Source organism: Verrucomicrobium sp. BvORR034, assembly GCF_000739635.1.
In the GTDB taxonomy this organism is placed as follows: Bacteria; Verrucomicrobiota; Verrucomicrobiia; order Verrucomicrobiales; family Verrucomicrobiaceae; genus Verrucomicrobium.
Genome location: NZ_BATQ01000041.1, coordinates 114,154 through 171,824 on the forward strand (window position 1 = coordinate 114,154; position 57,671 = coordinate 171,824).

43 protein-coding genes (2 of these 43 only partly in view) are annotated in these 57,671 nt (G+C 57.3%); 26 read left to right on the plus strand and 17 right to left on the minus strand.

Features of this window, described 5'->3' with window-relative positions; genetic code table 11:
- Both BV034_RS06745 and BV034_RS34160 read right to left on the minus strand, forming a co-directional pair.
- A protein-coding gene (locus BV034_RS06745; protein WP_265592715.1) for a S8 family peptidase crosses the window boundary here: on the minus strand, positions 1 to 1,209 show its 5' portion. 1,020 nt of this gene lie to the left of the window's left edge; 1,209 of the gene's 2,229 nt are visible here — the first part of the coding sequence; the start codon lies at positions 1,207 to 1,209; its stop codon lies off the left edge, out of view.
- A gap of 151 nt (positions 1,210 to 1,360) precedes the next feature.
- On the minus strand, positions 1,361 to 2,428 hold the full coding sequence (locus BV034_RS34160) for an ATP-binding protein (protein ID WP_063768697.1): 1,068 nt from the start codon (positions 2,426 to 2,428) through the stop codon (positions 1,361 to 1,363).
- 752 nt (positions 2,429 to 3,180) lie between these two features.
- On the opposite strand from BV034_RS34160, the gene BV034_RS06760 reads away from it, so the two are divergent.
- Positions 3,181 to 4,029 carry a hypothetical protein gene (locus BV034_RS06760; protein WP_050025403.1) on the plus strand — a complete coding sequence of 283 codons (849 nt, stop codon included), beginning with the start codon at positions 3,181 to 3,183 and terminating at the stop codon, positions 4,027 to 4,029.
- Between the two features lie 326 nt (positions 4,030 to 4,355).
- Here BV034_RS06760 and BV034_RS06765 read toward each other — a convergent pair whose 3' ends face one another.
- Positions 4,356 to 4,778 carry an EamA family transporter gene (locus BV034_RS06765; protein ID WP_050025549.1) on the minus strand — a complete coding sequence of 141 codons (423 nt, stop codon included), beginning with the start codon at positions 4,776 to 4,778 and terminating at the stop codon, positions 4,356 to 4,358.
- 339 nt (positions 4,779 to 5,117) lie between these two features.
- Between BV034_RS06765 and BV034_RS06770 the strand changes: the two genes are divergently transcribed.
- Both BV034_RS06770 and BV034_RS06775 read left to right on the plus strand, forming a co-directional pair.
- Positions 5,118 to 5,798 (plus strand): response regulator transcription factor, encoded by a 681-nt coding sequence (locus BV034_RS06770; protein ID WP_050025406.1) that lies wholly within the window; start codon positions 5,118 to 5,120, stop codon positions 5,796 to 5,798.
- Positions 5,795 to 7,156 (plus strand): HAMP domain-containing sensor histidine kinase, encoded by a 1,362-nt coding sequence (locus BV034_RS06775; RefSeq protein WP_050025407.1) that lies wholly within the window; start codon positions 5,795 to 5,797, stop codon positions 7,154 to 7,156. Before BV034_RS06770 ends, BV034_RS06775 begins: the two co-directional genes overlap by 4 nt.
- On the opposite strand, the gene BV034_RS06780 is transcribed toward BV034_RS06775, so the two are convergent.
- From BV034_RS06780 to BV034_RS06790, 3 genes are all read right to left on the minus strand, one after another.
- Positions 7,157 to 7,438: a PepSY-associated TM helix domain-containing protein gene (locus BV034_RS06780; RefSeq protein WP_050025409.1), complete on the minus strand. Its 282-nt coding sequence runs from the start codon at positions 7,436 to 7,438 to the stop codon at positions 7,157 to 7,159. It abuts the gene before it with no gap.
- A gap of 69 nt (positions 7,439 to 7,507) precedes the next feature.
- A complete protein-coding gene (locus BV034_RS06785; protein WP_050025412.1) occupies positions 7,508 to 8,227 on the minus strand; it encodes a PepSY domain-containing protein in 720 nt (239 codons plus the stop codon).
- Between the two features lie 17 nt (positions 8,228 to 8,244).
- Positions 8,245 to 10,701 (minus strand): TonB-dependent siderophore receptor, encoded by a 2,457-nt coding sequence (locus BV034_RS06790; RefSeq protein WP_050025414.1) that lies wholly within the window; start codon positions 10,699 to 10,701, stop codon positions 8,245 to 8,247.
- Positions 10,702 to 10,920: 219 nt separating this feature from the next.
- On the opposite strand from BV034_RS06790, the gene BV034_RS06795 reads away from it, so the two are divergent.
- The 3 genes from BV034_RS06795 (at position 10,921) to BV034_RS06805 (ending at position 12,873) form a co-directional block, all read left to right on the plus strand.
- Positions 10,921 to 11,439 carry an RNA polymerase sigma factor gene (locus BV034_RS06795; protein ID WP_050025416.1) on the plus strand — a complete coding sequence of 173 codons (519 nt, stop codon included), beginning with the start codon at positions 10,921 to 10,923 and terminating at the stop codon, positions 11,437 to 11,439.
- Between the two features lie 28 nt (positions 11,440 to 11,467).
- Positions 11,468 to 12,520, plus strand: a complete 1,053-nt coding sequence (locus BV034_RS06800) for a FecR domain-containing protein (protein ID WP_081887619.1) — start codon at positions 11,468 to 11,470, stop codon at positions 12,518 to 12,520.
- Between the two features lie 89 nt (positions 12,521 to 12,609).
- Complete coding sequence (locus BV034_RS06805) at positions 12,610 to 12,873, plus strand: DUF4880 domain-containing protein (protein ID WP_050025420.1); 264 nt, start codon at positions 12,610 to 12,612, stop codon at positions 12,871 to 12,873.
- A 27-nt stretch (positions 12,874 to 12,900) separates the two neighbouring features.
- Here BV034_RS06805 and BV034_RS06810 read toward each other — a convergent pair whose 3' ends face one another.
- The 3 genes from BV034_RS06810 to BV034_RS06820 form a co-directional block, all read right to left on the minus strand.
- Positions 12,901 to 14,346, minus strand: coding sequence for a glycosyltransferase family 39 protein (locus tag BV034_RS06810; RefSeq protein ID WP_050025422.1), 1,446 nt, complete (start codon positions 14,344 to 14,346; stop codon positions 12,901 to 12,903).
- The gene (locus tag BV034_RS06815) at positions 14,343 to 15,041 is read right to left on the minus strand and encodes a glycosyltransferase family 2 protein (protein ID WP_265592716.1); all 699 of its coding nucleotides are present in this window, start codon (positions 15,039 to 15,041) and stop codon (positions 14,343 to 14,345) included. Before BV034_RS06815 ends, BV034_RS06810 begins: the two co-directional genes overlap by 4 nt.
- 100 nt (positions 15,042 to 15,141) lie before the next feature.
- Positions 15,142 to 17,910 (minus strand): tetratricopeptide repeat protein, encoded by a 2,769-nt coding sequence (locus BV034_RS06820; protein ID WP_050025428.1) that lies wholly within the window; start codon positions 17,908 to 17,910, stop codon positions 15,142 to 15,144.
- Between the two features lie 268 nt (positions 17,911 to 18,178).
- Here BV034_RS06820 and BV034_RS06825 point away from each other — a divergent pair, with 268 nt between their 5' ends.
- Complete coding sequence (locus tag BV034_RS06825) at positions 18,179 to 20,299, plus strand: TonB-dependent siderophore receptor (protein WP_265592717.1); 2,121 nt, start codon at positions 18,179 to 18,181, stop codon at positions 20,297 to 20,299.
- A gap of 399 nt (positions 20,300 to 20,698) precedes the next feature.
- Here BV034_RS06825 and BV034_RS06830 read toward each other — a convergent pair whose 3' ends face one another.
- The 5 genes from BV034_RS06830 to BV034_RS06850 form a co-directional block, all read right to left on the minus strand.
- Entirely contained in the window at positions 20,699 to 23,764 is a 3,066-nt protein-coding gene (locus BV034_RS06830) for an efflux RND transporter permease subunit (RefSeq protein ID WP_050025431.1), read from the minus strand.
- A gap of 18 nt (positions 23,765 to 23,782) precedes the next feature.
- Positions 23,783 to 24,769, minus strand: coding sequence for an efflux RND transporter periplasmic adaptor subunit (locus BV034_RS06835; protein WP_050025434.1), 987 nt, complete (start codon positions 24,767 to 24,769; stop codon positions 23,783 to 23,785).
- A 33-nt stretch (positions 24,770 to 24,802) separates the two neighbouring features.
- Positions 24,803 to 26,065: a TolC family protein gene (locus BV034_RS06840; RefSeq protein WP_265592718.1), complete on the minus strand. Its 1,263-nt coding sequence runs from the start codon at positions 26,063 to 26,065 to the stop codon at positions 24,803 to 24,805.
- 112 nt (positions 26,066 to 26,177) lie between these two features.
- Positions 26,178 to 27,620: a heavy metal sensor histidine kinase gene (locus BV034_RS06845; RefSeq protein WP_050025437.1), complete on the minus strand. Its 1,443-nt coding sequence runs from the start codon at positions 27,618 to 27,620 to the stop codon at positions 26,178 to 26,180.
- A complete protein-coding gene (locus BV034_RS06850) occupies positions 27,617 to 28,291 on the minus strand; it encodes a heavy metal response regulator transcription factor (protein WP_050025439.1) in 675 nt (224 codons plus the stop codon). Before BV034_RS06850 ends, BV034_RS06845 begins: the two co-directional genes overlap by 4 nt.
- A gap of 282 nt (positions 28,292 to 28,573) precedes the next feature.
- Here BV034_RS06850 and BV034_RS06855 point away from each other — a divergent pair, with 282 nt between their 5' ends.
- The 8 genes from BV034_RS06855 (at position 28,574) to BV034_RS06895 (ending at position 39,979) form a co-directional block, all read left to right on the plus strand.
- Complete coding sequence (locus BV034_RS06855; RefSeq protein WP_265592719.1) at positions 28,574 to 28,870, plus strand: hypothetical protein; 297 nt, start codon at positions 28,574 to 28,576, stop codon at positions 28,868 to 28,870.
- A gap of 126 nt (positions 28,871 to 28,996) precedes the next feature.
- Positions 28,997 to 29,593 (plus strand): DUF5131 family protein, encoded by a 597-nt coding sequence (locus BV034_RS06860; RefSeq protein ID WP_050025442.1) that lies wholly within the window; start codon positions 28,997 to 28,999, stop codon positions 29,591 to 29,593.
- Entirely contained in the window at positions 29,559 to 30,191 is a 633-nt protein-coding gene (locus BV034_RS35810) for a hypothetical protein (protein ID WP_265592720.1), read from the plus strand. Before BV034_RS06860 ends, BV034_RS35810 begins: the two co-directional genes overlap by 35 nt.
- A 143-nt stretch (positions 30,192 to 30,334) precedes the next feature.
- Complete coding sequence (locus tag BV034_RS06870; protein WP_050025446.1) at positions 30,335 to 31,924, plus strand: TIGR02677 family protein; 1,590 nt, start codon at positions 30,335 to 30,337, stop codon at positions 31,922 to 31,924.
- Between the two features lie 112 nt (positions 31,925 to 32,036).
- Positions 32,037 to 33,143, plus strand: coding sequence for a TIGR02678 family protein (locus BV034_RS34550; RefSeq protein ID WP_265592735.1), 1,107 nt, complete (start codon positions 32,037 to 32,039; stop codon positions 33,141 to 33,143).
- Entirely contained in the window at positions 33,109 to 37,266 is a 4,158-nt protein-coding gene (locus tag BV034_RS06885; protein ID WP_081887622.1) for a TIGR02680 family protein, read from the plus strand. The genes BV034_RS34550 and BV034_RS06885 overlap by 35 nt, the downstream gene beginning before the upstream one ends.
- Positions 37,263 to 38,552 carry a TIGR02679 family protein gene (locus BV034_RS34555; protein WP_081887623.1) on the plus strand — a complete coding sequence of 430 codons (1,290 nt, stop codon included), beginning with the start codon at positions 37,263 to 37,265 and terminating at the stop codon, positions 38,550 to 38,552. Before BV034_RS06885 ends, BV034_RS34555 begins: the two co-directional genes overlap by 4 nt.
- A gap of 245 nt (positions 38,553 to 38,797) precedes the next feature.
- Entirely contained in the window at positions 38,798 to 39,979 is a 1,182-nt protein-coding gene (locus BV034_RS06895; protein WP_265592721.1) for a DUF2971 domain-containing protein, read from the plus strand.
- Between the two features lie 88 nt (positions 39,980 to 40,067).
- Here BV034_RS06895 and BV034_RS35815 read toward each other — a convergent pair whose 3' ends face one another.
- On the minus strand, positions 40,068 to 40,625 hold the full coding sequence (locus BV034_RS35815) for a hypothetical protein (RefSeq protein ID WP_265592722.1): 558 nt from the start codon (positions 40,623 to 40,625) through the stop codon (positions 40,068 to 40,070).
- A 517-nt stretch (positions 40,626 to 41,142) separates the two neighbouring features.
- On the opposite strand from BV034_RS35815, the gene BV034_RS06900 reads away from it, so the two are divergent.
- Both BV034_RS06900 and BV034_RS06905 read left to right on the plus strand, forming a co-directional pair.
- Positions 41,143 to 41,346: a hypothetical protein gene (locus tag BV034_RS06900; RefSeq protein WP_050025458.1), complete on the plus strand. Its 204-nt coding sequence runs from the start codon at positions 41,143 to 41,145 to the stop codon at positions 41,344 to 41,346.
- Positions 41,347 to 41,406: 60 nt separating this feature from the next.
- Positions 41,407 to 42,342 (plus strand): hypothetical protein, encoded by a 936-nt coding sequence (locus BV034_RS06905; protein ID WP_050025461.1) that lies wholly within the window; start codon positions 41,407 to 41,409, stop codon positions 42,340 to 42,342.
- On the opposite strand, the gene BV034_RS06910 is transcribed toward BV034_RS06905, so the two are convergent.
- Positions 42,294 to 43,427, minus strand: a complete 1,134-nt coding sequence (locus tag BV034_RS06910; protein WP_050025463.1) for a DUF4339 domain-containing protein — start codon at positions 43,425 to 43,427, stop codon at positions 42,294 to 42,296. The two genes, BV034_RS06905 and BV034_RS06910, sit on opposite strands and share 49 nt — an antisense overlap.
- Before the next feature lie 58 nt (positions 43,428 to 43,485).
- Between BV034_RS06910 and BV034_RS06915 the strand changes: the two genes are divergently transcribed.
- The 6 genes from BV034_RS06915 (at position 43,486) to BV034_RS35825 (ending at position 54,434) form a co-directional block, all read left to right on the plus strand.
- Positions 43,486 to 43,770: a helix-turn-helix transcriptional regulator gene (locus BV034_RS06915; protein WP_063768702.1), complete on the plus strand. Its 285-nt coding sequence runs from the start codon at positions 43,486 to 43,488 to the stop codon at positions 43,768 to 43,770.
- Positions 43,771 to 43,938: 168 nt separating this feature from the next.
- Complete coding sequence (locus tag BV034_RS06920; protein WP_265592723.1) at positions 43,939 to 46,254, plus strand: hypothetical protein; 2,316 nt, start codon at positions 43,939 to 43,941, stop codon at positions 46,252 to 46,254.
- Positions 46,255 to 46,300: 46 nt separating this feature from the next.
- Positions 46,301 to 53,083, plus strand: a complete 6,783-nt coding sequence (locus BV034_RS06925; protein WP_050025468.1) for an RHS repeat-associated core domain-containing protein — start codon at positions 46,301 to 46,303, stop codon at positions 53,081 to 53,083.
- 610 nt (positions 53,084 to 53,693) lie between these two features.
- Positions 53,694 to 53,966: a hypothetical protein gene (locus BV034_RS06935; protein WP_050025472.1), complete on the plus strand. Its 273-nt coding sequence runs from the start codon at positions 53,694 to 53,696 to the stop codon at positions 53,964 to 53,966.
- A gap of 190 nt (positions 53,967 to 54,156) precedes the next feature.
- Positions 54,157 to 54,291 (plus strand): hypothetical protein, encoded by a 135-nt coding sequence (locus tag BV034_RS35820; RefSeq protein ID WP_265592724.1) that lies wholly within the window; start codon positions 54,157 to 54,159, stop codon positions 54,289 to 54,291.
- Positions 54,279 to 54,434: a hypothetical protein gene (locus tag BV034_RS35825; protein WP_265592725.1), complete on the plus strand. Its 156-nt coding sequence runs from the start codon at positions 54,279 to 54,281 to the stop codon at positions 54,432 to 54,434. Before BV034_RS35820 ends, BV034_RS35825 begins: the two co-directional genes overlap by 13 nt.
- 121 nt (positions 54,435 to 54,555) lie before the next feature.
- Here BV034_RS35825 and BV034_RS06940 read toward each other — a convergent pair whose 3' ends face one another.
- On the minus strand, positions 54,556 to 55,281 hold the full coding sequence (locus BV034_RS06940) for a transposase (RefSeq protein ID WP_081887625.1): 726 nt from the start codon (positions 55,279 to 55,281) through the stop codon (positions 54,556 to 54,558).
- 556 nt (positions 55,282 to 55,837) lie between these two features.
- Between BV034_RS06940 and BV034_RS06945 the strand changes: the two genes are divergently transcribed.
- From BV034_RS06945 to BV034_RS06950, 3 genes are all read left to right on the plus strand, one after another.
- A complete protein-coding gene (locus tag BV034_RS06945; protein ID WP_050025475.1) occupies positions 55,838 to 56,113 on the plus strand; it encodes a GIY-YIG nuclease family protein in 276 nt (91 codons plus the stop codon).
- A gap of 103 nt (positions 56,114 to 56,216) precedes the next feature.
- Entirely contained in the window at positions 56,217 to 56,381 is a 165-nt protein-coding gene (locus BV034_RS34560; RefSeq protein ID WP_265592726.1) for a GIY-YIG nuclease family protein, read from the plus strand.
- Positions 56,382 to 56,690: 309 nt separating this feature from the next.
- Positions 56,691 to 57,671: the 5' portion of an LLM class flavin-dependent oxidoreductase gene (locus BV034_RS06950; RefSeq protein WP_050025477.1), read on the plus strand. Its footprint extends 249 nt past the window's final position; the window shows 981 of its 1,230 coding nt (coding positions 1-981); its start codon is at positions 56,691 to 56,693; its stop codon lies beyond the right edge, outside the window.

The following is a 57,671-nucleotide window of genomic DNA, read 5'->3' on the forward strand; positions in this document are numbered from 1 at the left end:
AGGCCCAGGGTCAAGCAACTTTGCAAAAGGAGTTAATAGGTAATGTGGATATGGTGCTTGGGTTTCTTCTTCAAGCTCTTCTGCTTCTAGCGGCGCAACATTGCCAGTGATGCCCACAAACACTATGTCGTGCTCGCGACTAAGCTGATCGAGCGTTCTGGCAATCCACGCATTTCGTGCAACTTGGCGTCGAGTCGCGTGACTCCAGATGTGCCCCTGCATTTCAAATGCCAGGACAAATATTCTCACACCCTGTGGAACAAAATGCTCAACTATCTCGCGGAGGATTCGGGAAAGCAGCCAGGCCTGCTGTGCCCTGTCCTCAACCGCATCTTCTTGTCGAGGAGAATCCAATTCTCCCGCGTCAGTCATGATGCGGGCGCTCGCAATCCAGGCCGTGGCCTGATTCTGATCACCATCAGCAAAGCCGATCGAATGAAACGCCGCCAGCGAACCTACACCAGAACCATGTCCATGGGCATCTTCGGTTGGGGATGCACCATACACCCAAGAACGACTGTCAGCGGGTTTTGTGACGGGTCCCAAGAAAGGGTTGCCTGTCGCAATGCCGCTGTCAATTACACAGATCGTCTCAGCATCGGGAGGCGGCGGGGCAATCGTGATGTTATCTACATTGAAAGCGTTGAATACTTCGCTCATCGTTTGAAACCTTGGGCGCAGTTCGAAACGTGAGATCTTTCGCCACCACTTTGGATTTTCAACCCACTCCGCGAGCTTGCTCCCCTTTGTTCCAACCATTAGGATAGCACCTTCGCCTTGGAAATCCGTGTCATAAACGTGACCATGGATACCTCGACCGAGAGAAGCTCGAATCTCGGCCACAATATTTTCAACTTCCCGTCTCTTGGTGGAATCTCGACTTGCTTGAGTCGCGCTTACCTCAATTTCGTATACGACATGGTCTTCAGAAGTCAAAGTTTCGTAGACCTCGTGAAACTCATCTGACAGGCGCTCTTTTGGATCGGCGATGTCTAGAGCTGTCAGCTTCGTTATGAGTCCGGGTTGTCGTATCAGACCCGGCCTGCTCCCCGCTTCAAACTCTAGCGCCCGGTTTGCAAGCTTGTCGAGATTAACCTCTTTAGAGTAGACCAAACTTTCATCATCCCCTGGCTCGCCGAGGAAATGCAAGCTTGTTCCACTCAGATCCTTCAAACCAAGTGGTCGATCATGCTTGAGTTTAAGAATCACCGCCCGTCTTTGTTCCGGAGTCAAGGAGGAAAACGCCCGCTCGACTTTGATTTTCTCAGCGATGACACGAGACGCCACATCTCGCCGCTGCTGCGGCGTGAAAGGAACTATGGTAGGTACAGGGTGACGCTGCCTTCTTCTTATGCGGACGTCAGGTGCCGCAAACGGCAACGGTGGCATTTCGGTGTTCATTGGGAAGCGGTTTTCTTCTGCGCGTAGTCGCCGAGGAAATCTTCTTCTTGAACTGCTGCGCCGCTTTGAGAATGTCAGAGTTCCTCGCGGAAGCACGGTTCTCAATAACGGTCTCTTTTGCCACCTCAAAAACGGCCCTTTCCACTTCGGCAAACGAGCAACCCGCCATGCCTTTTGCTACGGGACTCAGGCTCCCCGCAATCTTAATTCCGCTAGTGAGATGTTTCAAAAGTGCCAACCGGTCCGCTTCGGAAGGAAGTGGAAACTCCACAACATCGTCAAAACGACGCCAAAGAGCACTGTCGAACAAATGAGTGTGATTCGACGCGAGGATCACGATGCTTTGGGACGACGTGAATGAATCCAGACCTTGCAGCAGAGCATTTACCACCCGCCTAAGCTCCCCTACATCATTATTATCATCGCGCGACTTTGCAATTGCATCTGCCTCATCAATGAGAAGCACCATGGGGGTCTGATTGGCAATCTGAAGTACCTTTTGAATATTTGCGCCAGTTTCGCCAACGTAACTGGTAATCAAGGCAGCCAAACGAACGACTCCAAATGTCAATCCCAACTTTTGAGCTAGCCATTGTGCCGTAGCGGTTTTGCCACACCCCGGTGGCCCCCAAAAGAGCAGCTTGCGACGAGGCATCAAGCCAGCTTCCGCAAGTTTGGTTGCAGACCGATGTTCTCTCAAAACAATGTCAATGGAATTGAGAGTTTCCTTGGGAAGAACCAAATGGCGGGAATCTGAACTTTGACTGAATGAGATCAATCCTGGCATCTGTCGCGTAAGAACCGAGATTGAAAGATTTGCGGCCGAAGGAGGGGCAACAGATGACGTTCCATTTTTCAATTCTTTGGGGCGAAGAGCCTCTCGAAGTGCCCGAGCTTCGCTGGGTCGATTCTGGACCGTGAACGCTCGTATAATCGCCTCAGTACCACGTCGAAAGGCATCCTCGTCGTGTTCACGATGGGACACGATCATCGTTCGGAGGCTTTCGACCAAATCTTGGAATGCCATGACTGATTATCAGTAACACCTTCTCCCCCAAGGCGCAAGAAGCGAAGCGCGTCTCATTGAGTGTTGGTTTTCTCGAAGTATAGTGTCTACAATACAAGTTCCAGGGCTAGGTCTGTCCTGCAAAGCATTGTGATCAGAGCATCATGAATTGCTCCGCGTTTCCACCTCAGAGATGAGATCGGAGAGAGGAACGCCAAGGCCGTCAGCCAGAAGTTTGCAAATTAAGATCGAGGGGACACGTGTTCCAGCTTCCAGCATGATGATTCCGGTCCTGCCCACCTTCGAGACCTCGGCCAGTTTCTTCTGAGAAAGCCCAGCGTTCTGGCGGGCCTCGCGAAACACTGCTGCCAGGGTTTGGGTGAACTCTGCTGTGGGATCTTGCGACAATCCTACAGGTTAGAACTTGCAATCGCTATCGGGTATGTCCTAATTAGGACATGTCTACCCTGAGTATCGCCCTCGAATCAACCCCCCCCGAATTCTCTTCTGCTATGAAACCCCTCCACATCCTCCTACTCCTTTCGTCCCTTGGTACTTGCTCCGGACTACTGATCGCGCGGGTGCCTGCCGAGCCGCCAGTGACCGCTCAGAACCCGGTCCCAGCTTGGGAATGCCGATTTTGCGGCTACTCCACCACGGCCTACTTCCAGCCGAAGTGCTCAAAGTGCGGCATCGGCATGTCCCGAAAGTTCTGATCAGTCCCTTCCCGTCTCCGCCCTTTCGCCCCCAGTTCCCTAACCGCCCTCACTTCGATGAAATCTCTTCTGATCGCCCTCTGCGTCGCGGTTTCCCTTCTCGGAGCTGCTCCTGTCGCTGTTGCCGACGAAACCCTCCTGTTCTCCGGGACTTGCCGGAACGTCACCCACGGCATTGATGGACTGCTGAAGCTCTTCGTCCTAGAGAAGGCCGACGGCACCTTGCAGGGGTACATGTCCATCAGCGGATGGCTGGTCGGAAGCGGGCCCGTGGCTGGCAAGAAAGTGGGAAACCGGTACCAGTTCAGTACCCGGGATCCCCACTGGGGTCTGTCCATCGACTGGGACGGAACCCAGCGAAGTGGGAAGCTCTCCGGCGAATACATCACCTCACCGAATGCCAAGCTTGGCACCGGCAAGCAGGTAGGCGAATGGGCTGTCACTATCCAGGACTCGACCGACGAGGCGGCAACTCTCACTGAACAGGCATTCAAGAATCGGTTCCTGCTTATGGTGGAAACCGATCTCAACGCGGATGTTCAGCTCGCAGACGGTTCCACCCAAACGGGCGCACAAGCCCTCTTCTCCTCCGTTCACCCGATTGGGACAGGAGTGAGCGTTTCGGTAAATGATGTTGCCATCGAGTGGAAAGACGGGGCGTCAAAGACCTCTGCGGCGGACATTCACCGCTACACCGTGGACTACACGCTTTACTGGCACGGGATCATCCAGGCCAACGGTCATACCAAACTCCGGTTGACCTACAACAACGCTTTGCAGACCGTGACGGCCCATGAGGTGATCGAAACGACCGGCACCACAAAGTCGGAGGTAGGGGAGATTGCCTTCGGCATCGGCGTCCTGCTGGGGAAGGCTGCCGTCGAGTCGATGTTGAACTCGAAGTGAGCCGACCTTACTGCCAACTCCTATTTCTGAATCATGTCGGGCAATACCTCCAACTCAAACGGCCAAGCTAGTCTAGGATGCCTCGCAACCGGGCTCGCTTTCGTGATGGTCTGGATTCCTGGGGCAATCCTGTTCTACGCCACCGTGAACTCCGAAACGGTCATGTGGTGGTTCATCGGCCGATTCCAACGGGTAGTTGCCCTCGCTGTGGGAGTGGCAGGGGTGCTTGTCTATTTCTGGGGACTCGTGGGGCTGTACAAGATGGTCAGAGTTGGATTGCGGGTGATTCAACCAGCAAGCAAAATTGACTGGCCATTTCCAACAGATTACCGTTTCACCATCACGAGCAGGCCGGCCACGATCAGGGCGCTGCCGGTCAAGGTCTTGCCGGTGGGTTTTTCATGGAGGATGAGGACGGCGAGTAGGACGGCGATGACGACGCTGCCTTTGTCGATCAAGGCCACGACGGAGACGTCGCCGTCTTTGATGGCCTTGTAGTAGAAGATCCAGGAGACGGTGGTGGTGGCGGCGGAGATGCCGAGCCAGAGATAGTTGCTGCCGGTCAGGCTCTGGAGCTGCGCCGGGGGCACGGCCCAGGCGGAGAATGCCATCACGAAGGCGAACACGAAGCAGGTCCGTACCGCGATGCCCAGCTCGGCGGAGACGCCGGTCAGGCCAATCTTTGCCACCACGGAGGTCAGGCCTGCGAAGACCATGGAGATGAGTGCATAGACGAGCCAGCTTTTCATGCCCCAGTTCGCCCACAACCGGGCGGTCCTGTCAAGAAAGGGGTGCGGCATGGGGCGGCGGTGAAGGGGCCGGATGCCGTGATGACAGGCCGCCCGATCGATCATTACAGTTCTGTTAGAATCTGGGGGTTGTGTGAAATAACCATAAGGCCCCTGTGGTGGCCTGCGCTGTTCCTGGCGGTCTGCCGGGCGGGTGTCTGGGGGATGACGGGGCCCTGATGCGGGGCTTCCTGTTTGCAAAGTCTGCCAGTCGTAGTTTGATGTTGCGGCGGTGCCTGGTGCGGGCTTTGCAGGCTTGGTCCGGGCGCAGGCTTTACGGACCCTTGTTGTTACCCCCCCATGCGCATCTTGCTAGTCGAAGACGAGAAGAAGGTTGCCAGCTTCATCAGCAAGGCGCTGGCAGAGGCGGGCTATGTCGTGGAAGAGGTGCACAACGGAAACGACGCACTCAGGCTGGCTCTGGCCAATGCCTATGACACGATCATCCTGGACATCATGATGCCGGGGCGCGACGGGCTGAGCGTGCTGAAGCTTCTGCGGGAGCGTCACGTGGCGACGCCGGTGCTTGTCCTCACGGCACGTGGTGAAGTGTCGGAGCGGGTGGAGGGGCTGGAACTCGGGGCGGATGACTACATGGGCAAGCCCTTTGCCATGAGGGAATTGCTGGCCCGGGTGGCGGCCTTGAACAGGCGGGCCACGCCGGAGCGGAACGTGATCCTGCAAGTGGCGGATCTGTCTGTGAACCTGCTCACAAGGGAGGTCGTGCGTGCAGGCAGGTCCATCAGACTGGCGGTGCGGGAGTACGCGCTGCTGGAGTACCTGATGAGGTCACCCGGGCGGGTGCACTCCCGCACCTCCCTGTGCGAGCATGTCTGGGGCTATCACTTCGACACCGGTACCAATGTGGTGGACGTCTATGTGCAGCGCTTGAGGAAGAAAATTGAAGAGGAGGGGGAGGAGCGGATCCTTCATACCGTGCGGGGCGTCGGCTACTCACTCAAAGCGAATTCGAATCCGTGAGAAAGCTTTCGCTCCGGCTCAAGATTGCGCTGTGGTCGGCGCTGGTGGTGGCGGTGGCGCTGGTCCCCACCGGCATCTTCACGCTCATCCATGTGTACCATGAGCAGCTTGAGGCGACGCAGGAGCGGCTGCTGGGCACATCAAGGCACTACATCGACATGGCGTCGAAGCATCGGGGGGAAAGCCAGTGGGGTGCAGAGCAGACGGCCATCAAGATCTTCCACCCCGGAGGGCAGCCCGAGCGTTTCGTGGAAATTGCCGACGAGCAGGGGGAGGTGGTCTGCCGGTCCGCCAATGTGGCGCCAGGCGTCATGGCAGGCCTGCCGCAGGGGTTCAGCTACGTTCACCTCAAGGGCAAGCCGGTAAGGGCACTGGTCACGGAGTCAAAGGGCGTGGTGGTGCGCTATGCCATGGATCTGGACGAGGTGTATGATGCGACGAAGGAGCTCGCCGTCGCCTACCTGATCGCGCTGCCGTTCCTGCTCACGGTCATTTATGTGGGAGGGGGCGTCATATCAGGCAAGGCCCTGGCGCCGGTGCGGCTCCTGGCGCAGACGGCGGAGCAGATCACGGCGGCGGATCTGGGCAAGCGACTACCCGCGGCCACCACTCAGGATGAAATCGGGCGCCTCACGAATGTCTTCAACGAAATGCTGGATCGGCTCCAGGTGAGCTTCAACCAGGCCACACGCTTCAGCGCCGATGCCTCGCATGAGCTCAAGACGCCGCTGACGCTGCTGCGCGCGGGGGTGGAGGACCTGCTGGAATCCTCCGAGGTGCCCAGCCACATGAAGCCCCCGCTCAACGCCCTGCTGGAGCAGACCACCCTGCTCGCATCCATCGTGGGGAATCTGCTCCTGCTTTCCCGCATGGATGCCCGCCAGTTCAAGCTGGACTTTGCCATGCAGAATGCCTCGGAGATACTCGAGTCCTGCCTGGAGGATGCCATCATCATGGCGGAGGACAGGGGTTTGAACTTTGAGGCCCAGATCCCCGCGGAGCTGATGGTGCCGGTGGACCAAAGCCGGTTCACCCAGATCATCCACAACCTGCTGGACAACGCGATCAAGTACAACATCCCCCAGGGAACGATCAAGGTGACGGCGCGTGAGGAGGAAGCGTTTGCGGTGATCCGGATCGCCAACACCAGCGTGGCACGTCATGAGGTTGCTTCACAACAGTTGTTTGAGCGATTCTACCGGGAGGAGCATTCCGCCTCAGTCCCCGGGCGGGGGCTGGGCTTGAGCCTGGCTCGTGAACTGGCCCGTGCGCATGGGGGCGATGTCACGCTGGAGGGCTCTGACGGTCACTGGACGGAGTTCAAGATCCGTCTGCCGCTGCGGCATGCCGGGGAGTGATCAGCGCTTCTTCCGGCCCCTGGAGCGCTGCCACCAGATCACGCTTCCGCTGATTGCGAGGATGGCGGGGGTCAGGCCGCCGAGGCACCAGAGGAGCTTGACGGGGAGCCCGCCAAAGCTGCCGAAATGGAGGGGGCCCATCATGTCCTCGAACTGTCTCCACAGGGTGCCCTGCCGGATGTCGGTGAGTTCGATGACCGCACCCGTCCGGGCGTCCAGCGTGACGGTGCTGCCCCAGGGGCTGCGGAGTGGATTCCATGAGGGTGCGCGGCCCAGCAGCATGAGCGGATCGCCAGGCTGCTGGGGGAAGTCGATGATCAGCTCCGAAAGGTCCAGACCTGGAAAGGCCTGCTAAGCTGTAACCATGGCTGTGTCCAGGGAGGTGAGTGGACCTGTCTGGGGCACGGGCAGGGGGGCAGCGGGTGGTTCAGGTTTCCACAGGTACGGGACGGATTGCAGATTCCACCAGGCACCGGTCAATCCCAGGATGAGGTTGAATGCGAGGCTGGTGATGCCGATGGCCTTGTGCAGGTCCGAGCAGAAGAGTCGCATGCTGGCCTTCCAGCGCAGGCGCAGGAAATGTCTCCAAAAGTCCCGATAAAGATAGATGCCGGTCAGGCTGCTGGCGAGGAGCAGGGCGGCGCATGCGCCGACGACGACCACGCCCCAGGCACCGGCGTGAAAGCTGTAGTGCAGTTCGAGGAGCCAGCCGACCAGGCCCTGGCCCCAGTCACGTTTGCCCAGGACCTGGCCTGTGTAGGGGTTCACGAAGGTGGGGAGGTCTGCTGCGTGGTCACGTGCAGAGACTCGAACCGTGTCTGCAGCCTCCGGGTTAGAGGAAAGGTACCAGCGATTGATCTCCCAGCCGGGCAGTTGTTCCAGAACCCTTGCTTTGAGTGAGTCAAAGGACATCCGGCTTCCGGCCGGCTTCACGCGGACGAGCGCCGGATTCAACACGGCATCGATCTCGCTGGAGAAGACCAGGATGGAGCCCGTGAGGCCAATCACAAGCAAACCCAGCCCGGCCAGAAGGCCGAGCCAGGAATGAAGACGCCAGATCTGCTTGCGCATGCCCGGAGGTGGCCCGGTCAGAACTTGTAGCTGATGCTGGCCCGGACGTTGAATCCTGCCTGGGGGTAGACATTGGCGGCGCGGCTCTCGTAGAGGTCCTCGTCCGTCAGGTTTTCAAAGTTCACCTGCACGCGCCACTGGTCATTGTGCCAGCCCACATTGGCATCGAAACGCACCTGACTGGGGAGCACGAGGGTGGAGTTCGCATAGGAGGCGCGGAGACGCTCGTCTGCATAAAAAGCACCCGCACCGAGGAAGAAGCCCTTCAGGTTCCCGGACTGGAACTCATAGCGGAGGAAGACGTTGGCCTGGTTCTCAGGCGCGTTGATCAAGGCGCTCCCCACGGGGTACTCGTTGGACTCGGTGATCTCCGCGTCGAGATAGGTGTAGCCTGCGGACACTTCCAGACCGGGCAGAAGGTCGCCCTTCAGCTCAAACTCAAAGCCCCGGGCGCGCTCTTCTCCATTGAGGATCTGAGTGCGGCCGGTGGGATCGTCGGGGTCAGCGTTCAGGATGTTCTCCTTCACGATCTGGAAGACGGACCCGGTCAGCTGCAGGCGGTCATCCATGAAGCGCTGGCGGAAGCCGGCCTCGTAGCCCTCGCCGATCTCTGGATCGAAGAAGTTGCCAGCGCCATCGCTGAAGAGGTTGGGCTTGAAGGTGCGTGAGTACGAGGCGTAGAGATCTGTCGAGGGCAGGGGGGACCAGACGAGGCCCGCCCGCGGGCTCCATGCGTGGCTGTCGCTGGCACCGTATTCGGCTCCGGTGTCCGCATTGTAGTAGAAGCCGTAAGACCAGTCATAGCGGCTGCCCAGAAGCAGGCGCCACTGGTCGTTGAACTTCACCTGGTGGTCGAAGTACACGCCATAGGAGTCATCGCCATAGCCCTCGGGTGCCCAGCTGGTGGTGTACGGGCCGCTGAAGTTGAAGGTGCCATACTTCGGGTTGTAGATGTCAATGGGTCCGATGGGCGTGGCGGGATCGAGGAAACCGTAGGAGAAGTCCCGGTAGGAGTACTCCGCGCCGAGGACGGTGGTGTGGGCCACGCTGCCGGTGTTGAACTGCCCGTGCAGCTCAAACTGCAGCGTCAGGAAGGTGTTCTCCCCCCAACTCTTGGAGGCGTAGCGGTTGAAGAGGGAGCTGGTGCCAGGCACGGGCGTGCCGCTGGTGCCGATCTCGTAGTTCTCCAGGTCCTGATAGAAGAAGGCGGTGTTCTGGCGGAAGGTCCAGTTGTCGCTGAGGCGGTGCTCAAACTGGAGCATCGCGTTGTAGGTCTCCGTGGTGGAGTGGGGCATGTCCGGCTCGCCCACGAAGAGGTTGCGTGCGGCCTTGAGAGAAGCGGGATCTGTCGGCAGGCCGCGGTCGGCGATAAACTCCTCACGGAAGTACTGAAACTCGACATTCAGCTTGGTGTCCTCGCTGATGATCCAGGTGACGGAAGGAGCGATGAGATAACGCTCCTCGTCAACAAAGTCGCGATAGCTCTCGTTGTTCTGGTAGGCGGCGTTCAGACGGTAGAGCAGCACGGGCTCGGCTGCGGCGGTGACTGGTTGCACCTCCTTGGCCCCCTTGGCCGTGAGAGGGCTGGCGGTCGGCGTGGTGCCGGGGCGGGACAACAGGACGCCTGTGGAGTCCAGCGTGGCGCGGTAGAAGTCGAAGCTGCCGTAGGTGAAGCCCAGCTCATTGAAGGATTGGGCCTGGGGTTTCTTGGTCACGACATTCAGCGTGCCGCCGGGGTCCCCCTGGCCAAAGAGCACGCCGGCGGGGCCCTTCAACACATCTGCGCGATCCACGGTGGCGATGTCGATGGGGTAGTCCAGCCCCTGAACGCGCAGGCCATTGATGTAGGTGAACTGGTTGCTGAAACCGCGTGAAACGTAGCCCAGGGAGGAGTCGCTGCCGGAGTACACACTGGGGGAGGGGCGCAGGCCCGGCACGCTCTCCAGTGCCTTGAGCACGGAGGTGGCACCGCGGTCCTCAATTTCCTTTGCAGTCACGGTGTTGACAGTCTGAACCTGGTCGCGAGGTGGAATGCCGAGCCGGCTGACGGATTGGGGGGCCTGGGGCAGGTAGGAGGGCGCGCCTGCGGTGACCACGACTTCGGGCATCGTTTCATCGCCCTGAGATCCGCGGCCTGATGCAGAGGGGGCCACGACGATGACGGCGTCGGGTGCTGTGAACTCATGGACGAGTCCGCTGCCGGCGAGAAGCCTGGCCAGAGCGGCCTGCGCCGAGTAGCTGCCGTTCAGTGCGGGGGCGGGCTTTCCTGCCACCAGCTTGCTGCTGACAATGACGTCAATGCCGGTCGTCAAGGAGAGGCGCTCCAGGGCGTCTCCCAACGAGGTGGGGGCCTGCTTAAAGTCGAAGGTCTGGGCATTCTGCGCCTGGGTGGTGGGCGAGGCCAGCGCGACGAGGGTGATGGCAGTTGCCAGGATCTGTCGCCAGCGAGTGGGCTTGGGAGTCGGGATGAGCATGATGCGGGGAGGATGCGGACCAGGTCCGGGGAGCTTGACGAGAGGTCGTCATCCAAAGAAGACGGGACGGTGGCGTGCTCGGGTCACGATTCTCAAAATTAGTTTCCGCGGTGCCGGTGGCGTCCGCCAGCTGAGGGGGGTGCCGTGCGAAGGGGCTCCGAATGACATTCCTGCGGTGAATAGTTCTTGCGATAGCGTCTCAGGTGCAATAATTGGGGCATGGGCCACTCAGGCATCTCACCCTTTCTCGACGAAATCCTGCCGGATTATGATCGAGTGAAACAGTACTTCCTTGGGAAAGTAGGGTGCGAACATGAAGCCGCAGACCTCACTCAGGAGACCTTTGCGAGACTGTCAAAGTGGCAACCGACGAAGGAGGTGGAGCATCCTCAGCACGTGCTATTCAGGACGGCGCGCAATTTGCTAGTGGACCGTTTTCGTGCGCCCAGGATCCCTACGGAGGCGCTGGCGGATTCCCGGGCTGGGGAGATTGCCGACCAGTCGGCTGATCCGTCCCAGCTGGCGATGTACAGGGAGCAACTGCGTCGGGTCTCCCGGGCGGCGGCAAGCCTGCCTGATCTCTGCCGGGAGATCTTCGTGTTGCACCGGCTCTTGGGGCTGGACTACGAGCAAATCGGCAAAACCTTGGGGCTGTCCACCAGCACAGTGAAGCGACACATGGCCTTTGCGCTGCTGACCTGCAAAGGGGCTCTGAACGACGATCAGAGGTCGGTTTAGGAAAATAATCTGGCTGCAATACCGCCAAATGCGTCTTTGTATTAAAGACGAATCATTCATGCAGGAAAGCGGCGAGACCAACCCAACGACCCCAGGCCATTCGCCAATCGCCGTGCAGGCGGTGGAGTGGCTGATGCTCAGGCTCGATGGGGGCAGCTGGACTTCTGCGGAGGAGACCGCGTTCCAGGCCTGGTGCAAGGAATCCCCGGAACACGAGCGGGAGTACAGAGAAGCGGAGACAGCCTATAAGCTCATGTCCATGCCGGAGTCTCTTGCCGAGATGCAGGCAGAGGCCATCGTGAACCGCTCCGGAGGCCAAGTGCGCCGGGGGATGTCGAAGAGGCGGAGCTGGCTCGCTGCGACCGCCATGACCGCGGCACTGGTGGTGGCCGGTGGCTACTATCTGCACCAGCGGGATCTCTACAGCACTGGGGTGGGGGAGATACGGGAGTGGGTGCTGTCTGACGGGACACGGATCACGCTGGACGCGCAATCCAAGGTGCGATGCCGCATTACTGAAGCATCACGCAAGCTTGCGGTGGAAAGCGGTGGCGCAATTTTCAAGGTGGGTAAGGACGCCCGGCCATTCGAGGTGACAGCGGGCAACGTCCTGGTGCGGGACATCGGCACCACGTTTGACGTGCACAAACGCGCTCTTGATCCACACGGGGCCATGGACGAGGAAATCGAGGTGAGCGTGGCTGAGGGGCTGGTCGAGCTGACGGCACTGACAGGGCCGCCTGCGGTGCCGGTACGCATCGCTGCAGGCCAGCAGTTGGTGTGGCTGCCGGACGGGCGTGCAACGGAGCCCAGCCAGATCATGCCAGGTGTCTTTGGGAGCTGGCGTCAGGGCCGCTTGATCTACCGTGACCGGCCGTTGTCCCAGGTTGTGGCGGATCTGCGGCGCTATCATCGCAGAGAAATCACGTTGGAAGACCAGGGGCTGGCCGACTACAAGATACGAGGCACCATCCAGATTCACGATCTGGACCGGGCCCTGGAAATGTTGAGCCGGGCCACTCCCGTGAAGATCGTTCACGCGAGTTCTAACAAGATTGTAATTGGAAGAAAGCAGCCGTAGCGGCGAGTTTTAGTGGAGCCGTGCGACGTCCTGCACGCTGCAGTGTGGTGGGAGATTGCATGCTGTTGTGCCATTAATCCGTGAAGGAAATGATCCAGCCCAATTTAGACATGTACTCGGTGGGGCCGGTTTCCCATGACAGCTTTCTCATGCATCCGGCCACAGAAATGGCCATCATCTGGCTCGTGCGCAGTCTGGATGAATCAAGGTGGACTGAGGAGGATGCGGCTGCCTTGCAGGCATGGTTGGAGGAGAGCTCCATTCACCAAGGGGAGTTTGACGCCGCCCAGGCGACGTTAACGCTGATGTCGAGAAAAGAACTTCTGAGCAGTTGGATGGCTGAGGGCTCGTAGGTGGGCCCGGGTGATGACGGTGGGTGCTCACCGGGTCTGGACCAAAGACCTCGAGTCGCGGTTGGTGATGAGGACAAAGTCCCCCTCTGTGCGCAAGGCCCGCCATCCCTTTGGTTTGAAGGAGCTGGCAAAACGTTCCTGGTCAACGATGCCGTAGGCCAGCTCTCCGGTGGAGAGTGTGTCGAGGCAGTGTCGGGCGTTGCGAAACACTCGTGCCGACTGTGCTGGCGCGAGCGGGAGGACAATGTCCGCGTCCCCTTTGGTGGTGGAGACGAGTTCTTCCGCGTAGAAGGCCAGCCCATGGGCGCGTACTCCACAGGTGAAAAGGATGGCGTCTTCACTATTGGCTTCCGCCTCCAGTGCTTCGGCGAGGTCTTTTACGGAGGCCTGCCTGGCAAAATAGGGGCCAAAGTGGTCCACATTGATGGCAGCGAGGAGCCAACAAGCCATGGTGGGCACGGCAATCTTCCATACTCTTCGCGTTGAGGCAAAGCTGGAGCCGATGGCGATCGCCAGCGCCGGGAGCAGGGGAAGGACGTAAGTGACCAGCTTGGAGCCGCTGCAGGTGAGGATGACAAAGGGCACTGCCGCCCACCCCGCCAGTAGGGCCTGCGGGGGAGAAACGGTGCCTTCCTGCCACCTGTGCCAGAAGGTGCGAAGGGGCTTCACCAGGAAGAAGGTCCACGGAAGCAGGGCGAGGGTGATCACGGGCAGGAAGAACCACCAGGGCTGGGAGCGACCATGAGTTCGAGATGCAAACCGCTGGACCAGCTCGTACTTCCAGAAGTAGCTGAGCAGCTCCGGGCTCTGAATGCTCAGCATGATGAACCATGAAAGTCCGATGCCCAGGACGACCAGGGTGCCGCGACCCCACGGGAGATGCCGGACCTCCGGGGTGCCCCGGGACGTGATCTGCCATGCCAATGCTGCTGAGAGAGGCACAACCACAGCCATGGGACCCTTGGTAAGGAATCCCAAACCCATGGCCACAAAGAACAACCAGTGCCGCCGGTGGACGAACGCGGCGATGGCGGCGGTGATCCAGAAAGTGAGGGTCATGTCCGGCGTCAACAGTCTGGCCAGGGCAAAGAACTCCACGCTGGAGACGAGGATGAGAGCCGCGTTTCTGGCCACGGTCTCAGAGCAGAGACGCCGTGCGATCAGATACGTGAGCCAGACGGTGCCCAGGGCGGCCAGCGCCGAGGGGAGCCGCGCAGCCCACTCGTTGGCTCCAAAAACCCGGATGCTCAGGGCTGTGAGCCAGTAGATGAGGGGTGGCTTTTGAAAGTGCTCAAAGCCATTGAGCGTGGGCACCAGCCAGTCACCGCTCTGCGCCATCTCGCGTGCGATTTCAGCGTACCGGCCTTCATCCGGTTCATTGAGCCCGCGGGTGCCCAGAAAGGCGAGCAGTACCGCCGCGCTGCAAAGCAGCCAGGCGTATCGCTGAAACAACTCGAAGGTTGCCTTTTTCACAGGCAGGCCTCCTTGAGCCGACGGCTTCTGAACCACCACATACCCAGGAGGTCGAGGGCTGGACGCCAGAACATGACGCGCAATCCGTACTTCGAGATCCCCGCCTTGCGCTCCCGGTGGTTCACCGGCATTTCCACCACCTGGAAGCCGGCGGCGACCGCCATGGCGGGCATGAAGGAGTAGAGAGTCCGGATGGGGACAAAGCTGGAGACCACTGCCCGGCGAAAGGCTTTGAGAGCGCAGCCTGCATCATGCACACCATCGTGGAGCAGGCTGTTTCGAACGGCGTTGGCAGTGCGGGACATCAGTTTGCGCACCAGGGAGTCTTTCCTTTGTTGGCGGAATCCACTGACCATATCGGCTCCATCAGCCGTCAGCTTGCTGATCAAGCAAGGAATGTCATGGGGATCATTCTGACCGTCGCCGTCCAATGTGACAACGACGTCACCTGAAGCGAGCTTGAATCCTGTCCACAACGCGGAGGCCTGACCCTGGTTGTGCGGGTGCCTCGCGAACTTCAGCGCGGGCCAGCGCAGGGCAAAGGCCTGGAGGATGGTGAAGGTGTCATCAGTGCTGCCATCATCAATGGCGATGACCTCGTAGGTGGCCATTGCGTGACCCAGGACTTCAAGGAGTTCGTCCAGCAGGGCGGAGACACTCTCACCCTCGTTAAAGAAGGGAACGACAACGGACACCTTCTGAGGTGGGGTAGTAGGCGGACTTGATCGCGACATGTGGAGGCCACAGCATGACACCCCTGCCTAACTCGATGGTGACATGCACCTAACGGTTCAGTTATCTGCCGGGCTCTGGCCCGTGGGCAGTCTCGTTCTGCTTCAATGATGTTTCGATTCTCTCGCGTGCCGCCCTGGCGCTGATCGTGGCGGGATGAGAGGCGCCAAGGGTTGAGCCCCAACCTGTTTCTGCTCTTCTGGCCCATGCCAATGCCTCTGCCTGCTTCTGCTGGGCTTCCAGGCAGGCTGCCAGTGCGAAGCAAGTTTTCAGTACATCGAATCCGTCCGGCCCTTGCAGACGTTCGCGAGTGCGCAGAGTGATTTTGTACTGAGCTTCTGCTTCGGTGACTTTTCCCTGAGTCAGCAAGGCGGTGGCGAGATTGTTTCTGCTCATGAGAACATCCGTGTGATCAGGCCCCATGAGCCGTTCTCTGATGGCAAGTACCATGCCGTGTTCCGCTTCTGCCTCGGCAGACCTGCCCATGGCATTGAGGGCATTGGCGAGATTGTTCCGATTGGCCAGGGTCTGATGATGTTCCGGCCCCAGCAATTTCTCGCTGCGCCGGACCACCTCTCGAAAATGGTTCACGGCTTCTTCAAACCTATGGGCGGAGTAAAGCGCCACTCCTGTCGCCGTATCGGCCTCTATGGAGGGTTCAAACTTTTGCGGGGCAGGTTTTGCGGGCTCGGAGGATCTCTTGCCACGGCACGCGAAGAGTTGGACATGGCCCACAGCCCTGCTCTCACTACGCAGTGTGAAGATGCCAATGCTGTTGACGCTTGAGAACTCCTGCACGAGCTGCTTGGGTGCCTTCCTGGGGTTGGCGGAATTCACCACGAAGATGGCGTTCTCCCCGGTGCGAGCCTCATAGCCGGGCCAAAACCAGTACTGATTCTGGGGTTTGTCAGTATTGAGGACATAACTCAACTGGTCCTCCGGCAGAACTCGCTGCGCATCTGGCAGATAGAAGTTCAGCAGGCTGGCCCGTCCGTAGTGGTCTGAGATGACGAACACCGGCGGCCCTTCCCTGGCCAGTAGCTTCATCTGTTTTTGCACCAGTTCCGCCAGAGGCTGCCCTTGTCGCACACGGGTGAGCGGGTCTGACTTCTCACTCAGCGTGACGCCAAAGGCCTTGGTGAGAAGATGAGTGTCGTGCAGGAAGAGCACCACAGGGAACCCTAGGACAAGCCCTGTGACGAGGAAGCGCTTCGTCAGAGCGTGGCTGACCTGTGAGCGGGCGTGCCACGCCAGTGCGGCGAAGAGAAACAGTGCCGGCGCTACGGGGGCGATCCAGTTGGGCTGGGCTTTGGCCCGGCAGGCCAGCAAAGTGTAGAACAGCAGGACGGGGATCGTGGAGCAAAAGAGGAACTTCCACAGCGGTTGTTTTTCCTTGATCCGAACAAAGCCCCAGAGGGCCATGGCGATCGCGATGCAGAACACGGGATTCAGCAACGCGACGATGGAGGCGAGAAAGGTGAGCAGATGTTCCAGATGCAGTCCGGCAACATGGTCCAGGCCACCGCGTTCCTGAAGATGAGTGGCGGTGATCCAGCCGTGGGAAGCATTCCAGAGGATCACTGGCACCGTTCCCAGAGCATTGAGCAGGAAAGCCGTAACTGGCCCTTTCCAGCCGATGCGTTGGCGGAAATCGGGCGTCCACCACGCGAACAGAAGCAGGCCCAACCAGAGGAAGGGGGAGAAGAACTTGCTAAGGAATCCTAGAGCCATGGCGATCCCGCTGACCACCCACCAGCCATAGCTCTTTCGTTCAATAGCGACCCACACCGACAGAACAGCCGCAGTGTGAAAAAACACGGTGGGGGCATCAACGGTCAACAGAGTGGCCCCTACCGCGAAGAGAGGGGTGACAGAAATGGCCGCAATGACCCAGAAGGCGCACTGCTCACTCGTCCGCCGGCGCAGGAACAGCCATACCATGATGCCAAACGCCAGTGCCAGCACAGGTGACATGAAGCGGACGCCAAAGGCGGTGTCACCCCAGAGATGAGTGCCGAGCCACTGCACCCAGGCGATCATGGGAGGCTTGCTGTAGTAGGCCCAGTCCAGATGCTTGCTCCACATCCACTGATAGGCCTCATCTTCACTGAGGCCGATGACGTCACTGGAGATGTAGGCCAGCCTGGTGGCAAAAAGGATCAACAGCAGGGCCCAAGTAGCGTGTCGCCAGCTGGCGGAGGATGCTTCAGCAAGATTGGAGGGGGGGCTGCTTGGCCCAGCTTTCAAGAGGGAGGGGCGGCGTGCCCACCATGAGGGGAAGAGCAAGCGACCTGCTGCCTGCCAGATCTTATCCACACCGTAGGTCACTGTCCAGCCTGTGGCCCCACCGATGATCAGCCCAGCGAGCACGTCAGAGGGATAGTGCACCCCCAGATACACCCTGGACGTGGCGACCAGCAGGGCCAGCGGTACCATGAGACGCCAGGTGCGGGCATAGAACAGCCAGGCTACGACGGTCATGGCACCCCAGTTGGTGGCATGACAGGAGGGGAGAGAAGTCATGCCCTGACCATTGCCCGTGAGCAGCCGGACGTCGGAGAGCGTCATGGCGGGTCGGGGTCGCATAAACAACTCCTTCAGCGGGGCACACACCCAGTTGCTGGCGATGAGCACTGCGAGGGCCATCATGGCGACCATGAACGCTCCTCGAGTGCCACCCAATTTGATGGCCACGGTGGCCAGCACAATCAACAGGGGAAAGAACGCCGTGTTGCCACTCATGAACGGCATGAGGACATCGAAGAACGGATTGGCCATCGATTGGTTGATGGCTCTTAACAGCGTGGTGTCGAGAGAGGTGAGGAACTGCATCTGGCTGCGGGAAACCCACCTCCACGGATGAGGCGGCTATACCCATTCCTCTACCACCCTCGATTAACCAGATGGTGACATCATCCTAACGCTTCCGTCATCTCCCGCCACGGCACGAATTTCTAACAAGAAACTAACAGAAACCTAACAAATGATATGGCGTCGCAATAGCAAATTGATCGAAGCCATCATTGGTCAATGATCGGGGTCTATGGCTAAACATTGGCTCAACCACACAACCCACTCCCAGCAACCCGGGGCTCGTCTTTTGAGACGGTCGAAAGGCGAACTGCTCGCGGTCAGTCTGCTCGGAATCTCTGCCACCACGGCAGTGGTTCACGCCCAAAACGCCCCGGCTCCAAGTGATTCCGCCACCACGCTCCCGCCGGTCGTGGTCGAAGCAACACGCGACACGCCGTATGCCGTCACCCGGACCACCACGGCCACCAAGACGGACACACCGCTCATTGACACGCCTCAATCGGTCACCGTCCTGACGGAAAAATTCCTCAGCGACACCGCGGTCACCAGCATCGGTGACGCCGTCCGCTACGTTCCTGGTGTGGGCACTGCCCAAGGTGAAGGCAACCGCGACACGGTGGTTCTTCGCGGCAACAGCTCCACTGGAGATTATTTCATCGATGGTCTGCGCGACGATGCCCAGTACTATCGCGACTTCTACAACATTGAACGCCTTGAAGTTCTCAAGGGACCCAGTGGCATGATCTTCGGCCGTGGCGGCCCCGGTGGTGTCCTCAACCGCGTCTCCAAGCAAGCCGTGCTTGATGGCAAGTCCTTCTACGAGTTCTCGGCACTCGGCGGCTCCTGGGACCAGTATCGCGGTACTCTTGATCTCAACCAGTCGCTGAGCAGCATTGCCGCCCTTCGTCTGAACGGGCTCTTTGAAGACTCAGACTCCTATCGCGATGGTGTTTACAACCAGCGCATCGGCGTGAACCCCACCTTTGGACTGGCGATCTCTGAGAACACGACGCTTCGTGTCGGCTTTGAGTACTTCCATGACGAGCGCACTGCTGACCGTGGCATTCCCTCTCAGAATGGCAGGCCTTTCCAGACCGATGAGTCCACCTTCTTCGGTGATCCGGACCGCAGCCCGACTGATGTGGACGTGTTCTCGTTCACGGCCTCGATCGATCACAAGTTTGAAAATGGGACGACGCTGCGCAACGCCACCCGCTACTCGAACTACGACAAGTTCTACCAGAACGTCTTTGCAGGCGGTGCCGTGCACGGCGGATTGGTCCCCATCAGCGCCTACAACAACGCGACGGAGCGTGAGAACTTCATCAACCAGACGGATGTGGTGTTCAACTTCGACACCGGTCCCATCGGACACACCCTGCTGACCGGCGTGGAGTTCAGCCGTCAGGAAACCGACAACTTCCGTGAGACGGGTTATTCCAGCTCCACCGCGAATACCTCGCTGGGCAGCGTGTCTGCCTACAATCCCCGCTACAATGGGCCGCTCTTCTTCCGCCAAAGCGACAGCGATGCCGACAACAACAGCGTGGCCACGGGTGTCGCGCTCTACTTGCAGGACCAGATCCAGCTCACCTCCCAGCTCCAATTGGTGGCCGGGTTGCGTGTTGATCTGCTGGACGTGGACTTCCACAACAACCGTAGCGGGCAAGATATCGAGACCTCTGATGATCTGTGGTCCCCTCGTGCAGGCCTGATCTACAAGCCGGTCGAGAATCTCTCCATCTATGGCAGCTACACCCTGTCGTACGTGCCGCGCGCTGGCGAACAGCTTGCATCCCTCTCCGTCACCAACGCTGCACTCAAGCCTGAAGAGTTTGAGAACTTCGAAGCAGGTGTGAAGTGGGATGTGACCCCTGGGCTGTCGCTCACGGCCGCTGCGTACCAGCTGGACCGCTCCAATCAGGCGATCGCTGATCCCAACGATTCCACCAAGCTCATCCTCGTCGATGGACAGCAGGTCAAGGGCATCGAATTGGGTCTTGCCGGTCAGATCACCGACAACTGGAGCATCACCGCCGGATACGCCTATCAAGAGGGCGAAACCCAAGCCGCGAGCGGCGCAATCGCCGCAGGCACTCCGATCCAGCAGCTCCCGCGGCACTCAGTGTCGGTGTGGAACCGCTACGACTTCAATGAACATTGGGGTGTGGGTATCGGTGCCATCTACCGCGACGAAATCTATGCCGCGGCTGACAACTCCGTCACCGTGCCGAGCTTCGTGCGCTTTGACGCGGCAGTGTTTTATCGCTTCAACGACAACTTGAGCGCCCAGGTCAACGTCGAGAACATCTTCGACACGGAGTACTACAGCACCGCGCACAACAACAACAACATCACCCCTGGCTCACCCGTCGCGCTCCGCGTTGGCGTCACCGTCCGGTTCTAAAGGTAAGGCTTCTTCATTCAGTTCATCAGTTGTTGTTTGGATCCAGGCCCTCTCACGAGGGCCTGGATTTTTTTGTGGAGTGGTGGCGGGGGGTAATGGCGAGAGCGAAAATCCGGCATGAACCGCGGGAGCAGGGCGATGATCGTCCTATCTTCCTCGTAGAGGTTCGCGCCGGGGTTGGAGTACCGTCCCGCATGCGGGACGGAATCAGGATTCACATGTCCCTTGATAGGCTCCCGGCGGAAGGTGCTCCGACCGTGGTCAGATTCGCGTCATGGGAAGTGCGGGGCGTGATTCCGTCCCGCATGCGGGACGGTACTCCAACCCGGCTGCGTGTCCAAAGCGGTCGTTTGGCCGCGTGGATCGGAGCCACGTCAGACCTTGGGCGTTGCCCAGGGCTCACAGTTTCCTCGCCCCCACCCAGCCGTACAGGGAGGGCAGGATCAGGAGGTTCAGCAAGGTTGAGGTGGCTAGGCCGCCGAGGATGACGACTGCCATGGGGTGCTCAATTTCATGCCCTGGCACGTGGCCCTTCCATGCGAGGGGGATCAAGGCAAGCGCCGCACAGGTGGCGGTCATGAGGATGGGGGAGAGACGCTCGCGCGCGCCTTGCAGCAATAGTTCCCGACCAAAGGGCACGCCTTCCTTTTTCTGAAGGTGCTGGTAGTGACTGAGCAGCATGATGCCATTGCGGGCGGCGATGCCCAGCACCGTGACAAAACCCACCAGGGAACCCAGTGAGAGAATGCCACCCGTCCACCATACGGCAATGATGCCGCCAATGAGGGCAAAGGGCAGAGACAGCGCCATGAGCGCAGTGTGGCGCAGAGACTGAAAGTCTGCCTGCAACAGTGCCAGCACTCCTACCAGGGAGGCGATGCTGAGGAGCAGGATCCTCTGTTGGGACTCGCGACGGGCGGCGTCTTCACCGAGGAACTCCGGGTGATATCCCTCTGGGAACTGGATGGCGGAGACCTTCTCCTGAATCTCCCTGACCACCGCACCCAGATCGCGCCCGGAGGTATTGCAGGTGACGTCCAGCCGGCGGGAGGCGGCCTCCCGCTTGATCTCGTTGGGTGTGGGGACAATACTGATGTCTGCGACGTCTCCGAGACGGGCGTGTCCGCCGCCGGGGAGGTCGATGAGCAGCTCGTTCAGGACGGTGGCATCATTGCGCACCTCTGCAGTGCCCCACACGGCCACTTCATGCACCTTCTGCTGGTCGTACACTTCTCCCACCTTCTGGCCTTTGACGAAGACGCCCAGCGCGTGGCGGATCTGCGCCGAACTGATCCCCAGGGCGGAGGCGGCCTCGTTGCGAATCTGCACGCGCACCTGGGGCACCATGGCCTGGGGCTCCACCTTGAGAGCGGTCACTCCTTGAACCGTGCTCATGGCGGCGCGGGCTTCCTCGGCCTTGGCCCGGAGCACATCCAGGTCAGGGCCGAACAACCGGACGACCACGCTGGCTCCCGCCCCGGTGAGCACTTCCTTCACCCGTTCCCGCAGGTAAGTCTGCACATCCCGATAGAGTCCGGGGTAGCCATCGACCACCTCCTGGACTTTTTTCAGAGACCCGTCGTAGTCAACCGAGGGATCCAGGGAGATCCACAGCTCGGTGAAGTTCGGGCCCACCACCTCATCACCCAGCTCGGCACGGCCGATGTGGGAGCCGAAGTGGTTGACTCCTGGAATCGCCCGTAACTCCTTGCTGGCCTGGACGGTGATGCGGGTCATGGAGTCCAGCGAGGTGGCGGGCTTCTCCACCCAGTGCATGAGAAAGTCTCGCTCACGGAAGTTGGGCAGGAACTCCTCGCCGAACCTGGTGGCCATGTAGCCAGCCCCAGCAATCGCCAGGAGCACAGCGACGAGGGCCAGTCGTGGGATCTTCAGGATGGGGGGCAGGATGAGGGCGTAGAGCCACTGCAGGCCTTTTAGTAGCGGGCTTTCTCTCGGTCGGGCAGGGATCTTGCGCAACAGGAGGAAACTGAGGGCGGGGGTAACGGTGAGCGCCACCACCAGAGAGGCGAGGATGCTGAGTACATAGGCCAGGGCCAACGGCCGGAAGAAGCTCCCTGCCAGGCCGCCGAGGAAGAACACCGGCAGCATGACCAACACCACAATGATGCTCGCGTAAACCACCGCGCTGCGCACCTCCAGCGAGGCCTTGAGCACGACGTTGAATTTGGATCGCGGTTTGGGGAGCAGGGCATTGAGCCGGAGCCGGCGGTGGATGTTCTCCACGTCGATGATGGCATCATCCACCACTTCACCCAGGGCGATGACCAGACCGGCAAGGACCATGGTGTTGATGGTCTCGCCAAAGGCGCGCAGCACCAGCACTGCGGCGAGGAGGGAAAGCGGGATGGCGGTGAGGCTGATGAAGGCGGTGCGCAGGTCGAAAAGGAACACCAGCAGCACCACGACGACGAGGAGGCAGCCCAGCCAGAGGGCATGGCCGAGGTTTTCCAGAGAGGTCTCAATGAAGGTGGCGGGCCGGAAGATCTTGTTGTCGATGTCCACTCCGGGAAGGGCGGGCTTCAAGGTATCCAGCGCCTGTTCGACCATTCGCGTCACGTCCAACGTATTGCCCCAAGGCTGTTTCTCCACGATGAGGAGGAGGCCGGGCTGATCATTGATGATGGCATCCCCGACGGGTGGCGGATGACCGATACGAACGTCTGCGACATCCCGCAAACGGATGGGCGCGCCGTTGCGTGATTCCACCAGGCTGTTGGCGAGGTCATCGACATGGGAGATGGGTGCGGCATTGCGGACCGCGAGACGCTGGTTGGGACTGTCCAGGAACCCGCCAGGCGCTACGGTGGCGGCGTCTCCCGCGGCACGGATCACGGCATCCAGCGTGACGCCGAGGGCGCGCAGTTTCTCCGGATCCACCAGCACCTGGTACTGCTTGTCCCGCTGACCCCAGATGGCCACGTTGGCGACGCCCTGGATGGACATGAGCCGGGGGCGGATGGTCCACAGGGCCTGTTCACTGAGCTCCTGCTGGCTGAGTGTGGCGGAGGTGAGGCCGATCTTCATGACCCGGCTCAGGGAGGAATGAGGAGATAACAGCACGGGCGTGCGCGCCACGGCAGGCAGCCGCCCCTGCATCTGGGCCAGCCGTTCCGTGATCATCTGCCGGGCCTGCAGGAGGTCCGTGCCATCATGAAAGATGAGGACGATGGAGGAGAGACCGAGGACCGACTTGGATCGGGCAGTCTTCAGCCAGGACAGGCCGGTGAGCGCCCGCTCAAGTGGCACCGTGACCAGGGCATCCACTTCCTCGGTAGAGAGGCCGGGGGCCTCCGTCTGCACCTCGGCGAGGGGAGGCGCAAACTCAGGGAATACATCCAATGGGGCGTGCCGCACGGATTGCAGGCCAAAGACCAGCAGGACGACCGCCAGAAGCACCACCAGCACACGAAATCGCAACGCACCGGAGACCAGGGAATTGAGCATAGCGTCGAATCGTTCTCCTTACTTGCCGTTGCCAAACTCCGCACCGAACAGCTCGGCAGCCCCGGTCTTCACCACCGTGGTCCCGACGGGCAGTCCCGAGTCGAGCAGCACCGTGTCTCCTTCCACACGGCGGACCTGAATCCTGCGCCTCACGAAGGTCTGGGGGGCTGTTTGTTCATAGACCCAGGCCCCGCCGTGAGCGTCATAGAAGAGCGAGCTCCAGGGGACGGAAGGCAGCTCCCGTTTGACGTCCTTCACCGGAATGTGAACCATGAGGCGCTGCCCCAGGGGTGGTGGAGATTTTTCATCCAGCGCGTAGAACAGATCCACGGTGCCGGTGGCGATATTTCCTGAACTCTGGAGCGGCTGTGGGGTGAGGATCGAGGACTTACCCTTGTCTGCGGGGGTGCTGGCGGTTGCCGGCTGGGCAGTGTCCAGTGAAGGCAGCTCCAGGGAGGAGATGCTGACCCGCACGGTGCGACGGGTGGACTTGAGTGCCTCCGCCACGGGCAGGCCCAGCAGGTCCCGCTGGTTTTTTGCGGTGGCCAGGGCGGTGCGTGCCACGGCCTCCGCAGTGCGGGCATCGTCCATGGCCCGCTCACTGCCGGCCCGCTCGCGTGCGAGCTGGGTGGTGCGTTGCACGGTGACTTGGGCGGCATCCACCTGGACTTGAGCGCTGGCCACGGCACCGTCGGCCACATTCTGCAACTCCGCCAGGCGACGCAGTTCTTCCGTCGTGACGGGAGGCATGGGGGCCAGTACGTCCGGTCGGGAGGAGAGTGAGAGCATCACTTCGCCGGCAAAGAGGTGGGTCTCATGGGCCGACTTGGAGGTGACCTCTGCCACCTCCACGCCGAGGCGCTTCTCTGCTTGAGCGGTGATTTTGAGAGTGGGCAGCGCGGCCTCCATGACACCGTTGGTCACTTGAGACGGCGGATTCGCCGGATCGGCCCCCGTGGCCGCGAGCGGAAGCATCAGAAGGGGGAGCAGGAGAGAGGGTTTCATTTGCGTGAATGAAGTGGGTGCAGGGGCCTCAGGCTATTTGACGCGGCCTCCCGCCCGATCGAGCTCAGCCCAGGCATCGCGCAATCTGGCTTCGCTTTCGGCATACTTGGAGCGGGCGTCTGCCACGCGTCGTGCGGAATCGAGGGTGGCGAGTTGGGGGCTGTTCCCCAGCTCGACGGAGCGCATGGCCAGTTTCAATGAGTTGTCGAGCTCCGGCATGATCCGTGTCCAACCTGCCATGACATTCTGGGCGGCTTTCACCTGCAGGTGGGCTCTGCGCACCTCTGTGGCAGCATGATTGCGTGCTGCATTGAGCATGCGGACGGCTTTCTCCAGTTGAGCGTTGGCAACGGCTCGTCCTCCCTGGTTTTGATTGAGCACCGGCAGGGTGGCATCAAAGGAGGCCTGGGTGCCGGCGCCCTCTGTGGTCTTCAGGCCGGCGGAGAGGGCCACCATCTCCGCAGGGGCGAGTTTGGCCTTGGCAGCGGCCGCCTCCACCGCCATCTCCGCCGCCCGCACATCCGGCCGGTTGATGAGGGCCTCCTCCACCAGCCTGCCGACAGGGGCGGGTGCTTTCAGACGTGGAGAAGGGAGCGGCTTGAGGGTGATGTTTTCCTTGCTCGCGGAGAGGCCCAGGAGCCCTCTGAGCTGCTGCATGGCGAGGTCATATTCGTATTGCAACCGGAGTTCCTCCTGCCTCGCCACCAGGGCATCGGCGGTGGCTTGGGAGGCCTCTAGTTCACCGGTCTCGCCAGCCCGGAACTGTGCTCCGGCCAGATCTGAGATCTGATGGAAAATGGTGGCACTCTCCTTCGCTCGGGCGCGTTTGGTTCTGGCCAGCTCCACGGCATGGCAGGCGAGCTTCACATCCCGGGCCAGGTCCACTCCTCCTTGTGTTAGTTTCAAGGCCACGGCATCTGCATCCAGCCTGGCGGCCTTGATGCGCCTGGGGCGCAGCCAGAGGGCTTCCACCGGTAGTTTTGCGGTAAACTCCAGCGCACTCGTGTTGTGCGGCAGCAGCAGGCCCAGCGAGGGGTTGGTGAGTTCTCCAGCCTTCACGATATCCGCCTGGCTGATGCCCAGGTCTCCCAGCGCAGCCTGAAAGTCGGGATTGTTCAGCAGGCCCAACGCCACTGCATGATCCGGCGTGAGCGATGAACCGGCGGAGATTCCCTCCCCCCATGAAAACTGGGCGGGTTCATTGCGGGAAGTCAGGATGCTGCGGTTGGCTTCTAGAACCGGACGGGTGTTTCCGGACAGGCGCTGCGAGGTGCTGCAACTTGCAGTCAGTGACAAAAAAGCAATGCAGGGCAAGCCTGTGGCAATACGGGGCAAAAGCGCGCAGAACATGTGCCTCACATATCGGCGGCGCAGGGTTAGTGTCATAAGATTTCCCCTAACTTTTCTGTTAGTGACTGGATGGTGTGATGGGAATCTGCAGGTGGAACACGGTTCCTTCTTTCTCCTTGCTAGTGACATTGACGGTGCCTCCATGTAGCGCGATCACCGTCTTGACCAGCGCCAGGCCCAAACCGGAGCCGGTGACCAGTTCGGTGTTTGTCCGTGCGGCGTCGATCCGGTAGAACCGGTCAAAAATGCGGCCCAAGTGCACTGCGGGAATGCCGCATCCGGTGTCCGAAACTGTCAGGTGCAGGTGCTGGCTTTTTTGCAACACTCCGATCTCAATGCGGCCGCCTTCTGGAGTGTGACGCAGGGCATTGGAGACCAGGTTTGCCAGGGCCATGCGGAGGAGTGTTTCGTCTGCAGCGGCGCGCCCGCTGCCCTCGCAGTGGATCTGGACGCCCCGCTCTTCCGCCAGGGCGGAGAAGTAGTCGGCCACATTTGCTGCCATGACGGCGGCATCAACATGGGTTCGATGTAAAACTGTCTCGGCGTTGTCGGCGCGGGCAATGAAGAGAAGGCTGTCCACCATGCGATTGAGCCGCTCGAACTCGCTGAGGTTCGCGACCATGGCCTGGCGATACTCCTCACCCTCGCGGTTCTGGGTCAGCAGGATGCTGGTGGAGATCATCAGGTTGTTCAGCGGGGTGCGAAACTCATGGGCGGCGTCCGCAGAGAACTGCGACAACCGCTGGAAGGCCTCACTGAGACGATTGAGCATGATGTCAAAGGCTCCCGCCATGTGTGCCAGTTCCCGCGGCCAGGGGTTCTTCCCAACTCGTTCACCCAGTCCCCCTGCGCCGACGCGCTGCATGACCTCAGTGATGTTACGCAGAGGCTTGAGGCCCCTGCGAGTCATGAGCCAGGCCAGAATGCCGGAGAAGATGGAGCCCCCAACGACGACGATGACCAGTTGCAATCGGAACTGTGACATCCACTGGTCAACGTGAGTGATGTCCAGGGCGACATAGTATTGCAGAGGGAGGGCGCTTTTCCCGCGGCTCACGGTGGCCGAGGCAAAGAACACGGGGAATCCGGATGCAGAGGTGGCCCGATACACGCGGCTGATTTTTTGATCGGGTCCAACGGGAGGAGGGAAGGTGTCCTGCCCCAGGCCCAACCCGGAGAAACCAGGAGTTTCCACCAGAGTCTGACCGTTGGAATCCACGAGACGGCCATAGTACTTCTCGAGACTCCGGTTCGCGGCGGTGGAGCGGACGGTCTCTGCCGCCTCCTCCAGATTCAAGGGGTGCTGATCCACCTCGTATCTGAGCGTGGCCACATGGTCGGAGAGGAGCTCGGCATCTTCCACCTCGAAGCCGTGGTGCAGTTGCTCATGCAGAAACACGGCGGCGGCGGTGAGGGTGAACGCTGCCACCAGCATGTAGCCGGCCACCAGGCGGGCGGTGAGCCCGAGCGTCTTGTTCCAATGGTGGAGGCCGTCGGTCACCCCCGGTCCTCCAGCATGTAGCCATGCCCACGCTGCGTGTGGATGAGCTTGCTCCCGTGTCCGTCGTCAACCTTCCGCCGCAGTCTGCCGATGGTCACGTCCACGGCGTTGGAATCGATGGAGTAATTCATCTCCCAGACCAGCTCTGCGAGGGTGGCGCGGGAGAAGACCTCCCCTTTGCGGCGCACGAGCAGGCTGAGGAGCTGGAACTCCTTGGCCGTGAGATCAAGCGGGCGGCCGGCACGTCTGGCTTTCATGCTCTGAAGGTCCAGCTCCAGGTCCGCCACGACGACGCATTCCGCATGGCGGGCAGGCGCCCGGCGCAGAAGCACGCGAACACGGGCCACAAACTCCACCCAGGCGAAGGGTTTGACGATGTAGTCATCCCCGCCCAGCTCCAGCCCGCGCACGCGGTCAGAGACGGAATCGCGGGCTGTGAGAAATAACACCGGGGTCTGGGTGTTCTTTTCGCGGATGGTCTTCAGAACGTCCCAGCCGTCCATCACGGGTAGCATGACGTCCAGGACGATGAGGTCGTAGTGGGAGCCGTTCGCGTAGTAGATGGCCTCGCCGCCGTCCCGTGCCGCATCCACCAAAAAACCCGACTCCCGAAGGCCCCGGGCAAGGCTCTCCCGGCTTCTTGGTTCATCCTCTACTATCAGTATTCGCATTTGGCTTGGTCAGGCAATGGTGACGTGCCGCGGCTCCACGCTGCGCACAGCCACCATTGGAGCGCCAAATCCTAACAATTGACCTCCAGGGAGATAACAAATCTGTAATGATGCCTTTTGCGATTGTGTTTGAGAATCGCCCTCAATATAGAGTCTGGACTGATGCTTCCATAGTTATGATGTCCAAGGCGCGGCTTTGGCACGAGACACCGCATGAAATTTACAGGTTCCAAGTCTGCAGCGCGCAAAGAGAGGGTTTGCTTCGGGTACCTCTTTCTGAACATGAGCCATCAACTCTCGATGGTCATCAGCACGGACAAGACTGATGCGTGGGCCATGGTGTACCAGCCCAAGGGGCGCTCAGGGAAGTGGGAGGGGGAGATCCTCTGCCCCATATGGTGGGCGGAGATTCACGGGGCGGGAACCCACTACCCCAACCGGGTGCAGCTTCAGCAGGCGTTGAGAAAGCTGCTGGACCAGAAGCTGGAGGAAAGGCCGGGGTTCAAAGAGTCGGGCATCAGGAAAGGGCTGGCGCAGGCGGACTCTGAATCCGGCCCCCAGTCCGAGGGAGTAGTATGAATCTGGGCCTCCAAATGTTGACGGTGAATTCGGCTTGTGCTGAGAACAGCGTTGCCTCGGCCGCCATTCTCCCCCTCATGAGAGGGCGAGATTTTCTTCACTCAGAGCGCAAGGGGCACAAGGGCTATGCCCCCCTTCTTCGAGGAGATTGCGTTCTTCCCGCGCCACATGGGACAAACCGCACGGCTCAAATCGCTGACGGCAGTCGCCCGTCCTGACAAGCCCTGGCTGAACGGTCTCCTCAGAACCATCTTTGTGTCGGACATGGGTGACGCGCTCTCCTCCCAAGTACCGTTCGAGTATTTGCAGGAAGAGGTCGTGGAAATCGTACGATCTGAAGAGGGGCGGCAACATCTTTGGTTGTGGCTGATCAAGCGGCCCGCCCGCATGTCAGCATTTGGTAAATGGCTGAAACAGCAGGGAGGTGTCTGGCCTGACAACGTCGTGGCCATGACCAATGTGTTGGACATCAAAGTGGCGGGCAGTGCGATCAATCATCTTCGGAGAGTTCCGGCCCGCATCCGAGGGTTGAGTGTCGAGCCCCTGCTAGAACCGATGGCCTTAGACCTCGTCGACATCGATTGGGTTATTGTGGGCGGGGAGTCCGGTCATTATTCCCGGGCTTTTGATCTGGATAGAGCGCGGATCCCTCCGAGACCAGTGCCGGCGAAGTGGAGTTGCTTTCTTCGTGACACAGCTCGGCGCGGATCCCTTGCTCAATGATGACAAGCTTCAGTTGACCGACCCTCATGGGGAGACTGGAAGGATTGGCCGAGAGATCCGCGTGTTCGCCAAATGTCGCAAGCATTCCGCCCAATCGAGGGGCGTAGATACAATCGAGCAGATCTGCCCAATTTGGCCGACACGAGGCATTGCGAACGTGTCGGCTCTTTCTTTAGAAAATTCGATGGAAGTCCAACGAGGGGCGATTCAACGTGTTGTTTTCCGCGACTGCATCGACAAGGACGATGATGACAATCGAGCTGCGCGAATGCCTGACTCATCAGCTTCCTGCGAGATTTGTTGTTCTGCTACGGCCGGGAGGGGAGCACGCCGCATTCGCGACGTCGACTGGACGAACAAGTATCGAATTTCCGATGGCACCAAGTGTCGACGTGTCTCCATGAGGGGTGGCTTGCTCGGGGTCATGCTAAACCTTCTTGATACACTGGAAACGGTTCAAGGGCTTGATGGCAGCTTTTATGATCAACACAATCTGGAATCTCAAATTGAGACTTGGACTCTTGCGCTGCAGGTGGTCAAAGAGGCAGAATCGATTGCAAGTCAGGAAATTGACCAGGAACATGTCGACTGGCTTTGAATTCTCGAACTGCGGGACGCCGCAGTCTATGGGATTTTTTTGCTAGACACAATAAAAACCAACTGGTTTCTATTGGTGCGCGCACGAACCGCTGCGGAGTTCGCCCAAGGCCTCCAAGCTTCGAGTCGCTGGGGGCACGCGAAATGGAGAAACCATCACAATTTTTGCCAGAGAAGGGTGTCGAGTCCGAAGACTGCGATCTCTACCGTGTCTTTCAACATTTGGGCACCCCAAAGACCTCCGCATATCGCATCATCTTGCGGCTGTTCGTGGCGGCCAAAGAAAGGTTTGAGATCGCATTGCGTCCAGGAGACTTGATGATTCAGCTGGCAGAATTGGGGGAAATTGCGCCCGAGCTCAGGGATGAGGAGGGGCTCACCTCGTGCCTCGAGTCGTTACGAGATTGGGGCAATCTGACCGCGACGCGGGACGTTGTTTCGGCCAAGTCAATTGAAGAGTATTTGCATCCCAAGTACATGTACCAGATGAGCAAGGCTGGCGAGCTCGCTGAAAGGGCCTTGGCTGCCTACGAAGATAGTCTTTCGCGGCCTGGTGAACTTTCAGCTTCTGCGCTCCGTGAGATTGCGGAGACTCTCGACGAGCTCTTGCGACTGCTGGAAGTCGCGGTGCCGGATGAATCCAAAGTGGCAAAAGCCATGGAAGATTTGGTGTCGCGCTTCGACTCGTTGGTCGCCCGTGCACAGACGTTCATGGGAGGATTGCAACGGGAAATGGATCGGCCAGGAGGGAATGAAACATCATTCTTGGGCCTCAAGGAGGAACTATTGAGGTATCTCGAACGGTTCATCAAGGAACTGCTCACAGCAACTTACCGTATTCGGCATAGTCTGGAAAAGTTCTCTGATTTCCAGATCGAATTTGCGCTTAAGTCTGCCGTAAGCAGAGAGTTCGCCGAAGTGCTTTCAGTAGACGACCACATGCGCCTACGATCCCTTCGCAGTTGGCAAGAACGATGGCGGGGGCTCAAGGGCTGGTTCATTGGAAGACCGGATCAACCCGCGCAATCTGAGCGCCTCAGATTACGCGCCGTAGACTCCATTACAGCGTTGTTGGAAAGAGTGAGACGCATGCATGACCAGAGGGCAAACCGAACCGACCGTTCGACTGATTTTCTGACACTTGCCCGTTGGTTCGCCGAAGCACCTGACGAGATAACCATGCATAGGCTCTGGCGTTCAGCATTCGCGCTGAATTCCGCACGGCATTTGAGAGTGAATGCCACCACACTGCAGGCCTGGGCTAAGTTAGATGATGGAGAGCGTCCCGTCTGGGAAGAAGCACCACCATACATAATCACCATTTCTCAATGGAGCCGCGGACGGAGCGGTCAAATTGGCAAGCCGCCAAAAATTGTCGACCGGACGGCTGCTCGCGAGGCACTCAGGGCCAAAGCCCACGCAGAAGGACTAGCTCTCCAACGATCCAGACAGAACCTGGCAAAAAATACGCCCTGCTTGCTTGCCGAACTATCGGAATTGGATGCACCAGCGTTCGAAGTTTTGCTTGATGCCATTAGCGAAGCCTTCGCAAACATGAAGCCAGAAGATGTACGAGGAGAGGCCACTACCGCAGATGGCGAGATGAATGTCACTCTTGAGTTGCCAGCAAGTCGCCAGGATATAGCACACCTAAGGACGCATGAAGGGATTCTAACAGGGCCGAACATCAAGATTACCCTTCGACTCACCGATGAAGTGACTTCGCCTTTGTGAGCCGATGGATGCTGAATTAAGCCAAATAGCTAATTTGGAGGTCGAAGAGAGGCACAGGGCTCTAAGGGCCCTGCTGCGTTGTCCGCTCGTCGTTGCTGACATCCCTGAACACATGGAGGATTTTGTTCGCATCAGACGGCATGGAGAGTATTTGAGAACATGGTTCTCCCGGCACGCTGGTTGGAGTTTGGACATCACCGCCGAATGTGCCAGGCTCTACAAAGTTCCAGCTCATCTGATGGACTCAACACGGGGTGCGAAGTCGTCGAGAGATGAGAGCGACTTTACGAGGAGGCGCTATGTTCTATTCTGTCTGGCTCTGACAATTCTCGTCAGAGCAGAGATGCAGACGACGCTCGGTGAGCTGGCGCAGGGTGTCATTCGAATCCTGCAAGAGGACGATTGTTTTCGTTCTCTTGCTTTTGACTTGGAGAATGCCGATTCGCGGAGAGACCTTGTTGCGGCCGTTCGACTGCTTGTTGAGAATTTCGCCCTTAAGAGAGTTGACGGTGACGACCAGCGCTTCGTGCAAAGCCAAAAGAATGAAGTGCTCTATGACGTCAGGCACCATGTGATCTATCGCTTGCTCGCCACTAGGAAAGCGCCTAGCGCAGTCGTTGCAACTGACTGGCTAGATCGGTTGGCCGCTCTCACTGATGAGCCGAAGTTGCAAACCGGGGAACAGCGAAATCTTCAGATTCGGCATGAGATAAATCGCCGATTGCTTGATGACCCCGTCCTCTACCTGCCAGGTGATCTGAGCGAGGATGCCTTGGAGTACTTTTCCAAACAACGACCGCATCTGATCAGAGTGCTGGAAGAAGCTACCGATATGGTCATCGAAGACCGACGCGAAGGCATTGCACTCTCTGATCGGTTCGGAGATTGCACAGATATTGGATTGCCCGAGGATGGCACTGATGGTCATGCGACCTTGCTGACCGCAGAGTACTTGGGAAGACTTCGCATTGAACAGCCTGGAGAAGTCATTCCCACGGCTGTGGTCGAGCAATTTATCGCGGAACAAGCACAGATTTTCAGGAAATTCTGGAGGCAAGATGCTGTTGCTCCAGGCTCCGAGATGGCACTTACGGACGAAGTGTTGCAACGACTCCAAGCACTGGATCTTGTCAGGCGTGCTATTGGGGGTGTGCTTCCGATGCCTGCAATCCATCGATATCGACATGAGCTTCGGCGGCGGGACGTTTCCCCTCAATGAGCAGCCTTCCCTCCAAATGACGAATTTGCCTTCGGCTTACACCTTGCGATTTCAGCCCATACGCAGTGGGCTGCTGAATCTCTTCAAGTACCAAGACCAAGAGTTTTGGTATGAAAAGGGTCGGCTATTGATTCGCGGCAACAATGGAAGCGGGAAGTCGCGTGTTCTCGCATTGCAACTTCCGTTCCTCTTGGATGGGGAAATAAGCTCACGCCGCGTAGAGCCAGATGGAGATCCAGCCAGACAAATGGCCTGGCATCTTCTCATGGACGATCAGTTCGAGCAACGAACCGGGTACACCTGGATAGAATTCGGCAGAGTCGACGACCAAGGCGTTGAACACTTTCTCACGCTGGGTTGTGGCATGAAAGCCGTCAGAGGTGGGGACAATCAGCCATCACGATGGTTCTTTCTCACTTCCAAACGGATTGGCCGGGACTTGGATTTGCAAGAAGGTGGCACACCGCGCAGTGCCGAGCGTTTGAGTGAGGCGCTCAGCCCAGAGGATTTTTTTGCAAAAACGGCCAAAGAGTATCGCATGGAGGTCAATAGGCGACTGTTTGGGCTAAGCATGGGGGCATACTCAGCCCTTATAGAACTTTTGATTCGTCTCAGAGCACCACAACTTTCCAAGAAGCTGGATGAGAAATCGCTGTTTGCCGCGCTTTCTGATGCCCTCCCCCCTCTCGCTGCCGACGTTGTGGACCAAGTCGCAAGCGCCTTTAAGCAACTGGAGGATTTGAGGCATGAATACCAGCACTTGAAATCCCTTAGTCATGCGCTCACACAGTTTAGGGCGAACTATCAGGTCTATTTGCAAATTGCTTTGTTGCGAAGGGCTGAAGCAGTAACCTCATGCCATTCCCGTTATGAGAAAGCACAGGGGCAAGTCCGAACTCTTCAGCAGACGGTGGAAGCAGGGGAATCGCGCCTAGGCGAAGCGGAAGCAGAAGTCAATCTGGCTCACGATGTTCGTACGGCATGTACAGCAACTCTAGAGGCAATACAGTCCAGGCCAGAGGCCGATTTAGCATCCAAACTCGACGCCGCTCATCGCGACGCGCATGAAAAGGGTACGCGCCTCAACGAGGCACAAGTAAACCTCACCAACACTTCAGGTCGCCTGGAAATATGCAGCAATGAACGTGATCGACAGCAAAAATTAGCAGACAGAGCAGTTTCTGACTGTCGGATTCTAGAACATGAGGCTCGCGGCAAAGTGACCCCCACGGGATTCCAGTCAGATCATGATGAGATATTGCCAGGGAATAGAGATTGGCCCAAAGATCTCGTCAGCCTGGTGGAGCTTCGTGACATCCACAAACGTAAGGGGGATGATCATCTCTACCGTCTCGAACAGTTGGAGAGGGAGAAAGCGAAGCTCGACCAATTCAAAGTGATTCGGGAACAAGCAATATTCCGTGAGCAAGAAGCAACCGACAAGGTCACTGCCGCTCGCGATTTGATCCACACTCATCAGCAGAACGTTGAATCAAACAGACGTGAATTTGACCGGAAGTACGATGCTTGGCAAAGGGCCCTAAGGTGGCTGAAAATGCCTCCAGCGTCTGAACTTTCCGAACGACTGGAGGATTGGTATCAAACCGACGGGTCTGAACACAGGGTGTTCAGCAGTATCCTCGCAGATTCCATAAAGGCAGACGTGGAAGTGAGGTCGGCCCAACAAGCGATAGTGGAGGCACGTCGAAGCGAACTAGATGGCAGAAGGGACACTCTTGAGAACGAAGCTGCTCAATTGACGGCCGCACCTCGTGTCCCCCAACTACCGAAAGTTCGTGGTTCAGCCGAAATGGAGCGCCTAGATCGACCCGGCGCTCCACTTTGGAAACTCTGTGAGTTTGAAACGGGCCTATCCCCCCTGCAGCGGGCCGGCTTGGAAGCTGCGCTTGAAGCCGCGGGTATTCTGGATGCTTGGATATGGCCAGATGGAAGGATGAGCTCTGACGTGTTTCCCATAGACACATTTATTCTTCGGGACGACAAGAGTCTTGATCTCGGGGGGCAGAATTCTCTCGCGGATGTGCTTATTCTCGACCCTGAATATTCAGGAGATTATGTCTTTTCAGACGACGTGCTTCGGCAAGTGCTAAGCGGAATCGGTTTGGGGCAAGACCGTGGAAGCCATTGGATCTCATTGGATGGAGAATGGTGTCTTGGCCCCCTGCGAGGTAGAGGCGAAAAGCAGTTCCCGGAGTTCATTGGTACTCGCAGCCGGAATAGTGCCCGTGACCGCCAGTTGCAAGAGATTGATGAGCAAAGGGCTTTGCTTGCTATCGAATTTGAGGATCTGACTCGGGAGAGTGAAGCTCTGAGAGATAGGGGTGCCGAGGCGGAAGCAGAACAATGTTCCGCACCCAAGGATGACCTCATCGCCCGTCATCTTGCGTTGCGCACCCACGCATATTCAGTTCTCAATGAGCTGACGCAGGCGCTCGCAGAGGTGCACCAACAGGCAGAACTCGCCTGTCGGCAGTACGATAGTGAGAAGGGGAATTTTAAAACTCTTGCCTCGCACATGGGGTATGCGGCTCATGCTGACCAAATCGACACCCTCCGAGGTTCTTGGACCCACTACGAATCAGCAATGGCTCGGTTATGGGACAAAGCAGAATCCGTCATCACAAATCTTGAAGGTTTGGGAATGGCTGAGTCGTCTCTTCGTCTTGTGTCTGAAGATTACCTGGCTGCTGCAAATCGTGCTCGCAGAGCAGAAGACGAGTCAATCCATGCGAGAGAGACCTACGCAGCACTCCAGGCAACCGTGGGCATTTCAGTGAATGAATTCCAGACCATGTTGGCATCCGCAAGATCCAACAAGGAGGCTGCTGAAAGGGGGGTCCAAGATGCTGAAAGCCAGCGTTCGCAGATTGAGAAACAGCTCACTGCGGTGAGAGCCAGCCTCCCCGGTGCCGAAGAGAAGGTTCAAGAGGCCGAGTCCGAACGTGATAAAGCAACCGGATTCCTTCGACGGATGTTTGATGCTGGAATGTTCGCTGAAGCCGATGAGCGAATCATGGAGTTTGACACGCAGATGTGGTCTGCGTCCAAGGCGGTCTCAATTGCAAGGAGTGTCTGCAAGCTGCTTCCGGACCTGCCTCGCGATGACGGGGTTTGGACGGAAAGACTGAATGTCTTGGACAAACGAATCAATGAACTGCGCACGAGTACAGGCTCTGCATGTCCGATCGAAAGTGAGCAGCTAGTTGAAGGGCTCATCTTGGTGACTTGCATTTACCAAGGAAACCGGCTGCGCCCATCAGGGTGCCTCGCGGCAATCGAGCGTGAACGTGAAACACACGACCGCCTGTTGGCTGAAGAAGAGCGCAAGATCATCGACAGTCACCTCGTGACTGAGGTATCGCTTCAGTTGCAGCAGTTGATAGAGCAAGGCCAGGACAGAACTCGCAAAATCAATCTTGAGATGGAAAAGTGCGCCACTTCTCTTGGGGTGGCTTTGAAGCTAGTATGGGAACCAAAGACTGAGGAGATTCATCCAGCGCTACCTTCGGTGAGGCGCTTGCTTCTCATGGACCACGCCGCATGGACTGAGGCACAACGAAGCACAGTGGGGAATTTCTTGCATCGACTGATTCAAGATGAACGCGCCAAAAACCCCGCTGCATCGTCAGCAGAACAGTTGCAAACGGCGTTGGACTATAGAAAATGGCATGTCTTCGCGGCCGAACGACAACAAAATGGCCGCTGGGAGAGATTGACCCGCAAGCGCTATGGTACTGGATCAGGTGGTGAAAAGGCTCTTATGCTAACCATCCCTCAAATGGCAGCGGCAGCTTCACACTATAGTTCTGCGGCGATTCACTCACCTAGGTTCATATTGCTCGACGAAGCCTTCGCCGGCATGGACAAACCCACTCGGGGGAGATGTATGGGGCTTCTGGAGGCGTTTGATCTGGATCTGTTGATGACAAGCGAGAGGGAACATGGCGCTCATGCCAGCTTGTCCGGCATTGCCATTTACCAACTGACGGCAGACTCCGAGGCTGTGGCAGCGACTCGATGGGGCTGGAATGGTATTAACAAGGTGGCGGCAACTGTGCCCGACACTCCTGAATTGCGCACCCTAGATCGTCGATCCGCATGAGTATGGAGCAGGACAAAAGGCTCGTAACGATCTTTTCCGCATCCGGTTGGAATCGGTTTGTAGACGAATTGGTCACCCGACGCAATCGGGGGAGTGTGCTGCAAGGGACGTTTTCCTTGGCTAATTCCACTGAAGAAGAACGTCGCAGCTACGCGCGGTTGCTCAGACTTTCCAAGCCACTTGACCGCCCTCAACTACGTTACGACCTAGAACGTATCAGAGCAGCACTTTCCAATCAGGGGATTGCTGTCGAATGGCTTCAGTTGTTGGAGGCCCTCCGGGGTGCAATTCCGCCCGAGCTCGTGTTGAATTTGGAAGCCCGTCGGGCGTGGTCGAACTTTTGGCCTTGGGCGGAATCTCATGTAGCTGCTCAGTCATTCCCGCATGCATGCGAATGGTTGAATACGCTACGGAAAGATGGTTCGCTTGTCAGACAGTCGAGAGATCAATGCCAAGTTGCCACGGATAGGCTCACTGTAGCGTGTGGGGTGCTTTCACAACTGCCGGCGGGGGATGAGCCTCTGGCCAGTGTCGCCGCTCGCCTTTGTGGCAACAGCCACGCCTTGGATACCAACTCACCCCTGGCTTCGTTGGTCCTAAAATGTCTTGCTTTGCAGCGCGGTGTGCCTGTCCCGGAAAGGTCTGAAGATCGCCGCAAGCTATGGGAGTCATTTGGCGTTGTTTGTGATGACGTCAGCGCCCCTGTTCTCACCTTCAATCTTGGCCTCATTGGTTCGTCTTGGATTACCCGCTTAATTTCAGAAGCAACTGATGCGTGCCAACCTCTCTATCTTTCGAACCGTATGGTCGCGACGGCCGACTGGTCTTCTGTTGGCTATCCGACGCATGTGTTCGTCTGCGAGAACCCGACCATACTCTCGTTGGCCGCAAATCGTCTTCAGCATGCTTGCCCTCCCATGGTTTGCGTGAATGGAGAGCCACGCTCTACGAGCAGATCCCTACTGTCTCGGCTTCGTGCTGGCGGATCAATCCTTTGGTACCACGGTGATTTCGATTGGCCGGGTATTGCTATTGCCTCTCGATTGATGTCCGAACTGGGGGCTCGCCCATGGCTGATGTCCGCAAAGGACTACGAGTTTGCAGTCAGTCTTGGCCTGACGAGGGATCTCAGCGGGGACCCATTGGAAACCCTCTGGGATCCCGCTCTTTCACAGGCAATGCAGTCTCGCAAAAAGGCCATCGATGAAGAAGCGCTTGCAGAGGTAATGATGCAATCAATGCTCTGCGTGAACGATGGTGATCTGGCTCACTCCTCACGGCAATGAGCCCGTCATTCCTCAGTGTGAACGCAGATCCTTAACCATAGCAAAAAGCCACTGATGCCCATCGGATAACAGTTTTACGGCGAAACCTATAGGCCCGTCGCAATGCTGCGAACTTTCAGCCAATTGCTTTTCGTGCATTTTTTGAATGCTGCGGCTATTTGCAGTTGTGCGCAATCAACAGTGAGGCACCATGATGGCTTATGTTGCTGTTTCAGTATCGACGACCAGGGAATCTCGAATTCAGCATGCTTCGCCGCGGTGAAATTTTTTTCGCATCCCCATCCGAACTCAACGATGCAAATGAATGCAGGCCGCGGCTTGTACTCACAGGTAGTGTAGAGTTGTGGCAACGCTTGGCTCACTTGATTCTCCTTGAAGTTTGCGTCCAGATTTTCGATCCATTTGAGCGACTAGAAACATCTCACACCATTCAAAATTGGTCGAATCCAATTGGAAAGCACTTAAGCAAGAAAACTGTACGGCGAGATTTAGGTATAGAAGAACTGCCAAACGTATTCAGCGAAGCGCTGCAGGTCCACCTTCCGACACTGAACGAGCGAAGGCTAGAATCCTCCATCCTTGCACTCTCGATCGAATACATTCATCATTTGCCACGGTTGATATGGGAGGACAAGTACATCGCATCGTTTTCAAAGGACGTTCGCAATCCAACAATGTGGGGACATTATGCTGATGCCGAGAAAGGCTATGCGGTCATCTACAAGACAGAGGATGGCAAGCTTCTCGTGCACTCACCTATCAAAGTTCTCCACGGCTACAGACGCTCAGAATCTTCCCCAAATATTATGGAGGTCGGGGTGTACAAAGAGGAGTCGCTAATGCTGCATCCAGTTAGATACTCCAACAAGCTTCCTAAAGTTAACGCTTTCCACGGGTTAATCCCACATTTTCACTACTCTGAAGAGGAATATCATTATGATGTCCCCGATCAGCTGCCCGGGGATGCCCCGCTTAAACAGCTGGATGATGTGGGCCTAGTAAAGTACTCAGATTGGAGATATGAACGGGAGATTCGCGCTTTTTTTCCAGCCTACACCAAACTTGCCCCCGACATAAGGGCGCTAGCCGTTGACCGAAACCACATTGTCGGAATCATCTTCGGTCCGAAAATGAGCAAAATAGATAAGGAGCGGGCAATCATGTCCAGCTACGTACTATGGCAAACCGCTGCGGTCACGTCTGGTTCCCCATTCGGTTTTTTTCAAGCAGCAAAAGGCGTCGACAAATTTGCGTTCAAGATTGTTCCCGTGGGAATCTTACGTCAGTTTTACTACGAACGCATGCTTCCAATTGACACCTTGGACAAATGCGATGAAGCAACTGTCGCTCTACTGGCAAATTTGGCAAGGGAGATAGAATATGGTGAACGGAGGCCTAGGACCAAGCGCTCTCCTTCAAACGGTTAACGCGAGAGCCCTGCTAGGCGCAAGGTCATGTCTACCGAAGGGCAACCAAATGGCATAGGGGGGAGAACTGCAACTACCGCACGTCACTTTAGGCGGTCAGTTGCGGTTTTTGACTTTCGACCTCTTTTGGGTTTGGAAGTTTCCTTTGGAAGCCTTCCTCAAGGATGCCGAGCGTTCTCTCGAAGTTCTCCTTGCGGACTCGAACGTCTATTGATGCCGCTTCGTGCAGTGAGCTGACAATGAATTGCGGTGGAAGAGCTTTCTGTGCCTTCAATGCCTTTGCAGTGGAAAGTACAAACCGATGTCGATTGGCTGCTGAAGGATACGGGTTGTTTTTCGGAGCGTCGATAGATTCGTCTCCTTGCCTTTCACTCTTGGCATGTGCTCGGGTGCGAATTTCTCGCGGTGCTGGAAGGAGAATCACCCCTGTTTGACCTTTGGGGCTGTCAGGCAGAGGAGGAGGATCAGTGGCTTTTCCGAATGTAAGCTGCGTCCAGTAGCCGCTGGGCGGGCGGGGAACAGCGGCGTGGTCTGCTGCTGTCACAATTTCGAGTGGGCGAACGTTGAACTCCTCAGCAAGCTTTGTGATTGGCTTCTCCCAAAGCACTTCATAGAGACGTTCACGTGTAATCTCTTGCTGTTTCATCCTTGTAGGCAGCACGAATAGGCCTGACGCGTCAAGACGGTTGAGATTAGAATCTCCTACGGCGTCGTTGTGGGAGCGACGGGAGACCCGTCATGGAGCCCTTCGAATAGGCGTCTTCAGTTGAAGGCCTCGTTTTGACATTGAAGTCGCTCCGGTACGGTATGGGAGCCTTAGGATCAACTCTCAAAGTGTCCAAAAAGTGTCCAAACACTTATTTGTTCTTGTTGAGAACTTGCATGTAACTCATTCAGCCTCAGGTGCGCACCCGGAAGGGATCGAACCTTCGACCTACGGATTAGAAATCCGAACAGCTGGATTTGCTTGGATGACGTATCCACGGGGGGGCGATCCCACTGGTCACATTTTTTTTCGTCGCAGGTCTAGCTCAGTTTTCGCACGCTTTGGGTCGAAACGGACTTTATGCCCTTCTGATGGTGCTTCAGCCTTGGATGAAGCGACTCCAGAGGAGCGATGCTCCAGGGTCAGTCCCTGGTGGAGGGAACTTTACATTCCCATAATGAAACCCCTCCTCATCCTCCTGCTCATTTCGGCGCTTGGCACTTCCACAGGGCTACTCATCGCCCGGGTGCCATCCGAGCCGCCTGTCGTCGCTCAGAACCCGGTCTCAGCCTGGGAATGCCGGTTCTGCGGTTATTCCGCCACGGCCTACTTCCAGCCCAAATGCCCGAAATGCGGCATCGGCATGTCCCGGAAGTTCTGACGTCAAGCCTGACTGTCTCTATCAGTTCCCGCCCTTGTACCCGAAACCTCCGTTACTTCGATGAAAACCCTCCTGGCTGCCCTTTTCGTTGCGGTCACCCTTCTTGGGGGGGCTCCTGTCGCCGTCGCCGATGAGACACTCCTGCTTTCCGGGACTTGCCGGAACGTGACCCACGGCCTTGATGGACTGCTGAAGCTCTTCGTCCTGGAAAAGGCAGATGGCTCGCTGCAGGGGTACATGTCCATCAGCGGATGGCTGGTGGGAAGCGGCCCCATCGCCGGCAAGAAAGAGGGTAGCCGTTACCAGTTCACCACCCGGGATGCCCACTGGGGGCTGTCCATCAACTGGGACGGGACTCAGCGCAATGGGAAGCTGTCCGGAGAATACTATGCCTCACCCAATGCCAATCTGGGCACCGGCAAGCAGGTAGGGGAGTGGGCGGTGACCCTCCAGGACTCGACCAATGACTCGGCGACTCTCACGGAACAGACATTCAAGAACCGATTCCTGCTCATGGTGGAAGCCGATCTCAACGCGGAGGTGCAGCTTGCAGACGGTTCCACTCAGACGGGAGCCCGGGCTCTCTTCTCGTCCGTCCACCCCATTGGGACGGGCGTGAGTGTCTCGGTCAATGATGTCTCTATCGAGTGGAAGGACGGGGCATCGAAAACTTCCGCGTCGGACATTCACCGTTACACCGTCGACTACAAGCTCTACTGGCACGGCATCATTCAGGCCAACAGTCACACCAAACTCCGGCTGACCTACAACAACGCCCTACAGGCCGTGACGGCCCATGAAGTGATCGAAACGACCGGCACCACGAAGTCGGGGGTAGGGGAGATTGCCTTTGGCATCGGCGTCCTGCTCGGCAAGGCAGCCGTCGAGTCGATGTTGAACTCGAAGTGCGATCGTAGTCTGACCCGCAGTAGTTTGGCGGTTGAGGTTCAGTTCCTTGGCATTATGCCACTAGGAAAGCCTCTTCTGGGCAACTGACTTCGAAATCTCTCTGCTTCTACATTCTGGTTCAGGAGCGTCGTCTCCACCCAGTAGGGAGTGATTTCAGAGTAGCGAGGAATGACGGACATCATCTGTGCCATTTGGGGAGGAAACTCTACTTCATGGGAAAAGGCTGGCTCGGCTTCGGCATAGCGTTGCCGAAGGATGTGCTCTAGGTAGGTGATCCGCATCAAGCGCATGAGATTGGCTTGGTTCTCAAGAACTCGTTGGGGTTGGGACTCCATCTGTTTCATTCCCCCATCCATCAACTCAATGGCTGAAGGCAGGGCCCTGAGATATTCCTGCAAATCGGGATCTGTCACAACGGTGGTCAGAAAGTGATCGATGTACTGTTTCCTCGGTTCGTATTCCAATGCGAAGCTTCGCGACCGGAGAGCCTGGTATTTCAACTGGTCATTCTTGTTGGTACTCTTGCACTTCCGCGCTGCTTCAACCATGGGGTGGTGGATCCACGCAAATACTTCCGAATCTGAGGCCGGGAGTTTCCCTGAAGTTTGCGTGGCTGGATTTCGGGTTTGGCTTGGAGCAGGCGGGCGAAGAGAGGCGCTCACGATCTCCATAGCAACGAGGAAGAAGAATGCTCCAAGAATTCCCACTGCGGCCAGCACCCATTTTTGAGCGGTGGAGTTTGTCCTCTTGAAAGCTCTCCCAGTGTTGTAAAAGCCAAGAAAGGCGATCAGCAGCCCTGCCCAGAAAAACTGGCCGATTGCGACACTGAGTCCGGCAACTCCGCCTCCCAGAGAGGTGATAAGGAGCGAAGAAAACACGCGTTGCACGACGCTTGCCCACCCCAATCCTTCCGAGGGTGTTTGGCTTGTATTAAGACTTCCCCACGACGCCGGCAATTGGTTGCGTACGAGATGCGTCAAAACTTCCTCGACTGGCCTCCAGCCCTGGCTGTCTTCGGTTCTGGCAGAGTCTGTTGAAAGGAGGAGCCCGGTTCGGAGCATCTCCTGCACGGCATTAGTGTCGAAGGGGCCCATGCTCTGACCGTTCCTCAAGATTGTCAGACGGCGGGCGGGCCCACTCTGAAGTGGAGAGTGAATTGAGGTGTTCCCCATGGGGAACCAAATAGAGGCAAAGCCGTGGAAGAGTCAAGTTCCCTACAGGGAACTTTTTATGCCTCATCGATTCCGCAACCTCATAGGCCCGTCCATTCGGGCCTGGAGGATGAATCGCGGAATTACGCAAGACGAACTGGCGGCTCGGCTCCAGTTGAGCGGGCTCGATCATTTGGATCGCGTAGCGGTGGCGAAAATCGAATCGCAAATCCGGTCCGTGTACGACTTTGAAGTCATCGTCTTGGCTAACGCGCTGAAAGTTACTGTGGCAGAACTGATGGCGGTTGGACCTAAAGAGATGGAGAAGGCGCTGCCGGATCTCGTTCGCGGGAAGAGAGGATAGCCCTTGGGGCGATCCTTCTCGATTGTTGGAGAACATCTGTTCGCATCAGGTGGTCTTGATCCCGGCAAATCTGGTTCTTGGCGTGCGCAAATAAGGAAGGCGTGATGCGCAATTTGGGAACACCCTGAAGTCGAGTGGGCACCGTGGTTGCTTCTAAGGATGGGAAATATGGGGCTGCAACAATCTCGGACACTCTATGAAGCCGTGAGGCGTTTTGCGGATCGTGACGAGAAGACAAATTCCATGGGCGGATCGTCAATGCCACCGTCAATGTCCACCGCGGTTCTGGTCATCTTGTTCTGTGGACTTTGGACAAGTGTGAATGCGGCTTGGTCGGATACCAACGCAGATGGGCAAAATGACACCTGGACGGATCCCTCAAGTCAGGCTGTCACCACGCTTCAGGCAATGAATGCCCAGGGTGTGGATGTTGACAATGATGGGGCGACAAACACTGAGGAGGCGGCGCAAGGCTCCAACCCTTATGCAATCGACACTGATCAGGACGGCTTGACCGACGGGGATGAACTTCATGTCGTTCGATTGACGATACCTGGCGCATCCCTGACCAACTGGGACAGCGACGGCGATTTGTACAGCGACTACGACGAGTACCATTCGTTTTTCGGTGTGAAGTATCTTGGAGGTGTACTGCCCGCCATTTCCGGTGCTTCATTCTCAGATTACGATGGTGACGGGTTCAAGAACCCGGTAGATCCTGCTCCAAAGGATCCCGATAATACCGCCGAGGTCTACTACATTCCCTCTGGAGAATGGGGATATGAAATTCCCTACAAGTGGTACGGTGCGGCACTGGGAGATGCTGACGGCGACGGCATCGTGAATTTCGATGACTTGTTTCCATTCGTTGAGGACGATGACGACAACGATGGAATCCCGGACAGCATTGACCCGAGTCCGGGGGACTACATGAATTTGAGTGCCATCAATGGGCTTGCGTGGGACTACAATGCAATGGGGGATATGGATGGGGACGGAATTCTGAACTGGTGGGATCCTCAGAATGATTCTCCTTTCGGTGACATCGACGGAGACGGCATTGCCAATCAGGATGACCCTGCGCCTGAAGATCCTCTCAACTTCAGCGCGGCCAACGGCATGGAATGGGGGTTGGACTACTACGCGGACAATGACGGCGATGGGATCCGAAACTGGTGGGATCCGCTTCCGTACCAGCCAAGTGCTGATGCTGATGGCGACGGCATCTTCGATCAGTACGATCCGATGCCTGAAGACAGCCAGAACTACAGTTCAATCAATGGCATTACCTGGTACGCGGATGTCAACGGTGACATTGATGGCGACGGTGCCCTCAATTGGGAGGATGCCTCTCCCTACGGTTTGGACTCCGACGGAGATGGACTCTATGACTATCAAGAACTGCAGTACGGATCGGATCTGTATATTGTGGATACCGATGGAGATGGGCTGACGGACTATGAAGAGGTGATGGTGTACTATACCAGCCCGACAAATCCCTATGGCAGGAGTCAAAGTCTGGGTTGGGGTAATTTCTACAAGGACAGCGACCTTGTCGATCAAACTGACACGGACGGCGATTACATCCCGGACAAGATCGAACTGTTCTATGGACTCAACATCAACGACTCTTCAGACGGGTGGGGGGATCTGGATTCAAATGGCATACCGAACTACTATCAGTACTGGAGTGGAACTGCCCTGGACCTTGGTTTGTCGGTCTATGATGCTGACGGCGATGGAATGACCGACGTTTTTGAATTGGCCTACGGATTGAATCCTGACGACCCGGGCGACGCTATTCTGGATGGCGATGACGACGGAGTTCTAAACTACGAAGAGGGGAAGCTTGGACTCTCCCCTATCAAAACAAACACACTGGGAGGACAGTTCGAAAACTGGCGGAACTTTGACATTGGTTGGATGATCACCCGGATCTTCTATCCTGCGGATGATGCGCCCACCGAAGACTCCGATAGCGATGGCATTCCAGATTGGGGTGAACTGGCTCTTGCCGGTCTAAACCCCACTTTCACACGCGTTGCCGAGGGAGACCTTGATGGCGACGGAATGCCGGATTCCTGGGAACATCAGTACGGGAGATGGAAATATCCTGCCAATGGGATGGACCTGAGGAGAAATGATGCAGAACTGGATGCAGACGGTGATGGGTTGAAGAACATCCAAGAGTACCAGTTTGGCACTCATCCGCTGGCCGCCGACTCTGATGGTGATGGAATCATGGATGGAGCTGAGGATCTAGACAATGATGGGTTGACCTCTGCGCTCGAATTGCTCTTGGGGTTTAATCCCTTGATTGCAGACAGCGATCATGATGGCAACGACGACGGGGAGTCGATTCCTCCCAACGATCCTGACCGGGACGGTCAATTGACGGCGGAGGAGATCTCCATTGGGACCAATCCTGCCTGGAAGGATCACCCGGCTGTGGGACTAAAGGCAACCGGGAGCGTCGGCCCTTAGTCGGAAGGATTCAGATTCACTCAAACCCCTCAGTTGACGCAAAATTATGGCTCTCAATCGGCTTCTTGTTTTAGGGTCTCTATTGATGTTTTTCTCGGCCAACGCGTTTGGTCAGAGCATTCGTGAGGTGCTTGTTTCAGTCCAGGAGCGGCGGCTTGCTCTGATGCAGAGGCGTGCCGTAGAAGCAGAATTGAAACGTGCGGCGGAGTTGGTTGCGGATCCACAAGGGGTGCCGATGACGCCACTCGCCCCCGTTGACGATGATGACTTGATTGACTGGGGGGATGGGCTGGAGAGATTTCCGACGCAGGCGAAAATCGAAGAGCTCCCCTTTACAAAGGTTATCGAAAAGCTCAACCGGGCATCGAGGGAGGTGGACTACCTCAAGCAGTTCTACCTGAATGTCGATGGATTCTCTACAACGCAAAAATTTGACCTAAGCCACAGCTATACTGACGACGGAGTTTACCCTCCGCCATCTGGTTTGAGTTACCTGCCTTCGGCTGGCGATTTTGACGATTCAAACTGGAGGCAGAAGATTCTGGTTCTTGCATCTCTTGTCGAACAGTTGCGGGCCCTGGCGTGGCCCATGGAGGTGTGTCAGTTTAGGGCGGCGACGATGGACAATTCCAATGTGCCAATAGAGGACATGGATCTTGGGGTCCCGTTGCCTACTCCAAGCAATGGAGCAAACATGGCGGACTGCGACTCCACAGTGGGGATGACCTACGTCGCGCAATTGTACAAATGGGGGGCGTTGGGGCAGCCCAGTTCCTTTTATACCGAACTCGGTGGCGTGCGAGGGATTAAGACCATGGTGCTGCCGGAAAATATTCTGGGGGACAACAAAATTGATGAAGGCAAATTGGTCTTGTATAGGAGACTCAGGGCACCTCTGCCTTGGATCGCAAGCGAAGTTTACCCGCTCCACAAAGATTCGCTCCCGTTTCACTTTCGCAAGGAATACCATTCAGTCACAAATACTTTTGAACGTGGAGAGTTTGTTGTTGGAAATGCAGGGCTGCAAACAAGAGCTGAAGTGGAAGGCATGGAGGCGCAAGTCCGCTCACGGTGGACCTTGCCGCAGCTTGCGGCACCCGGAGAGTATTCCGGATACCAAGGCTACCTTTACGATTGGCAGCCTGAGGATACATTTCCACCCGGCATGGATTTCGTTATCGAACTGGAAACTGTGTGCTTTCCTGACTTTGCGCCCATCCAGAGGGCCACAGAGCGGCACTTGATGTCAGTCATCGCGACGAATCCTGGGAGCCTGCAGGTGAATGCGAGCAAATATCTTGCGGAGGTCGATCTTGGCAGGGGCCTGCGTGACCGTAATCAGACGGGGGTGCTGACTTTTCGACCCGATGGCTTTGGGACAGTCGAATTTTCTGGCAGCTTGAGTGGTTTCAAGGCGATATTTGAGACCGATCATGACAAATTCTCCCAAGCAGTAGTTGAAGAACCATTTGGAGGGGAGCATGAGGCATCGCTATTTACTCCTGAAGTTTATACGGCCACAGGATTCTCGGACAAAGCTGGATATGTCTCGGCTTGGTCCGCACCCAGGCTGAGACAGATCTTCGGATCGGACATCTCGATCGACATCGAATATGTCAATGACTACAAAAGGGTCCTGAGGTTCTTTTGGACGACAAAGATCACAGTTCCGGGCGACAACGTCGTGGTCCCGGTTGAAATCACCGGGGAGCCGTTCAAGACCATTGTGGTGGAGAATGCGGATGGAGTGGAGAACGGCGAATTTCCCGAGAGTGAACCAAGTCTCCACATTTTTGAAGTGGTGGGTGAAGATGAAGAGGGTGTGGTGGGATTGCACTGGGAGGTCAAGCGCACCGAAGACTGGAGCGGGCATCCCCTGCAGATTGTGATTAAGGGTGGTTCTGCTGAAGGGGGCCAGGACCTGTTCCAAAAGACTATCAGTGTCGAGCAGGACGACTCCATCCTCGAGACCACGCTGTACGGAGGCGCGACCACGATCATCGCCACCACCTATACAAGCGCTCAGAACAACAGGTTTTCCTTGTCTCCTGAACCGGTGCAGATTTCGCAAGGCGGCCGCGTTGCGGCTCTTGAATATACCGCGTTTGCAACATCTTCTGACTTGTCAAACACCACTTTGACTCTTCGGCCGATGCTGACCAAACAATCCCACTCTGGGACTGGGTGGACGCTTGATGGAGCGGAAGTCGCCTGGAATCAGGATGGTACATTCAAATCCAGCAAATTTCAGCGGGCTGGTGGTGAGTACAGTCAAGCCAATACCTGGGACAATCTGAAAGTCACAGCATCGTACAAGCTTGATGGAGTTGAGTATCGTGCCATAGAATGTGAATATTCAGAAGCACTCACCAAGGAGCAGCATCGGATTGGAGGAGCGGAGACGATCGTTTTGTTTAACGGGCCTGAGGAAATAGCTCCTTGGACGGTCAAGCAGATCAAGAGTCCTGAAGGGTACTTTGAAAACTTCACCACCACACCCGGAGTCGATGTCTCCATACAGAGTGTTTTGGAGGGGTGGGGCGACAATCACGATGCGGGCCGACAGACCATCGTTACCACCAATAGAATGGGGGGGCTTATCACACGTTCTGTCGTGTCAACCGCCCAGAATCCTCCGCTGACGATAGAATTTCAGGCGGGAGGTGAGCATGAAGGGTTTGGTTCCCCGGGAACCATCACAGGTCTAAGGGGTGATATTACGACAATAGAGTGGCAGACAGCAGGGCGAAATACCGGGGCCATGTTGAAGGTGAAGTCGCCCGAGGGGATTGAGCGAGGGGCTACCGGCTATGACTACCTGGGGCGTCCATCAGGCTACCAGGCGGGCTTTGCCACCTATAGCGCCAACTATGCGGATCGGTTTGCCCCGAAATTTAGCGGGCCAGAAAGTGAAAATGTGGAGGAAGTGCAAAACCAGTTCGGCGAGTTGGTAAGTTGGAGCACGACTGCCAGGGGCGGGATGGAGGTGAATCTTGCTCAAGCGGGCGCCTCGATCACCTTGGACGGTCGAAGCGCATCATTGGATCTGGGATCCCGTGGCGAAGTCACAGGAGTTGGAGGTGGGATGGGTTCGAGGGGAACTCGTGAGAGTTGGAGCCTTGAGCAGATTGCAGGATATTCCAGGAAATTGCTTTGCCGTGCATCCATCGCGCGCAACCGGGCCGGTACCGATTCCTCCAGCGTGCGGGAGTACTTCGATGAGCGAGGTCGGATGGTGCGGCGCATTTCTCCCGGCAATAGCGGGGGTGAACTGATCGAAGGTTGGAGCTACAGTGATTTGGATCGAAGCGTCACGTATTATCCTGGACCCGGCCCCTACTACCCATACTTCAAGCCGATCAAGCAGAGCTTGAGTTTCACAAGTGACAGCGTGACGATTACGACCCGAAGAGAAAGCTACGACATTCTCCGGTCAATATCCAAGATTGGAAATGGAAAAATTGTTGCGCTCACCGAAGTGAACGATGACAGCCACGGAGGGGTTGCCCAGTGGAAACCCCTTTCGCATGTCGCTACAGATGTTGTTGGTGGGGTGATCACGACAACTCCTCTGGGGTTGCCTGATGCATCACGCACGGTCACGATTTCGACGCCCTCTCCGACAGGCACGATGAAAGTGGAGAGCGTAGGGACGGATGACGAGAGTCTGATGACCATGCAGGATGGTCGTCCCAAGACGATCTCTGGGAAAGTTGGCGGGATACCGTTTTCACAGACGCTAAACTACAACTACAATCGATTGGGCTCTGTGGCCAGCACCCTGGGAGGCCGGGCGTATGGCTTGCAGTTCAACAACAAGGGACAGTTGACCGAATCAAGCGGTCCGGGGTTTCACGCATCGTTGGTACCCGCAGGTGCTCCAGGGTACAGTTTGAAAGTTTCCGATTCGGTTCAAGATACCGAGGTGACTCATACTGTAAATTCGGTGGGGGATTTCACGAGCGTGACGGGCAACGTCCACGAGCCAGTCGCCGCCCTGACGCAAGACACTCCTGAGGGCGGTTCCGCGACAAGCTATAATACCAATCTCACGGTGACGCGTTCACCTGATGGTTCATTGCTGAAGAAGGAGTACGTCGGCGGTGGTTTGGGGGCAATCGAGTATGCTTACAATGAGGACAATTCGATCAGCAGCAGTGGCAGTGCAGTGGAGGCAGTCACCTATCAGCCACGGACAGATGGATTGGATGCGCAATACTATGGCGCTGCAGGCACTGTTGCCACGAACTACTACAAAGTCGGATTGCGAAAAGACGTGTCAGGTCCGACTGATGGCCGCGAGTTCAAATATCAGCATCTCAGCAAGACTGAAGAGCGTTATATGGGGGCAAGTGAACTTGCGGGAGCAACTCAAACCTGGTCTTACGACGACGTTGGGAATCGCAACGGTCTTCTGCTGAGTGTGAGTACCACCGGTTCGAGCTTTGCCTCTGCCTGGAGCCTGGACAACTCTGGTCGACCACTTGTCGCGACAGGAGGTCATATCACAGGATGGTACGAGTACAGTCCTACAACGGGCGAATTGGCGACATTTACCCGCGGCAAGTTTCCTGATGGAATTCAGTCTCCCGCTTCAGGTGCATCATTGACGACGACCTTGCAGCGTGATGCTCTGGGGCGTGTGACAGGCTGTGCCACTGTGAACAGCCTGGGAGAGAGCTTCAATTACACGTACGCCTACAATCAAAGAAATCTGCGGGAGTCTCGCTTGTCGGCATCGGGCGTCTCGTGGAGCGCCATACAATATGATTCTCGAGGTCGTTTGACGCACGCCACATTGGGAGGATCGGCGTTGCCCAGTATCAATTCACTCGTCTACGACTACGACAATCGCAACAACCGCAATGTAGCAGGAAGCGCAGTCACATTCGCCAACAATGGGGTCGATCAAGTCACTGGAAGGACTTTGAGTCAAAGGGGGTACGGGGTGCATGGAACGGTTGCTCCTGGTGGGGTGGTACGAGTTTTTCATCCGCAAGCAGGAGCCGAAGGTGAATTGATCTTGGCAGATGAGGTTACGGGGGCTTACTCGGCGTACTGGACTGTTCCTTCAAACTGGGCCGCAGGTGGTGTCGGCCGCATTGAAATGCTGGTAAGAGGAACTCTTCCTGGTGCGGGTGTGGGGGGGACTGACGCCGTCGCAGACCAACAAGTCTGGGTGGTGGTTCCGGCAAGCGCTGAGACCTATGTTTACGACGGGGCAGGACGTACCACGGAAGACAGCGGTTGGGTATACGCTTGGAACGGAATGGGGTGCTTGACCCAGATGCAGCGCAAGAGCAACACCAGTGTAGATCCTTCTGTAGCGACTGAGGTTCTCAACTTCACATACGACGGCGACCGGCGCCGCACCAAGAAGGTGCGAACTCTCACGTTCAACAACGGCCAGCCTCAGAGGATAGAAACATCCAAGATGCATTGGAGCGACTGGCTCCCTGTGTGTGAAGAGGTGTCAGTGAATGGTGGTTTGGTGAGTCGTCGATGGTTTGTCTGGGGAAAGGATGTCAGTGGCACTTGGGAGGGCGCGGGGGGGATTGGGGGCCTTGTCGCTATTGAGGAGGAAGGGGGGAGGCGCCTGCTGCCCGTTGAAGACGGTTTGGGCAATATTGTGGCGGTCATCAACGAAGCCAATGGCTATACGATCGCGAGGTTTGACTACTCGCCTTACGGTGAACTCGTTTCATCGTCGGGCGACCTGGCCGCCTGTCCGTTTCGGTACCAGAGCAAATACCACGATACGGAGACTGGATTGAGCTACTTTGGCTACCGGTACTACAGTGCGAAGCTGGGACGTTGGATCAGCCGTGATCCATTGGGAGAAGATGGCGGATTCAATCTCTACGGATATTGTGGGAATGACCCGGTGAACTATTTTGACCCCCTTGGCTTGGCGACTGAAGAGCAACGACATGCTGATGCGGTTGTGGCGTCAGCATTGAGGAAAGTATTTCAGAAGAGAGCTGCCCTTACGGATGATGTGGAGGAAGCAGAAGCCTTGCGCGCATTTGCAAGGGAAATGGAAGTAACCTCCGATATTCTAGAAAATGCGAAAGAAGGGGACTACCTCGCTCATTGGCTGAGGGGCAAGTACTGGGACCACTATGATGTTGATTCGCCGGAAGACTGGGAAACGGCTCAATTCTACGCCGAGCAATTCAACGACAAAGCAACCTTATCGTGGATGCAAGGTAAAAATGCCCAACCCCCTGGGTTGCCGCGGGCCGGACCGAAGTGGGTTGGTGATTCTGGATTGGCATTTCTTGAACTCCCTTTGCATGCGGCGGTACTAGCTCTGAGTCCACGATTTGGTGCAAAGGGAGAGTCCCCGCGCAAGCTAGCTTTCATAGGTGACACAGGGCTTTTCAAGAACCAATTTTTGTCGGCGAAAGATATTTTTGCAGATCCTGGGAATCGAATTTATGTCACACCCGGTGTGTTGCGTGAAGTATTGCTTCCCAAAAACTTGTTTAGATTGACAGAATATGGAAATAAGGCCAGGAAGTTTACAGCCAAGAGATTGTGGCTCATGGTTACCTCAAAAGCTCAAATTAGAATTACGGCTTCGGGGAAACTTCCTCCTGGTCTCACCTATCAGGCGCTTACCAGTGCGAAGTTCGGAATAACAGATTTGAGAATGTTGCTGGCGGCCAAAAGGGGGGGCTTGGTTGTGGTAACTGGAAACAACAAGATCATCAGCCAGGTTGCCAGCCAGCCGCTTAGGAAAGCAATTGTCGGTGACGTCGAGGTGTTCGTGCTTGATCTTGACATCATGCCGGGTGACATATTGAAAGCAATCATTGGAGGATAGAATATGCCGGAATACGCTGTGTTGAGTGCGACGCCTCTGTGCCCAAGGTGTGGGTGCGAAATCCTCGATGCTGAGAACACTCTTCGGTTCCAATGGGGCGCTCTACCCAAAGGATATGAGATGGGAGAGAAGATAGTTTGGAGCAAAGGATTGCTGTCGCGAAGGCGATGGACCGTTGGTGACCCAAAGTTTGAAGACGTTGTTATTATCGAATCCGATGTGAATATAAGAGTTTGGAGTTGTGGTAAATGCGGGACGATGCTTGATAGGCCTTGTATTGAGGTGCGGAAGGGCAAAATTGTGCAGGTTTTGATGTTTGAGGCTGGAGCCTTTGAGGCTGGCACTGGCTATCAACAACAGACCGCTAATTGTTTTGAGATCGGGAGTTCTGGCAACTTGGTTCCGCGTCCCGAATTCGATGTAGAGTAGGCTGCTGGGCGGCAGTTTGTTCTTTCAGTTCAACCTGTACATGGATGTCGATTGAAAATGGGAGTGTCGATTAGAAGGTCCGTTCGATTGAGGCTCGGGGCTCGAAGATATGGGTGTTGTTGGGCGGAGCTAAAGGAGAATTCCGGCTTGAGTCCCCGGAAAAGTTAACCTAAAAGGCAAGATGTCCCGATCCCAACCTCCCCGCTTTGAGAATCTCAAGAAAGCAATTGCTCTCGCCGAGCAGATCCAACAGCTTGAAAGCGACCTGGCAAAGCTCCTTGCAGGTTCCATCCTTCCTGTCGAAGCTGGTAGACGCCGCGGCAGGCCCCCGAAGGTGACAGGGGCGGGTGAGCAGAAGTCCAAGACGACTAAGAAGCGGGTGATTTCCGAAGAAGGAAGGCAACGGATCATTGAGGCTCAGAAACGGCGGTGGGCTGCGAAAAAGAAGCGCTAACCCTCAGCAGAAATAAAAACGGGAAGATGGGGCGAGACCCCTCTATGGGAAAGTGCGGAGACCGTTGTTGGGAGCCGCGTAGGCGTCATGCCGGCACCCTTGGCAGGTGAACTGCTGCGCAACTTCGTTCGGTCATATTGAGTTTCACCGACCGTCTCAAGATCTTCCTAGCCAGACATACGCAGAGGTTTTGGCTATCCCTCAGGGGGTGGTTTATGACCTGTTCAAAGAAGATGTACGCAACGGGGCGCACTATGTCTATGCCAACAAGCGGCGCACCTGGCTCAAGATCCTCTACTGCGAAGGACCGGGATGTGGTTTCTAAGCAAGCGGCTGGATGCAGACTTTTCCACGCCCATGGCTGCTGAGGCGGGGCAACCCAAGATGTCTCTCATCCCCGAGGTGTTCGCCTTGCTCACTGGCGGTACGGACCCGCATCGCAGTTCGATGCGTACCTGGACTACGTAAAGCGGATCAGGTTGTTTAGTGCGGACTGTGTCGATCGCGCTGAATGCGGGTCACTACTAGGGCGTGTTTAAAAAGGTGAAGGTTTCAGAGTTTCCCTCGTAAGCGTCACCAACGGTGACGCTTACGGTGCGAACCTAGGAGATCTATTGCTGTAAGCGTCACCCGGAGTTCCGTCCCATGTTGATTGACGGACATCAGGCGGCCTGAGGCAGGACCCTCCAAGGAAGCCTGTCGGCCACAGCCGCAGGCGCCACATCCTTGATCTGGCGATTGTCATGGTTGGCATCCGGATCAGCAGGTCGCGAAGGTACTCAAACGGATTGAGCCCCCACCGGCGGCAATTCTCGATGATCGTCAGGCTCACCGCCGTGTGATGCCCGGCCTCGGCCTCACCAATGAACAGCCAGTTCTTGCGCCCCAACGCCGCAGGCCGCATCGCGTTCTCGATGCGGTTGTTGTCGATCTGCAGCCGGCCGTCCTCCACATGCACCACCAGGCGCCCCCACTGGTTGAGCGCATAAGTCAATGCCTGTCCCATCGCGCTCTTGGGTGTGAAGCGTTCCTTGCGACTCATGGATTCAATCATCCTGTGAACGCGCTGCAAGATCGGCACAGCCTCCTGCTGGAGCACCACCTCACACATTCGCGGTCCGGCCCGCTGTTCGCGCAGTCTGGCTTCCACGGCGTACAGATGACGGATCTGCAGCAGGATCAGTCCCGCATATTGCGGCGCGTCTCGCGCAGCCCTGAAAGCACTAGCTACTGCTGGTGGTGGGGAGCAGACTTTTTGGGAACTCAAACATGAACTGTGGCGCAGGCGCGGCTGGTCCGCCGTCTGTTGGATCATCTCGTCCTACCCAGGCTCGGCACAAGTCCTCTTCCACCGCATAGAGCTCATGGATCTGCACCAGCACCGGGGCGGCGTCCCAGCGGCAGGTGCTGCCTCAACGAACTTGTGCGATGGGTTTGCGCCCAGCAACCCGTTCAAGGGTTTTACAGCAGGCAATCCCCAGCACCTCGTGAACGGCTTCGCCTGGGGGCTGGATGCCAGTCCGATCTCACCCGCCCCTCTCGCTCTTGGTAAAGGACCCGCCACAGTCGGTAGGTGATTAGATGATGATAGTTCTGCGCAGAACTGGGAGAAGTCTGGGCTGGGAGTAAACTTTTGTGGGAAAGGCTTCTTGCGTGTGCCTTTTTTAGAAGGCAAGGTGTGCCTTAGAACGGCGCATGCGGCACAAGTGGCTCATGTGGCGGATTGCTGAGTCCTAGGAGAATGCGAAACTCGTTGGACCTGAGGGAATGAGGGAAAGTCTCATAACCTGAAGGTCACAGGTTCAAATCCTGTCCCCGCAACCAATTTCAAGGAGGCCTTACAGTGAAAGCTGTAAGGCCTTTTTGTTGGAATGGAATATCGCGTGTACATCGTCCGCAACAGCGAAGGCCGGTTGTATATCGGATTGAGCGAAGACGTCATCGTGCGTCTGGCTGATCACAATAGTGGCGTGTCCAAATGGACCAAGCATCGCGGACCGTGGGAGTTGATCTGGCAAAGCGCGCCGCAAGACATCACGTCCGCACGGAAGTTCGAGAATCTGCTGAAACGGCAGAAGGGTGGCGGCGGACTGTATCGGTTGACCGGGCTGCCACAACCGGGGCAAGGCGACTCGTCAGGCACATAATCCCGCATGCGGGATCACAGGTTCAAATCCTGTCCCCGCAACCAATTTCAAGGAGGCCTTACAGTGAAAGCTGTAAGGCCTTTTTGTTGGAGTGGAATATCGCGTGTACATCGTCCGCAACAGCGAAGGCCGGTTGTATATCGGATTGAGCGAAGACGTCATCGTGCGTCTGGCTGATCACAATAGTGGCGTGTCCAAATGGACGAGCTGGGCAAGGGGGCGGGCTTTCTTTATCGCTACAGTCAGCGGACCGAATGCGATGGCCTGAGTCGCGTCCTTCAACTGCTGACCTCATTGAGCATTTGCTGATTCATTGCTGCCAGGGAAGCATCTCCCCATCCTTTTCGGTGAGGAGCTCTTTCCGAGCTGAGGGGAGTGAAAATATTGTTACCGGTTGATCTTGAGGGGCTTTAGTCGTGGACCGGTAGGGCGCTCTGTGGAGGTGGCACGTTCATTGCGATGTCGTTAGGGCGCGCGAAGCTCCTGCGCTGTTGCTGGAGCAGCAGCATGGGTGAGGTCGTGTCTTGCCGTCGCGAGGCACCCGGTATGAGAAAGTATTTCCTTGATCCCCCCTTTTATGAGCAAACCCCGACTGCAGTTTCACTGGTTCCTGCCCACGTATGGTGACAGCCGCTACATTGTGGGAGGTGGTCATGGCCTCCCTGCTGGCGCGGCCGCAGGCTCACGCCCGGCCACCATCGACTACCTGACCCAGATCGCCCGCAGTGCGGAGCAGTTGGGCTATGTGGGGGCGCTGACGCCCACCGGTGCATGGTGCGAAGACGCGTGGATCGTGGATGCGATGCTGGCGGAGGCGACGGAGACTTTCAAGTTCCTCATCGCCATCCGGCCAGGTCTAATCTCGCCCACGCTGGCGGCGCAGATGGCGGCCTCCTTCCAGCGCTACTCGCAGGGGCGGCTGTTGCTGAATGTAGTGGTGGGAGGCGAACCTCATGAGCAGCGGTCCTATGGCGACCACTCGGCCAAAGAGGAGCGCTATGAGCGGGCGGATGAGTTTCTGCACATCCTGCGCGAGCTGTGGACGCGGACCAATGTTACCTTTCATGGGCAGTACTACCAGATCGAAAACGCCACGCTGCCCTCGCGGCCGGACCCGCTTCCGCCGCTGTACATCGGCGGATCATCTTCAGGGGCAGGACCGGTGACGGCCAAGCACATCGACGTCTATCTCACTTGGGGCGAGCCGACTCCCGCGGTGGTGGAGAAGATCACCCGTATCCGACGGCTCGCGGCCCAGGAGGGGCGGCAGGTGCGCTTTGGCATCCGCCTCCACGTCATCACGCGGGATACCGCAGAGGCGGCGTGGGCAGAGGCGAACCGGCTGCTCTCCGCACTGGATCCGGAGACGATCCGCTCCGTGCAGGCCGGGCTCGCCAAGAGCGAGGGGGAGGGGCAGAAGCGGATGCTGGCTCTGCATCAGGGGTCCACCCTCAACCTGGAGATCGAGCCCAATCTCTGGGCAGGCTTCGGCCTCGTGCGCGGCGGGGCGGGCACGGCGCTCGTGGGCAGCCATGCGGAGGTGGCGGAGAAGATCAAG

What these genes read in the sequence shown, in the direction of transcription:
- BV034_RS34160 (WP_063768697.1), bottom strand. Translation starts at nt 2,428, where the DNA reads ATGGCATTCCAAGATTTGGTCGAAAGCCTCCGAACGATGATCGTGTCC.
- BV034_RS06945 (WP_050025475.1), top strand. Translation starts at nt 55,838, where the DNA reads ATGGAATATCGCGTGTACATCGTCCGCAACAGCGAAGGCCGGTTGTAT.
- BV034_RS06780 (WP_050025409.1), bottom strand. Translation starts at nt 7,438, where the DNA reads ATGCTGCTGGGCCGCGCACCCTCATGGAATCCACTCCGCAGCCCCTGG.
- BV034_RS06820 (WP_050025428.1), bottom strand. Translation starts at nt 17,910, where the DNA reads ATGCAGTTCCTCACCTCTCTCGACACCACGCTGTTAAGAGCCATCAAC.
- BV034_RS06830 (WP_050025431.1), bottom strand. Translation starts at nt 23,764, where the DNA reads ATGCTCAATTCCCTGGTCTCCGGTGCGTTGCGATTTCGTGTGCTGGTG.
- BV034_RS06850 (WP_050025439.1), bottom strand. Translation starts at nt 28,291, where the DNA reads ATGCGAATACTGATAGTAGAGGATGAACCAAGAAGCCGGGAGAGCCTT.
- BV034_RS06940 (WP_081887625.1), bottom strand. Translation starts at nt 55,281, where the DNA reads ATGATCCAACAGACGGCGGACCAGCCGCGCCTGCGCCACAGTTCATGT.
- BV034_RS06765 (WP_050025549.1), bottom strand. Translation starts at nt 4,778, where the DNA reads ATGAAAAGCTGGCTCGTCTATGCACTCATCTCCATGGTCTTCGCAGGC.
- BV034_RS06855 (WP_265592719.1), top strand. Translation starts at nt 28,574, where the DNA reads ATGAGCCATCAACTCTCGATGGTCATCAGCACGGACAAGACTGATGCG.
- BV034_RS06915 (WP_063768702.1), top strand. Translation starts at nt 43,486, where the DNA reads ATGCCTCATCGATTCCGCAACCTCATAGGCCCGTCCATTCGGGCCTGG.
- BV034_RS06905 (WP_050025461.1), top strand. Translation starts at nt 41,407, where the DNA reads ATGAAAACCCTCCTGGCTGCCCTTTTCGTTGCGGTCACCCTTCTTGGG.
- BV034_RS06935 (WP_050025472.1), top strand. Translation starts at nt 53,694, where the DNA reads ATGTCCCGATCCCAACCTCCCCGCTTTGAGAATCTCAAGAAAGCAATT.
- BV034_RS06800 (WP_081887619.1), top strand. Translation starts at nt 11,468, where the DNA reads ATGCGTCTTTGTATTAAAGACGAATCATTCATGCAGGAAAGCGGCGAG.
- BV034_RS06895 (WP_265592721.1), top strand. Translation starts at nt 38,798, where the DNA reads ATGCTTCGCCGCGGTGAAATTTTTTTCGCATCCCCATCCGAACTCAAC.
- BV034_RS35815 (WP_265592722.1), bottom strand. Translation starts at nt 40,625, where the DNA reads ATGAAACAGCAAGAGATTACACGTGAACGTCTCTATGAAGTGCTTTGG.
- BV034_RS06785 (WP_050025412.1), bottom strand. Translation starts at nt 8,227, where the DNA reads ATGCGCAAGCAGATCTGGCGTCTTCATTCCTGGCTCGGCCTTCTGGCC.
- BV034_RS06790 (WP_050025414.1), bottom strand. Translation starts at nt 10,701, where the DNA reads ATGCTCATCCCGACTCCCAAGCCCACTCGCTGGCGACAGATCCTGGCA.
- BV034_RS06835 (WP_050025434.1), bottom strand. Translation starts at nt 24,769, where the DNA reads ATGAAACCCTCTCTCCTGCTCCCCCTTCTGATGCTTCCGCTCGCGGCC.
- BV034_RS06860 (WP_050025442.1), top strand. Translation starts at nt 28,997, where the DNA reads ATGCCCCCCTTCTTCGAGGAGATTGCGTTCTTCCCGCGCCACATGGGA.
- BV034_RS06760 (WP_050025403.1), top strand. Translation starts at nt 3,181, where the DNA reads ATGAAATCTCTTCTGATCGCCCTCTGCGTCGCGGTTTCCCTTCTCGGA.
- BV034_RS06770 (WP_050025406.1), top strand. Translation starts at nt 5,118, where the DNA reads ATGCGCATCTTGCTAGTCGAAGACGAGAAGAAGGTTGCCAGCTTCATC.
- BV034_RS06870 (WP_050025446.1), top strand. Translation starts at nt 30,335, where the DNA reads ATGGAGAAACCATCACAATTTTTGCCAGAGAAGGGTGTCGAGTCCGAA.
- BV034_RS06920 (WP_265592723.1), top strand. Translation starts at nt 43,939, where the DNA reads ATGGGGCTGCAACAATCTCGGACACTCTATGAAGCCGTGAGGCGTTTT.
- BV034_RS34550 (WP_265592735.1), top strand. Translation starts at nt 32,037, where the DNA reads ATGGAGGATTTTGTTCGCATCAGACGGCATGGAGAGTATTTGAGAACA.
- BV034_RS06885 (WP_081887622.1), top strand. Translation starts at nt 33,109, where the DNA reads ATGAGCTTCGGCGGCGGGACGTTTCCCCTCAATGAGCAGCCTTCCCTC.
- BV034_RS34555 (WP_081887623.1), top strand. Translation starts at nt 37,263, where the DNA reads ATGAGTATGGAGCAGGACAAAAGGCTCGTAACGATCTTTTCCGCATCC.
- BV034_RS06795 (WP_050025416.1), top strand. Translation starts at nt 10,921, where the DNA reads ATGGGCCACTCAGGCATCTCACCCTTTCTCGACGAAATCCTGCCGGAT.
- BV034_RS06925 (WP_050025468.1), top strand. Translation starts at nt 46,301, where the DNA reads ATGGCTCTCAATCGGCTTCTTGTTTTAGGGTCTCTATTGATGTTTTTC.
- BV034_RS06910 (WP_050025463.1), bottom strand. Translation starts at nt 43,427, where the DNA reads ATGGGGAACACCTCAATTCACTCTCCACTTCAGAGTGGGCCCGCCCGC.
- BV034_RS06805 (WP_050025420.1), top strand. Translation starts at nt 12,610, where the DNA reads ATGATCCAGCCCAATTTAGACATGTACTCGGTGGGGCCGGTTTCCCAT.
- BV034_RS06900 (WP_050025458.1), top strand. Translation starts at nt 41,143, where the DNA reads ATGAAACCCCTCCTCATCCTCCTGCTCATTTCGGCGCTTGGCACTTCC.
- BV034_RS35825 (WP_265592725.1), top strand. Translation starts at nt 54,279, where the DNA reads ATGTGGTTTCTAAGCAAGCGGCTGGATGCAGACTTTTCCACGCCCATG.